Raw genomic sequence first — 54,129 nt, 5'->3', positions numbered from 1 at the left:
CCGCCACCGACGCCCCCTGGCTGATGCCGAGGATGCCGGGGTCGGCGATGGGGTTACGGGTGATCCCCTGGAGCACCGTGCCCGCGAGGGCCAGCGCCGCGCCGACCATGAGCCCGATGAGCGTGCGCGGCACCCGCATGGTCCGGATCACCTCGGCGCCATCCGAGGTCCCGCCGTGCAGCAGCGCGTCGACCACCTCGCCCGGCGGGATGGACCGCGCCCCGACCGTAAGGCTCAGCAGAACGGCCAGCAGGAGGGCGATGACGGCGGCGGCGATGGCGGCCGCGCGTCGGGAGAGGCGGGGCGCACGGGGTATCGGGGGCGCGACGGCCGGTGCCGGTGGTGGCGCGGGCGCTGACATCTGAACCAATCGGCAGGGACTTCGCGAAGATTGCGTGCGGGGTGACTGAGTCCTACTAAGGCTTGGCTAAGTGCGGGCTCAGTCTAGGTGGCGGGGATTACGCCGAGGACGGCGGTGGGCGGGCCCGACGGACCCGCCGCACGGGTCGGCACAATGGTCCCCATGGCTTCCACGGCTTCGAGCCCCTCCTCCGTCCCGCACACCGCCCCCCTCACGGTCGGCTTCGACCTCGACATGACCCTCATCGACTCCCGGGCCGGTATCGCCGCCACCTACCGGGCCCTCTCCGCGGAGACGGGGGTGCACATCGACGACGCGCTGGTGGTGAGCCGGATCGGCCCGCCGCTGGAGGAGGAGCTGGCGCACTGGTTCCCGGCCGACCAGGTGGCCGCCGCCGGTGACCGCTACCGGGAGCTCTACCCCGACCACGCGATAGCGCCGAGCACGGCCCTCGCCGGGGCGCGGGAGTCGATCGCCGAGGTGCGGGCGCTCGGCGGCCGGGCGATCGTCGTGACGGCGAAGTACGAGCCGAACGCCAAGCTGCACCTGGCCCACCTCGGGATCGAGCCGGACTCGGTGATCGGCTGGCTCTGGGCGGAGGCCAAGGGCGAGGCGCTGAAGGAGCACGGGGCGCAGGTCTACGTGGGCGACCACGTGGGGGACGTCCGCGGGGCGCGCGTCGCCGGGGCGCGGTCGGTCGCCGTGACGACGGGTCCGTGCGACGAGCGGGAGCTGCGGGCGGCGGGCGCGGACGTGGTGCTGGCGGACCTGACGGAGTTCCCGGCCTGGCTGCGGACGTTCGAGGCGGCCCGCACGGCGGCTTGAGGGCCCTGACGCGCGCGCCGGCCTGAGAACGCCCCCCGCTCCCGGCCTACCGCTCCTCGGTCACCCGGTCGATCACCCAGTCCAGCCCGTGCGGCCCCGGCCCGTACGAGGGCGCCTGCCGCCAGACCTCGCTGAACCCCTCGACGAGGGCGGTCCGGGCGTCCGCGCCGTCCGGCAGCCGGGAGCGCAGCAGCTCCAGCAGGAGCGGGGCGAGCAGGTCGTACAGCTCACCGAGCGCGTCCCGGCTGCCGTAGGCGATCTGTACGAGGAGGTCGTCGACGTGCGCCGTCGCCCGGCCCGGAACGCTACAGGCGGGGGGAGGCGGCCTAAGGGCGTGCCCTGCGTGCTTCACACGACGGAGCCTAGCCATTTCGCCGGACCGGTGTGAGCCGGACGACCGGCGTGATCCGGACGAAAGATCCACGAGGGCTAGTTACGGCTCGCGGCTCGCCGGGGCGAGCTGAGCCAGACCGAGCGCACGACGCCCGCCCCGGCGATCAGGAAGCCGAGGCCCATGAACATGCTGACCCCGTACGCGATCGGAGGGAACGGCTCCGTGCCGAGGAAGAGCGGGGCGACCGTCACCAGCGTGGCCAGTGCGCCGACGAAGAAGACGATCGCGCCGATCGATACGAGCCGGTCGCCGGCGCCTGAAGGAGTAGTGGTCACCCCACCAGGGTAGTTCCCTGCCCGGAGGAACACTCCGGCGACGTCTTGTCACCGGACGCAGGGCCATTAGCCTGGGACCAGGCGGGTCACGGTGACCCGCTCTCCTGCTATCCGGAGCCGTGCCCAAGGTCGAGCACGGCTCTTTCCGCACATCGACGCGTACGAGGACGGGGACAGACGTGCCCACCGGCAAGGTGAAGTGGTTCAACAGCGAGAAGGGCTTCGGCTTTCTCTCCCGCGACGACGGCGGCGACGTCTTCGTGCACTCGTCGGTACTCCCTGCCGGGGTCGACGCCCTCAAGCCCGGCCAGCGTGTGGAGTTCGGCGTGGTCGCGGGCCAGCGCGGTGACCAGGCCCTGTCCGTGGTGGTCCTCGACCCCACCCCGTCCGTCGCGGCCGCCCAGCGCCGCAAGCCGGACGAGCTGGCGTCGATCGTGCAGGACCTGACGACGGTCCTGGAGAACATCACGCCCCAGTTGGAGCGCGGCCGCTACCCGGACAAGGCCGCGGGCGCCAAGATCGCGGGCCTGCTGCGCGCGGTCGCGGACCAGCTCGACGTGTAGCCGCTTCCGGCGGCCGGCCGTACGGCTGCGCACGGACCGCCGTACGGCCTCGCATCGACAGGCGTACGGCTTGGCACCGACAGGCGTACGGCTTGGCACCGACAGGCGTACGGCCTCGCACCGACAGCCGTACGGCTGCGCGGCCGTACGGCTTCAGGCCTGGCTCTCCGTGAAGAGCCGCGCCGACCTCGCGAGGGCGGACCGCACCGCGCCCCCGCGCGTCAACGGGGCCCGGTGCGTGAGCCCGAACCGGTTGCGGCGCAGGTGGACCAGGGCGTCGCCGACCCGGAGCACCGAGCCGTTGAGCGTCGGCAGGTCCGCGGCCTCGGTGTGGATGCCGCGGGTCTCGAACGTCGCGGTGGGTATCGACGGGCCGCGCACCTCGGAGACCAGGCTGTCGGGGGTGTGCTTCCTCGGCAGCGGGGCGGTGAGCACGATCTCGCCGAACTCCGGCGACGTACCCCGGTAGCCCTCCCGCCGCTCGTGGGTGCGGCCCTCTCTCCAGACCGTCAGGGTGAACGGGGAGGCGGTGGTGTGCACCGGGCCGCCTCAGCCCCGGTCGCCGGGGAAGGCCAGCGCGTCCGGGGCGAGGGGCGGCACGAGTCCCTCGGCCGCGGCGCGGGTGAGCAGGCCGCGGACGGCCGCGTAGCCGTCCTCGCCGAGGTCGGCGGTGAACTCGTTCACGTACAGGCCGATGTGCTGGTCGGCGACGGCCGGGTCCATCTCCTGGGCGTGCTCCTGGACGTACGGCCGGGAGACCTCCGGGTGGTCCCAGGCCAGCCGGACCGAGCTGCGGATGGTGTCGGCCAGGCGGCGCAGGGTCTCCTCGCCGAGGGAGCGCTTGGCGATGATCGCGCCGAGGGGGATCGGGAGGCCGGTGGTGTCCTCCCAGTGGCGTCCCATGTCGGCCAGGTTGTGGAGCCCGAAGTTCCGGTACGTGAAGCGGGCCTCGTGGATGACGAGACCGGCGTCCACTTTGCCGTCCCGCACCGCCGGCATGATCTCGTCGAACGGCATGACGACGACCTCGCCGACCCCGCCGGGGACCATCTCCGCCGCCCAGAGCCGGAACAGCAGGTACGCCGTCGAGCGCTCGCTCGGCACCGCGACCGTCCGGCCCGTCAGGTCCAGGCCCAGCTCCTTGGTGAGGACGAGCGGGCCGCAGCCCCGGCCCAGCGCCCCGCCGCACGGCAGGAGCGCGTACTCGTCCAGGACCCAGGGCAGGACCGCGTACGACACCTTCAGGACGTCCAGCTCGCCGCGCTCGGCCATGCCGTTGGTGATGTCGATGTCCGCGAAGGTCACGGCCGGGGCGGGCGCGCCGGGGACGCGGCCGTGGGCCCAGGCGTCGAAGACGAACGTGTCGTTGGGGCAGGGGGAGAAGGCGATCTCGATCGGGGTCCCGGACGAGGCCGAGGCCGGGCCGGCGTGTGCGTCAGTGGTCATGCCTGGTTCCAACCTTCCAGTACGGGTGCGCTCTTCCCGAACGCCTCCGTGAGCGCGGCCAGTGCGTCGCCGATGCGCCAGGCGGCCCGGTCGCGGGGGCCGACGGTGTTCGAGACGGCCCGCAGCTCCAGGACGGGCACCCCGGCTCGCTCGGCCGCCTCCGCGACCCCGAACCCCTCCATCGCCTCGGCCAGCGCACCCGGGTGCGCGGCGAGCAGGGCGGCGGTGCGGTCGGCGGTGCCGGTGACGGTGGAGACGGTGAGGACGGGGCCGGAGGACGCGCCGGTGGCTGCCGCCACCTCCCGTACGAGCGCGGGCGGCGGAGTGAAGCGGTCGCGGCCGAAGCCGAGCGCGGTGACGGGCAGGAAGCCGTCCGCGGTCTCGGCGCCCAGGTCGGCCGCGACGATGTCGCTCGCCACGACGAGCGAGCCGAGGGGGGCGGCGGGGGCGAACCCGCCGCCGATCCCGGCGGAGATGACGAGTCCGTACGGCTCCAGGGCGGACGACTCCGGTGCGTACGACTCCGGTGCGGATGCCAGGGCGAAAGCCGCCGCCGCAGCGGCGGCCGCCGGGCCCGCGCCGCCCGCCAGGACGTCGAACGCCCCGCTGCGGTGCAGCTCGGCCCCCGGCACGGTGAGAACCTCCGGCGTACCCCCGAACGCACGCGTGACCGCGTCCCGTTCCACCGGGACAGCGGTCACGACGAGCACACGCACAGGGAGAGCCTCAGGGCCTCGGATCAGAAGGGACGGGGACGGCGGTCAGGACGTCTTCTTGAGCTCGAACTGCCAGATGCCGGTGAGCTTCTTGCCGCTCGTCTCGACGATGGAGACGTTCGTCTTGGTGGCGGGCTCGCCCGTCTGGCTGGCGAAGAAGGCGCTGCCGGGGATCGTCCGGTAGGTCTTCTTGAACGGCTCCTGCTCGGCCTGCTGGCCGTTGATGAAGAGCGTCCAGCCCTTCTCGGCGATCTCCGGGTCGACGCCGAAGCGGACCTTGTCGTCCATCGCGACCTCAAGGGTCTTCTCGGGCTTCTTGTTGAGGCAGCCCTGGATCAGCGACTCCTTGATCGCCTCACCGTCGTTGTAGCAGGCCGCCTCGGAGTTCACCGAGGTCGTGCCGACCGTCACGGTGGCGAGCGGCGTCGGCTTGTCGCAGGCGGACAGGACAAGGAGTCCCGCGGACACGGCACCAAGAGCGACGCCGATTCGACGGCCCTTACCGGAGAAGAACGCAACGGTCATGGGCCGAAGGCTATCGGTCGCCTCCGCTCACGCCACGCGGGGGTGCGGCGTGCCGCGCCGTGCGGCGCCCAGGAGACCCCGTACGGACGTGGCCGCGCCGAGGGCGAGGATGCCCGCCGCGACCGACATGCCGAGCACCGCGTTGAGCGGCAGCGCGATCCCGATACCGCCGCCGACCACCCACGCCATCTGGAGCAGGGTCTCGGACCGGGCGAAGGCGGAGGTGCGGACCTCCTCGGGGACGTCCCGCTGAATCATCGCGTCCAGCGACAGCTTGGAGAGGGCCTGGGTGAACCCGGCGACCGCGCCGAGCGCGGCGACCGCCGCGGTGGAGAAGAAGACCGCTGCGAGGACCGCCGTGCCCAGGGCGAGCCCCAGCACCGTCGCGATGATCACCTCGGGCCCGCGCGCCCGGAGCCACGCGCCCACCGCCGTACCGCAGGCGTTGCCGACCCCCGCCGACACGCCGACGATGGCGAGCGAGACCGCCGCGCTCTGGCCGGCCATCGGGTGCTCGCGCAGCAGGAACGCCAGGAAGAAGATCAGGAAGCCGGAGAGGGCCCGGTGGGCGGCGTTGGCCTGGAGGCCGTGGAGCACCGACCCGCCGACGGACCGCAGCCCGGGCGGCCGCTCCTTGGCCGGTTTCTCCCCGTTGTTCTTCCTGGTGCGCTGCTGTTTCCGGTCGGCGGGACGCCGTACGGGCTCCGGGCGGTGCGGGAGGTGCGGGTGGTCCTCCGGGTCGATCAGGCGGGCCCGGCGCTCGCCCTTCGCGGAGTCGACCTTGGGCGGCATCGTGAAGGCCAGGAAGGTGCCCACGATGAAGATCGCGCAGGCGCCGTAGAGCGGCCACGCGGAGCCGATGGTCTGGAGGCCGGCCCCGATCGGGGCCGCCACCCCCGTGGCCAGCAGCCCCGCCAGGGTGACCCGTGAGTTGGCTTTGACCAGGGAGAACTTCGGTGGCAGCAGCCGGGGCACGACCGCGCTGCGCACCACCCCGTACGCCTTCGAGGAGACCAGCACCCCCAGCGCCGCCGGGTACAACTCAAGCCCGCCGGTGGCCACCGCCCCCGACATGGTGATCGCCAGCAGGGCGCGGGCCAGCATCGCGCCCGCCATCGCGGCCCGGCGGCCGTGCGGCAGCCGGTCCAGCAGCGGGCCGATCACCGGGGCGAGCAGGGTGAAGGGGGCCATGGTGATGGCGAGGTAGAGCGCGACGCGCCCGCGCGCCTCGTCGGTCGGGACGGAGAAGAAGACCGTGGAGGCGAGGGCGACGGTGATCATGACGTCACCGGCGCCGTTCACCGCGTGCAGCTCGATGAGTTTGCCGAGGCCGGATTCCCCGGCTCCGTGGGCGTGCGTCGCCTTGCGGATACCGCGCGCCGCACCCGTGAACGGGGTGCGCAGGGCACGACCTGTCGCCCGTCCCGCCCTGCGGAGCGGGCCGGGACCGTCGTGCGACCTGGCGGCTGTCACCTCGTCATAGTGCCCCACCCCGGCCGGTATGAACGGTGATCGGCTGCGGACGCGCGCGTGACGCCCTGTCGGACCAGTGGCCGGCCCGTGGATGGCCACTGGCGCGGCAGCACTGCCGGACGGCTGCGCGCAAGCCCTTCGGGGTGGGTGTGGCCGGATATCGGAGAGACGGATACGGCACGTTTGGGACGGGCAGGTGGGCGCGGAGCGGCGGAGAGGGTAGCGTGCGTAACGCGCCACCGGCGGTTGTTCTTGGCCGCGCGCCTCTCCGCGATCCCGCAGAATGGGTGGCAGAAGGCGCGCCCGAGGCAGGCACAACGGGTGTGGACGTCGACGCGGTCCCCAGGTCCGCTCCGCCCGCAACTGTCTGGCCGAAAACGGCAATCGTGCAGCAGCTGGCGCACTCGTGAGACTGGCGTATGGAGAGAAGCGAAGACCTGTGAGTGCTGCGACGACGCGAAGCCGTACGGCCCGTACCCCCGTTCCCGACCGCCTGTGCGCCGAGGCGGTCGACCTCGCGCGCGCGGCGGCGGAGGAAGCCGCCGCGCCCGGCGTGGTCGGTGAGCATGCCGGTGTGGTCTCCGAGGGGGACCGCGTCGTCACGCACTACTTCGAGTCCAAGGAGCCCGGCTACCGGGGCTGGCGCTGGGCCGTGACCGTGGCGCGGGCCTCCCGCGCGAAGAACGTCACCCTGGACGAAACGGTGCTGCTGCCGGGGGCCGACGCGCTCCTGGCGCCGGAGTGGGTGCCGTGGAGCGAGCGGCTCCGCCCGGGAGACCTGGGCCCCGGCGACCTGCTGCCGACGGAGGCGGAGGACCCGCGCCTGGAGCCCGGCTGGACGGGCGAGGACGAGCCGCCGCCGAACTCGGTCGTCTCCGAGGAGCTGGCCGAGCTCGTCGACGCGGAGGACGCGGAGCTGACGGACCGGCCGGTGGCGATCAGCCGCGGCTCCATCGCCGCGGTCGCCGACGAGCTGGGTACGCGGCGGGCGCGGGTGCTGTCGCGGTACGGGCTGTACGAGGCGGCCGACCGCTGGGACGAGGCGTTCGGCCCGAAGACGCCGATGGCGCAGGCGGCGCCGGCGACGTGCGTGAGCTGTGCGTTCCTGATCCCGATGGCGGGGTCGCTGAAGCAGGCGTTCGGGGTGTGCGCGAACGAGATCAGCCCGGCGGACGGGCATGTGGTGTCGCTGGCGTACGGGTGTGGGGGGCACTCGGAGGCGGCGGTGATGCCGGCGCCAGTGCGGCCGGCGGATCATGCGCTGGACACGATGCGGGTGGACGAGTACGCGCTCCGCCCCGAGCGCGGCGGCGGCTCGGTCCCACCCGAGCCCGACGGCGCGTCGGAGGACCTGGGCCACTCGTAGGGGCGGTGGCCCCTTTCAGCCCGTGGGGCGGTGACCCCTTCCAGCCCGTGGGCGGTGTTTTTTCGCCCGTCGGGGGGTGAGCCCTTCCAGCTCGTGGGGCGGTGACCCCCTTTTAGCCCGTCCGGCGTTTGAGGACGGAACCGTCGATGGGGTGTCGGGTGCCGCTGCGGGGGTGCTGGGCCCCAGGGCCCTGTTCCTGTGCCGCCCACCGGGCAAGGGTTCCGTCCTCAAACGCCGGACGGGCTGGTTTGGCTGGGGTGCCGTCCTCGAACGCCGGGCGGGCCGGGGTTGGCAGGGTTCCGTCCTCAAGCGCCGGGCGGGCTGGGAGTGCGGCCCGGCGGGCTGGAAGCACGCATTGTGGGGCGGGTTCTCGCGCACGGTACCTTCGGGCGCACACTGGGCGGCAGGTACGGGCCCAGGCCACCACCCACGGCGGACGGAGTCGACAGCGTGAGCATGAATGCGACCGAGGGGGCCGATCCGTTCGGGACGGCACGGCTGCGGCGCGGCGTGCTCGACGCCTGGGGCGCCGGCCCCGCCCGGTTCCGGGAGGACGCCAACGCCGAGGAGGACCTCGCCCTCGGCGGCTACCGCGACCGCCTCGTCGTCGAGCTGGCCCAGAACGCCGCCGACGCCGCCGCCCGCGCGAACGTGCCCGGCCGGCTCCGCCTCACCCTGCACCCCGCCACCCCCGGTGACCCCGACGGACGCTGCGTCCTCGCCGCCGCCAACACCGGCGCCCCCCTGGACGCCACCGGCGTCGAGTCCCTCTCCACCCTCCGCGCCTCCGCCAAGCGCGAGGGCCACGAGTCCGCCGTGGGCCGGTTCGGCGTCGGGTTCGCCGCCGTCCTCGCGGTCAGCGACGAGCCCGCCGTGCTCGGCCGCCACGGAGGAGTCCGCTGGTCCCTGGCCGAGGCCCGCGAGATGGCCCGGAACGCGGCCGTCGGCTCTCCCGGCCTCGGCGACGAGCTGCGCCGCCGCGACGGCCACGTACCCCTCCTGCGTCTCCCGCTGCCCGCCGAGGGCTCCGCACCCGACGGGTACGACACCGTCGTCGTGCTGCCGCTGCGCGACGGCACCGCCGAGGACCTGGCCGCCCGCCTGCTGGCCGCCGTGGACGACGCGCTGCTGCTCACCCTGCCCGGCCTGGCCGAGGTCGTCATCGAGACCCCGGACGGGGCACGGACCCTGAGCCGCTCGGCCGAAGGCCCGTACACGCACATCGACGACTCCGCGCAGGGCCTCAACCGCTGGCGCACCGTCTTCCACCACGGACCGGTCGAGCCGGCCCTCCTCGCCGACCGCCCGGTCGAGGAGCGGCTGCGCCCCCACTGGTCGGTGACCTGGGCGGTCCCGGTCGACGAGTCCGGCGCCCCGCTCGCGCCCCGTACGTCCCCGGTCGTCCACGCCCCGACCCCCACCGACGAGCCCCTCGGCATCCCCGCCCTCCTCATCGCCTCCCTCCCTCTGGACACCGCCCGCAGGCACCCCGCGCCCGGGCCGCTCACGGACTTCCTGGTGGAGCGGGCGGCCGACGCGTACGCGGAGCTGCTGGGCGCCTGGCAGCCCGTGTCGACCGGCACCATCGACCTGGTCCCCGGACCGCTCGGCAAGGGCGGCCTCGACGGGGCCCTGCGCGGCGCGATCCTGGCCCGGCTGCCCCGGGTCGCGTTCCTGGAGCCCGCGGCGCCCCGCGACCCTGAGGCCGAGGACCCTTGGGAGGACTGGGACCGGGACCGTACGCAGGAGGCCACCACCGCCCTCCGACCCGTCGAGGCCGAGGTCGTCGAGGGTGTCGGTGCCGAGACCGTACGGGTCCTCGCCGAGGTGCTGCCCTGCCTCCTGCCCGCAGGCCTGGAGCGCCGCCCCGAGCTCCGCACGCTCGGCGTCGCCCGCGTCCCCCTGACCGAGGCGATCGACCGCCTCGCCGGCCTGGAGCGCGCCCCCGCCTGGTGGCACCGGCTCTACGACAGCCTCGCCGGCATCGACCCCGACCGCCTCACCGGCCTCCCCGTCCCGCTCGCCGGTGCCCCGGAGGACGAGCAGGCGGGCCGCCCGCCGCGCACCACCATCGGCCCCCGCCAGGTGCTGTTGCCCCTCCCGGACGCCCTCACCGGCCCCGTACTCGCCCGCCTGGCCCGCCTCGGCCTCAAGGTCGCCCACCCGGACGCCGCCCACCCCCTCCTGGAGAAGCTCGGCGCCCTGCCCGCCACCCCGCGTGCCGTGCTGACGACCCCTCAAGTGCGGGCGGCGGTCGCCGGATCGCTGGACGCGGGGGAGATCTGGGACGAGGACGCGCTCGACGCCGACGAGCTGGCCGAGACCGTGCTCACCCTCGTACGCGACGCCGAACTCTCCCCCGGCGACGAGCCCTGGCTCGGCGCCCTGGCCCTCCCGGACGAGGAGGGTGAGCCCGCCCCCGCCGGTGAACTCGTCCTCCCCGGCAGCCCGTTCGCCCAGGTCATGCGGGAGGGGGAGCTGGCTCTCGTGGACGAGGAGCTGGCCGGCCGCTGGGGTGAGGCGCCGCTCACCGCCTGCGGGGTGCTCGCCACCTTCGCCCTCGTCCGGGCCACCGACGTCGTCCTCGACCCGGACGAACTGGAGCCCCGCGACAGCGACTTCGCCGAACCCGACGACGCCGGGCTGCTGGACGCCGTCGACGTGTGGTGCGAGGACCTCCTCGACCAGTTGCCGGAGACCCCGGTGCCGCCGGTCGCCACCGAGATCGTCGCCGTACGGGATCTGGACCTGGTGGACGACGACGCCTGGCCGCAGGCGCTCGCGATGCTGGCGCAGCCGCCGCTGCGGGACGCGCTGACGCAGCCGGTGCGGGTGCTGCTGCCGGACGGGACGACGCAGTCCGTGCGCCCCTACACCGCGTGGTGGCTGCGCGACCACCCCGTCCTGGACGGCCGCCGCCCCGCCGGGCTGCGCTCGGCCGGCGGGGACCCGGTCCTGGCCGGGCTGTACGACGCGGTGGACGCCACCGGCTTCGACGACGCCCAGGTGCTGCGGGCCCTCGGGGTGCGCACCTCGGTCGCCGCCCTCCTCGACGAGCCGGGCGGCGCGGCCGAGCTGCTGGGCCGGCTCGCCGACGAGGACCGGCCCGTCACCCCCGTACAGCTGCACGCGCTCTACACGGCGCTCGCCGAACTCGACCCGGACCAGGTGACGTTGCCGGACGAGCTGCGGGCGGTGGTGGACGGGGAGGTGGCCGTGGTCGACGCGGCGGACGCCGTGATCGCGGACGCCCCGGACGTGCTGCCGCTGACGGAGGGGCTGCCGCTGCTCCCCGTGGCCCCGGCCCGGGCCGCCGAGCTGGCCGAGCTGCTCCAGGTGCGGCGGCTCGGCGAGAGCGTCGAGGCGGGCGTGACGAGTGAGGGCGAGGAGCACCGCGTACCGGAGTCCGTCCGCGTCCTGCTCGGCCCCGCCACCCCGGAGACGTACATCGAGCACCCCGAACTCCGCGCGGGCGGCGTCGAGCTGGACTGGCGCCGCGCCCGGGACGGGGTCGTCCACGCGTCCACCCTGGAGGGCGTCGCCGCCGGGCTGGCCTGGGCGGCGGGCCAGTGGCCCCGCCGCTTCGAGGTCGCGGCCCTGCTGGAGGATCCGTCGCGTACGGAGGAGCTGGCGCGGGACCGCTGGTTCGACTGAGGGCCGCCGACAAGGAACGTGCTCCATGGAATCTTCATGATTGTGTACAACCCTTCACGTGAGGTACGGGTCTGTTCTGTCGAGTGAACAACTGACAGACCGGTCGGGCTCGTTGAGCGCCGCAGGCCGGTCCCGTACTTCTCGGGGAACACATGCGCATACGCACCACCGCCGCGACGGCCACCGTCGTCGGCGCCCTGGCCCTGTCCGTCCTGGCCGCCCCCTCCGCGCAGGCGGACGGCCGCCACGGCGACATCGCCATCACGAAGGTGACGGTCAACGGCGGCAAGAACGTCGTCATCGGCACCTCCGCCGTGAAGAAGTTCTCCGTCACCGTCCAGGCCAAGGACAACTCGGGCATCGAGAGCGCCGACATCGTGCTCAAGGGCCCTTCGTTCGGCATCCTGGACACGAGCGACATCAAGTGCTCGGGCAGCACCTGCACGGCGAAGTTCACCGTCGACCCGAAGGTCGACCTCTACTACAGCAACGGTGTCGCCGGTAACTGGTACGTCGACGCGTGGGTGGACGCCAACGACGGCGACTTCGTCTGGACGGAGAAGGCCAAGTCCTTCAAGCTCCAGCGCGCCTCCCGCCTCTCGGTCAACGCGGCCCCCGAGCCCGTGAAGAAGGGCAAGACCATCACGGTCACCGGCAAGCTGGAGCGGGCCAACTGGGAGACGTTCAAGTACCACGGCTACGGCAGCCAGTCCGTGAAGCTGCAGTTCCTGAAGAAGGGCGCCAAGAGCTGGGCGACGGTCAAGACCGTCAAGGGCAGCTCCACCGGCACCCTGAAGACCACCGTCAAGGCCTCGGCCGACGGCTACTGGCGCTACAGCTTCGCCGGTACGGCGAGCACCCCGGCCGTCTCGTCCACCGGTGACTTCGTCGACGTGAAGTAGTACGCGAGCAGACACGAGGAAGCCCCCGGGAGGTCATCGACCTCCCGGGGGCTTCTCCGTGCTGCCCCTACGTGCCGAAGCGCCGGCCCACCAACCGCCAGCTGAACTCCAGCAGCGCGGCCGCCGCCACCGCGATGCCGACCGCCGTCCACGGCATCGTCGTCCCGACCAGCTTCAGGGCGAAGAAGTCCTGGAGCCACGGCACCACGAGCACGATGAGGAAGCCGAGCCCCATCGCCGCCACCAGGGCGATCCGCCACCAGGTGTACGGGCGGGCGATGATCGCCAGGACCCACATCGAGGTCAGGAACAGCGTCAGCGTCGCCGCGCTCGTCTCCGCCTCCAGGGCGCCCGGCCCGGCGTAGTGGTGGCGGGCCACCAGGTACGTGGTGAAGGTGGCCGTCGCCGCGATGACGCCCGAGGGGATCGCGTACCGCATGACCCGGCGTACGAAGTGGGGCTGGGCGCGCTCCTTGTTCGGCGCGAGGGCCAGGAAGAACGCGGGGACGCCGATGGTCAGCGTGGACAGCAGCGTCAGGTGCCTCGGCAGGAACGGGTACTCCACCTGCGTGCAGACCACCAGGATCGCCAGCAGCACCGAGTAGACCGTCTTGGTGAGGAAGAGGGTCGCGACGCGGGTGATGTTGCCGATCACCCGGCGGCCCTCGGCGACGACCGACGGCAGCGTCGCGAAGCTGTTGTTCAGCAGCACGATCTGCGCCACGGCCCGGGTCGCCTCGGAGCCGGAGCCCATCGAGACCCCGATGTCGGAGTCCTTGAGGGCCAGCACGTCGTTGACGCCGTCGCCCGTCATCGCGACCGTGTGGCCGCGCGACTGGAGGGCGGCGACCATGTCCCGCTTCTGCTGCGGGGTGACCCGGCCGAAGACCGCGTTCTGCTCCATGGCCGTGGCCATCTCGTCCGGGTCGGTGGGCATCTTGCGGGCGTCGAGGGTGTTCTCGGCGCCCGCGAGGCCCAGCTTTCCGGCGACCGCGCCGACGGAGACCGCGTTGTCGCCGGAGATGACCTTGGTGGCCACGTTCTGCTGGGCGAAGTACTTGAGGGTCTCCGCCGCGTCCGGCCGCAGCCGCTGCTCCAGGACGACGAGGGCGGTCGGCACGTCGCCCTCGGCCGCGTCCGGTGCGTCCAGGTCGCCGCTCGGCACCCGGGCCAGCAGCAGCACGCGCAGCCCCTGCTCGTTGAGGTGGTCGATCTCGGTGAGGGTCGGGTCACCGTCGGGGAGCAGGACGTCGGGGGCGCCGAGCAGCCAGGCGGAGGAGGTGCCGTCGGTCTCGGTGAACGCGGCGCCGCTGTACTTGCGGGCGGAGGAGAACGGCATCGCGTCGGTGACGGTCCAGGCGGCTTCCTGGCTTGCCGGGTAAGCGTCGATGATGGCCTGGAGGCTGGCGTTGGGGCGGGGGTCGGAGGAGCCGAGGGAGCGCAGCACCTGGTGGACGTACGCCTCGTCGCTCCCGTTCAGCGGCCGGACCTCCGTGATGTCCATACCGCCCTCGGTGAGGGTGCCGGTCTTGTCCAGGCAGACCACGTCGACCCGGGCGAGCCCCTCGATGGCGGGCAGCTCCTGCACCAGGCACTGCTTGCGGCCCAGGCGTACGACGCCGATGGCGAAGGCGACGGAGGTGAGGAGCACCAGGCCCTCGGGGATCATGGGGACGATGCCGCCGACGGTCCGGGCGACGGAGTCCTTGAAGTTGTTGTCCTTCACGACGAGCTGGCTGATGATCAGCCCGATCGCCGTCGGGACCATCATCCAGGTGACGTACTTCAGGATCGTGCTGATGCCGCTGCGCAGCTCCGAGTGGACGAGCGTGAAGCGCGACGCCTCCTCGGCGAGCTGGGCGGCGTACGCCTCGCGCCCCACCTTGGTCGCGGTGAACGCCCCGCCGCCCGCGACGACGAAGCTGCCGGACATCACCGGGTCGCCGGGCCGCTTGAGGACCGGGTCGGCCTCACCGGTCAGCAGCGACTCGTCGACCTCCAGGCTGTCGGCCTCGGCGACCGTGCCGTCCACGACCACCTTGTCGCCGGGGCCCAGCTCCACCACGTCCCCGAGGACGATCTCGTGGGTGGAGATCTCGGCGGCCTTCCCGTCGCGGCGCACGGTCGGCTTCGCCTCGCCGATCACCGCGAGGCTGTCCAGGGTCTTCTTGGCCCGCCACTCCTGGATGATGCCGATGCCGGTGTTGGCGACGATCACGAAGCCGAAGAGGCTGTCCTGGATCGGCGCGACGAACAGCATGATCACCCAGAGCACGCCGATGATCAGGTTGAACCGGGTGAAGACGTTGGCGCGGACGATCTCGGCGAGCGAGCGCGATGAGCGTACGGGTACGTCGTTGACCTCGCCCCGCGCCACCCGCTCGGCGACCTCGGCCGTGGTGAGGCCGGTGGCGCGGTGGCCGGATGGCGGTAGCTCGACCGGGTGCACGGGGTCGAGCTCCGCCCCCGCGTCGATCATGCCCGGCCGGGAGGGGCCGGGGGTCTGCTCCCCGGAGGAATCGAGTGCCCGCTGCGTCATGGGTTAGACGGTACGGGCGTGAGGTGCGGATCACCCGCCGGGGGGCCGAAGATCCGACCAGGGGAGGAGCAAGTCGGTCCCGTGGTCGTACGGGGGCGGCGAGGCGCCGTACGGAGGAGGTAGCTCTCAGGTCAGGTTCGAGGCGGCTCCCCGGTCAGGCCCGAGGCGGCTCTCCGGTCAGGCTCGGCGGTCTTCAGGATCGGCGGTCTTCAGGATCGGCGGTCGGCGCCGAAGGTGCTGTCCGCCGCCTCGGCCCCGGCGGCGTCCTTGGCCGCCGCCTGGGCCGCGTGCCGCTTGAGGGCGGCGTCGCGCCCGCGGACGTACCAGATGCCGATCAGCCCGAGTCCCGCTCCGGCCAGCGGCGTCCACACCCACCAGGTGTGCCCGCGGTCGGCGAACCAGCCGTAGAAGGGGAGCTGGGCGAGGAAGAGGACGAACCAGAGGATCGTGCCGCCGACGACGGTGGAGACGACGGGGCCCTCCAGGGGCTCGGGCGCCTCGTGCTTCGGTGTCCACTTCTCCATGAGTTCAGTGTATGGGGCTCGCGGATCGACGGGCCGGGGGTGGGCTGGGGGCGGGCCGGGGGCTGGACGGCCCAGGAGCCACGCGGGTCTACGCGCGGAGATAGCGATCTTCGCCTTATGTATTCATACTGAATCTGCTTTGGGCTGGCTCGATTTGTTCGTCTGAACATCCAATTTCGATCACCTTTCGCCCTCTTCCTCCACCTCCCTACGTACGACTGAGGTCACCCATGCCCCCCTCGGCCACCGCTCCGGTCGACCCCCCGCAGCCCTCGGCTCCACAGCCCACGGGCGGCGTGGACCGGTTCTTCAAGATCTCCGAGCGGGGGTCGACCGTCGGGCGCGAACTGCGCGGCGGGTTCGCCACGTTCTTCGCGATGGCGTACATCATCGTGCTCAACCCGATCATCCTGGGCAGCGCGAAGGACATGTACGGCAACCAGCTCGACAACGGTCAACTGGTCACCGCCACCGTGCTCTCCGCCGCCTTCTCCACGCTCCTGATGGGCGTCATCGGCAACGTGCCGATCGCGCTCGCGGCCGGTCTGGGCGTCAACACCGTCGTCGCCCTCCAGCTCGCCCCCCGGATGAGCTGGCCGGACGCGATGGGCATGGTCGTCCTCGCGGGCATCGTGGTCATGCTGCTGGTCGCGACCGGGCTGCGGGAACGCGTGATGAACGCCGTACCGCGCTCGCTCCGCAAGGGCATCGCGATCGGCATCGGCCTCTTCATCCTGCTGATCGGCCTGGTCGACTCCGGCTTCGTCTCGCGCATCCCGGACGCGGCCATGACCACCGTGCCGCTCCAGCTCGGCGGCGACGGCCACCTCACCGGCTGGCCGATCCTGGTCTTCGTCCTCGGCGCGCTGCTCACGCTGGCGCTGATCGTGCGCAAGGTGCCCGGCGCGATCCTGATCTCGATCATCGCCATGACGGTGGTCGCCCTGGTCATCGACGCGGTGGCCGGCCTGCCCGAGGGTGCCTGGGGCCTGACGACGCCGTCGTGGCCGGGCAACCCGGTCTCCGCGCCGGACTTCGGGCTGCTGGGTGAGGTCAGCCTCTTCGGCGGCTTCGGGAAGGTCGGTCTGCTGACCGGCATCCTCTTCGTCTTCACCGTGCTGCTGTCCTGCTTCTTCGACGCGATGGGCACCATCCTGGGCGTCGGCGACGAGGCGAAGCTGATGGACGAGAACGGCAACTTCCCCGGCATCAACAAGGTGCTGTTCGTGGACGGCATCGCGGTCGCGGCCGGCGGTGCGAGCTCCTCCTCCGCCACCACCTGCTTCGTGGAGTCCACCGCGGGCGTCGGAGAGGGCGCCCGCACCGGACTGGCGAGCGTCGTGACCGGTCTGCTCTTCTCGGTGGCGCTGTTCCTCACACCGCTGGCGACCATGGTCCCGTCGCAGGCGGCCACGCCCGCCCTGCTGGCGGTCGGCTTCCTGATCATCGCGGGGTCCGTACGGGACATCGACTGGAGCGACTACACGCTCGCGGTCCCGGCGTTCCTGGCGATGGTGATGATGCCGTTCACGTACTCGATCACCAACGGCATCGGCATCGGCTTCGTCGCCTTCTCCGTGCTGCGGCTGGCGGCGGGCCGGGGCCGTGAGGTCCCGATCGCGATGTACGTGGTGTCGGCGGTCTTCGTCTTCTACTACGCGATGCCGGCGCTCGGCCTCACGTGACCGGCGGCTCATGTGACCGTCTGCCTCATGTGACCGTCTGCCTCACGTGACCGGCGGCCTCACGTGACCGTCTGCCTCATGTGATCGTCTGCTCCTCCCCGTAGAACTTCTCCGTCTCGTCGACGGCCGCCTTGAAGCGTTCGTCGAAGTCGTCGCGAATGAGCGTCCGGACCACATAGTCCTGGACGCTCATTCCGCGTTTGGCGGCATGGTCTCGGAGCCGGTCGAGCAGCTCACCGTCTATCCGCAGGCTGAGCACTGTCGATCCCATACCGAGCAGGGTCGCCGCCCGGGGGCGCTTTTCGCGTCACTTTCCGCTTCGGTCTCACTCGTTCGGGTGATCGGTTTCTCGCGCGTGTATCATTGGGTGGTATTTAGTTTGGGTAATGAGTTACGCTAACAAACATGCCTGACCTGATCCACGACGGCGACAGTGCCGCCGCCGTGAGCTCCCTCCGCTCAGCCGTGATGCTGCTGGGCCGGCGCCTGAAGCACCAGCGCGTCGACGAATCGCTGAGCCCGACCGAGATGTCGGTGCTCGGCACCCTTGCCCGCTGCGGTTCGGCCACCCCCGGTGAGCTGGCCCGCAAGGAGCACGTGCAGCCTCCGTCGATGACCCGCATCGTCGCGCTGCTGGAAGCGAAGGGACTCGTCAGGCTCGAACCGCACCCCGATGACCGTCGGCAGAAGATGGTCAGCCAGACCGAGCAGGCCGAGGCCATGCTCGCGGAGAGCCGCACCAAGCGGAACGCCTGGCTGGCCCAGCTCGCCGAGGGCCTGGACGAGGACGAGTGGGAGACGCTGCGGGCCGCCGCGCCCGTGCTGGAGAAGCTCGCCCACCTGTGACCCCGCGGGCGCGACGGCGGTGACGCCGTCCCCGTACCGGATGAGAAAGCCGGTACGGGGAAGACGATCACCGTCGGAGCGCCCGTCGTCACGTCCTCGTCGGACCGCACGCCGCAGACGCCTGAGGAGATGAACCCTTTTGAGTACGGGATCCGGAGCAGACTCCGCCCCCGCACCGACTTCCACCCACGAGAGCACGACCGGCGGGACCTTCTCGTCGCTGAAGATCCGTAACTACCGCCTGTTCGCCACGGGCGCCGTGATCTCCAACACCGGTACCTGGATGTCCCGCATCACGCAGGACTGGCTCGTCCTGAGCCTGACGGGTTCCGCGACCGCCGTAGGTATCACCACGGCCCTCCAGTTCCTCCCCATGCTGCTCTTCGGCCTGTACGGCGGCGTCATCGCCGACCGCCTCCCGAAGCGGCAGATCCTGCTCGTCAGCCAGGCCATGCTCGGCCTGTGCGGTATCGCGCTGGCCGTCCTGACCCTCTCCGGCGTCGTCGAGGTCTGGCACGTCTATCTGGTCGCCTTCCTCCTCGGCATGGTGACCGTCGTCGACAACCCGGCCCGCCAGTCGTTCGTCTCCGAGATGGTCGGCCCCGCGCAGCTCCGCAACGCGGTCAGCCTGAACTCGGCGAACTTCCAGTCCGCCCGGCTCATCGGCCCCGCCGTCGCGGGTGTCCTGATCACCACCGTCGGCAGCGGCTGGGCGTTCCTGCTCAACGGCCTCTCCTTCCTGGCCCCGCTCATCGGCCTGCTGATGATGCGGACCAGCGAGCTGCACGCCTCGGTACGGGTCCGCCGCGCCAAGGGCCAGTTGCGCGAAGGGCTCACGTACGTCCGTGGCCGCCCCGAGCTGATCTGGCCGATCGTCCTGGTCGGCTTCGTCGGCACGTTCGGCTTCAACTTCCCGATCTGGCTGACCGCCTACGCCGACGAGATCTTCGACGGCGGCGCGGGCATGTACTCCTTCTTCAACATCCTGATGGCCGCCGGTTCGCTGGCCGGCGCGCTGCTCTCGGCCCGCCGCCGCTCCACGCGGCTGCGGATGCTGGTGGCGGCGGGCACGGCGTTCGGGCTGCTGGAGATCGCCGCCTCGCTCTCCCCGAACGTCTGGCTCTTCTCGATCCTGTTGGTCCCGATCGGGATGCTCGGCCTGACGACGAACATCACCGCGAACACGAGCGTCCAGATGGCCGCCGACCCCGAGATGCGGGGCCGGGTGATGAGCCTGTACATGATGGTCTTCGCCGGGGGTACGCCGGTGGGCGCCCCGATCGTCGGCTGGATCAGTGACACGTACGGCGCGCGTATCGGCTTCGCGTCCGGCGGCGCGATCTCGGTCATCGCCGCCCTGGCCGTCGGCTTCGCCCTCGCCCGCGTCGGCGGCCTGCGCCTGAAGGTCGACCTCCGCCCGGGCCGGCCGCACGTCCGCTTCGTACCGCGCGAGCAGTTGGCGACGGCTGCGTAGAAGGCAGAGGCACGCGAGAGGCGCCCTCCCCCGGTCCGCTCCGGGGGAGGGCGCCTCTCGCGTGTCCGGGTCAGTCGCGGGGGAAGGCGTCGGTCTTCAGGACCAGGTCCATGGAGGTATCGGTGAGATCGACGTCGAGGCCGAAGTCGACGACGAGCTTCTTGTGGTAGCCGCCGTCCTTCGGCTCCGAGTGGAGGAGGCAGCGGCCCACGTACGGGTCGACGATGAGGAGGAGAGGGACCCCGGCGGCCTGTCGGGGTCTGCGACGGTCATCGTGCCGCTCCATCCCGCTGCCGCACGGGCGTGCGGGCAGCCGCGTAGGACAACGATAGGCCGGGTCGTTCGGACACGCCCGGACCTGGTTACGCCGCCCCGGGCCCGGGAGGTGGTACGGGCCTGGGCGCGGGGGCGGTAGGAGGTGCGGTTAGGCTCGAAGGGTGGATCCCCAGACCAGAAACCGCATCATGGCGGCCGTGCTCGTGCTCATGTTCCTCGTCGTCGCCGTGGCGGCCGCCTTCGGCGGCTGAGGCGGGCGGCGTGCCCGGTGCGGTGGGCGTGTCCGGTGTGGTGCGCGGCGGTGCCCCCTCGCCACGCTGGGCCAGCATCACCGCCCCGACGACCCCCGCCGCGCCCAGGAGCTGGAGCGGCCCCAGGGTCTGCCCCATGAAGAAGTAGCCCAGGACCGTGGCGCACAGGGGCGAGGCGAACGACAGGAACGAGGCGGCGAGGGCCGGCAGCCGCGCTATGCCGTTGAACCACACGACGTAGGCGAGCAGCGCCCCGATGATGCCCAGGTAGGCGAAGCCGCCGACGTTGGTCCAGGTCAGGCGTTCCGGGAGCGGTTCGCCGAGCAGGGTGACCGGGAGCAGGACCAGGCCGCCGACGGTGAGCTGCCAGCCGGTGAAGGCCAGCAGCGATACCCCTTCGGGGCGTCCCCAGCGCTTGGTCAGCACGATGCCCGACGCCATGCTTGCGGCCCCCAGGAGCCCCGCCAGCACGCCGACGCCGTCCAGGCCGGCCTGCGGCTGGAGGACCAGCAGCGCGACCCCCGCGGCGGCGAGAGCGCAGGCGCCGATGTGCGGGAGGCGGATGCGGGCGCCGAGCAGGACGGCCCCGAGGAGCAGCACGATCATCGGCTGCACGGTCATCACGAGGGCCGCCACCCCGCCCGGCAGGTGGTAGGCGGCGAGGAAGAGGAAGTAGAAGAAGGCGCCGATGTTGAGGACGCCGAGCACGGTCGCCCGCACCCACCAGATGCCCCGGGGCAGGACACGGGTCAGCAGGAGCAGGATCAGCCCGGCGGGCAGGGCGCGCAGGGTGGAGGCGAGCAGGGGCCGGTCGGGCGGCAGGAACTCGGTGGTGACCAGGTAGGTGGAGCCCCAGACGGCGGGGGCGAGGGCGGTGAGGAGGGAGATCCTGACCAGGCGGTGGTCGGTCACGGCGGGGGCTCCTGGGGCGCTGGATGGAGAATCATTCGACGTCGAACTATCTCCCGTGGAACGGAAAAGTAGGGCAGGGAGTAGGCTTACGTCAAACAGTTCGACGTGGAAGTATCCGGTGCGGGTGAGGCCGGGCGATGAACAAGGTGGGGCGCACATGCGCGACTCGGTCGACGACTTCCTGGACCAGTGGGCCGCCCTGCGGTCCGATCTGGATCTGGAGGCCATGGGTGCGGTGGGCAGGCTCCTGCGGCTGACCCGGCTCGTGGACAAGGAGGTCAGCCGCTACTTCGCCGAACACGACATGGAGCGCTGGGAGTTCGACGTCCTCGCCACGCTCCGCCGCAGCGACCGCCCGCTCACCCCCAAGGAGCTCGCCGCGAACGTCATGGTCAGCTCCGCCGCGCTGACCAACCGGATCGACCGGCTGGCCGCCCGCGGCCTGGTGGCCCGGGAAGCCGTGCCCGGCGACCGGCGCAGCCTGCACGTCACGCTCACCGAGGCCGGCCGGACGCTCGTCGACGGCACCGTGGAGGGCCATGTGCGCAACGAGCGCAGGATGCTCGCCGAGCTGGACGCGGCGGACTGCGAGGAGCTGAACCGGCTGCTGCGCACGCTGGTGATCACACTGGAGGGCGGCTGCTGACGGCACGGCCGGCGGCCCGGGCCTCGGCCACTCGGTCGACGCGTGCTTGCCTGGAGTGGACTCGAAGGAGTTGGCTGGGGCGTCATGAAGTACACACAGCTCGGACGCACCGGACTCAAGGTCAGCCGACTCGTGCTCGGGACGATGAACTTCGGACCGCAGACCAACGAGTCGGACAGCCACGCGATCATGGACGCCGCGCTCGCCGCGGGCCTGAACTTCTTCGACACCGCCAATGTCTACGGCTGGGGTGAGAACAAGGGGCGCACCGAGGAGATCCTCGGCACCTGGTTCGCCCAGGGCGGCGGCCGACGCGACAAGGTGGTCCTCGCCACCAAGATGTACGGGAACATGGCGCCCGACGGCGACGCCTGGCCCAACCACGACAAGCTCTCCGCCGTCAACATCCGCCGGGCGGTCGACGCCTCGCTCAAGCGGCTCCAGACGGACCACATCGACGTCTACCAGTTCCACCACGTCGACCGGGACACCCCGTTCGAGGAGATCTGGCAGGCGATCGACGTCCTCGTCCAGCAGGGCAAGATCCTCTACGCGGGCTCCTCGAACTTCCCCGGCTACAAGATCGCCCAGGCCAACGAGCAGGCGGCCCGGCGCGGTTCGCTCGGCCTGGTCAGCGAGCAGTGCATCTACAACCTCGCCGAGCGCCGCGCCGAGATGGAGGTCATCCCGGCCGCGCAGGAGTACGGCCTCGGCGTCATCCCCTGGTCCCCGCTGCACGGCGGCCTGCTGGGCGGTGTCATCAAGAAGGAGGCCAAGGACGGCCGCCGCGCCTCGGGCCGCTCGGCCGACGCCCTGGCCAACAGCACGGTCCGCGCCCAGGTCCAGGCGTACGAGGACCTGCTGGAGAAGCACGGCCTGGAGCCCGGCGAGGCGGCCCTGGCCTGGCTGCTGACCCGCCCCGGCGTCACGGGCCCGATCGTGGGCCCGCGCACCGCCGAGCAGTTGGACAGCGCCCTGCGTGCGCTGGAGCTGGAGCTCCCGGAGGCCGTACTCACCGGCCTGGACGAGATCTTCCCCGGCCCGGGCCCCTCGCCGGAGGCCTTCGCCTGGTGACGCGCCCGGTGATTCGCCCGGTGACGCGCCCGGTGATTCGCCCGTGACGCGCCTGGTGATGCGCCTCGCGACGTGAGCCGATCGGCCGCTGCCCCGTGTGGGGTGGCGGCCGATCGCGCTGTCCACAGGCTGTGGGCGGCTACTGCGCGAACCGGTCCAGCGCCGCCAGCACCGCCCGCCGGGTCGCGGGCCCGCCCAGGTGCCCCGCGTCGTCGATGACGGTCAACTCGGCCTCCGGCCAGGCCCGGTCGAGCTCCCAGGCGGTGATCAGCGGACCGCCGAGGTCGAAGCGGCCGTGAATGAGGACGGCGGGGATGCCGGCCAGGCGGTGGGCCTCGTCGATGAGCTGGTTCTCCCGCAGCCAGGCGCCGTGGGAGAAGTAGTGGGAGCAGATCCGGACGAGCGCCTGCTGGGCACGGCCCGGACGGCTGCTGTACGGGGCCGGGCCCGGGTTCGCCTCCAGGGAGAGGACCGCGTCCTCCCAGGCGCACCAGGCGGCGGTGGCCCGCTCCCGCACGTCCGGGTCCGGGCTCTCCATCCGGCGGGCGTAGGCGGCGACCACCTGGCCGGGGTCCGTGGCTTCGGGAACCGCCTCACGGAAGGCGTGCCAGGCCTCGGGGAAGATCTGGCCCGCGCCCCGGTAGAGCCAGTCGATCTCGCTGCGCCGGGTCGTGGTGACCGCGGCGATGACGGCCTCCGTGACCCGCTCCGGATGCGCCTGCGCGTACGCGAGGATCAGCGTGGAGCCCCAGGAACCCCCGTACAGCAGCCAGTCGGTGATGCCCAGGTGCTCCCGCAGGCGTTCCATGTCGGCGACCAGGTGGTGGGTCGTGTTGTGCCGCAGGTCCGTGGCCGGGTCGCTCGCGTGCGGGGTCGAGCGTCCGCACCCGCGCTGGTCGAAGAGGACGACGCGATACCGCTCCGGGTCGAAGCACTGCCGGGCGCGCGGCGTACACCCGGACCCGGGGCCGCCGTGGACCACGAGGGCCGGCTTGCCGTCCGGGTTGCCGCACACCTCCCAGTACACGAGGTTGCCGTCACCGACGTCCAGCAGGCCACTCTCGTACGGCTCGATCGGCGGGTACAGGTCGTCGGGTTCCCGGCGCATTGCCCATGCCTCCTTCCGGTGAACGGGCCACCCTACGGCAGCGGCGTACCCTTGCCGCCGTGAACGCGACTCCCCGGGTCCTCGCCGTACTGGACGACATCCTCGCCTCAGCCGCCACCGACGAACGCGGGGCGTTGTGGCATCTCGCCGAGCAGGGGCGGGAGTTGGACGCGAATCTGGTGCGGCTGCCGGGTGGGGCGGAGGTCGGGGAGCATCGGGAGGACGTGCTCGATGTGCTCCTGGTCGTGCTGGAGGGCGGGGGGCGTGTCCGTAGGGGGGACGGGGACGGGGGCGGGGATCTTGAGCTGAGGCCCTTCACCGTCGTCTGGCTGCCCCGGACCTCCCGCCGCGCCCTGGTCGCGGGGGCGGGCGGGCTCACGTATCTCACCGTCCACCGCCGACGGCCCGGGCTCGCCATCAAGGTGCCGGGTGGGGAGGCCGCGTCCGAGGGCGGCGAAGGGCCCTGCATGCTGGACCGGGTCTGTCCGGAGTGCGGGCGGCTGTCCGAGGACCCCGCGCCGGTCTTCTGCAGCCGGTGCGGGGAGCGGTTTCCGTAGCCGTTTCCGTAGCCGTTTCCGTAGCGGCTTCCGGAGCGTTTTCCGGAGCGGTGAGGACCCGTACGCCCACCGGCCTCAGTACCCCTCGCACTCCGTCAGGTCCGGCCGGCCCGGTGGGGTCCTGTTGTCCATCAGGGCCGACAGGTTCTTCTCGTACAGCTCCTCCCAGACCTTCCCGGCCAGGATCTTCCGCAGCGCCGAGCACACCTCGCGCTTCAGGCCCGTGGAGCCGGGGCGCATCGCCACGCCGTAGCCCTCCGCGCCCTGGATGTTCTCCAGGCGCCGCACCTTGCCCGGGTTCGCCTTCTCGTAGCCCGCGAGGATGATGTCGTCCGAGGCCACCGCGTAGACGTCCGACGTCACGTCCAGGAGCTGGTCCAGGCAGTCCTGGTACGTGTTGGGCTGGGACTCCGTCATCGTGAAGCCCCGTTTCGGCAGCTCCGTCTCGTACGTCGAATCCCTCGCCGTACACACCTCGACGCCCAGGCGGCGCAGGTCGCTGGAGTCCTCGATCGTGTACTTGCTCGACTTCTGGCGGACCAGGAAGCTCCGGCTCGCCTCGTAGTACGGGCCCGCGAAGTCGACGCTGTCGCCGCCGGGGGACGCGCTCTTGCGTTCGGGCGTGATGCTGTACGAGGCGATGACGAGGTCCACGCCCTTCGTCCGGAGGGCGGTGCTCCGGTAGTCGGTCGGGACCGTGGTGAAGGCGACCTCGTCGCGGTCGTACCCCAGGTGCCCGGCGATCGCGTAGGCCAGGTCGATGTCGTAACCGGCGTACGTCTTCGTCTTCCTGTCGTACTTGCTCAGGCCCGGCTGGTCGTCCTTGACGCCTATCTTGAGGAGCGGGTTCGCGGCCTTCCACCTCTCCGCGCCGGTGCTGCCGCCGCCCTGGCCGCCCGAACCGCCCGAACCGGCCGTGGTGCTTCCGCTCGTGCCCGTCCTGTCGTCGCCGACGCCCTGCGCGACCAGCCAGCCCGCCGTGCCCAGCAGGGCCACGCACACCACCGCCGTCGCCGCCTTCAGCCAGGGGCGGTGGCGGCGGCGCGCCTGGTGTCCGTCCGCCGGGTGAGGCGCCGGCGTCGGCGGGCCGAGAGGCTCGGGTGCGGGGTCGGGTGCGGGTTCCGAGACCGCCGTCGGTGCGTGCGTCGCCGCGCCCGCCGCCGTGGTGTTCCGGGCGAGCGGGGCGCCCAACACCTCCCGCAGCATCGCCTCCGCCGTCGCCGCGTCCAGGCGCTCGGCCGGGTCCGGGAAGAGGAGGCCCTGGATCACCGGGGCGAGCGGTCCGGCGTACCGGAGGGCCGGATCGGGGGTCTGCCGGATGTTCTCCTGGACCTCCCACACCTCGCCGCCGGCGAAGGGGACCTCGCCCTCGACCATCTCGTACAGGGTGACGCCCAGTGCCCACAGGTCGGAGGCGGGGGTGGGGCCGGGGGAGCCGGGGGTGAAGAGTTCGGGGGCCAGGTAGGCGGGCGTGCCGATGACGCTGCCGGACCGGGTCACCTGCGCGGCGCCCTCGAACGTGGCGATCCCGAAGTCGACCAGGATCGCCAGCCCGTCGTCCCGCACCAGCACATTGCCCGGCTTCACATCGCGGTGGACGACCGACGCCGCGTGCACCGCCCGCAGGCCCTGGAGGATCTGGAGGCCGATGTCCGCGGCCCTGGGGACGGCGAGCACCCGCTCGGCCCGCAACAGGTCGGCCAGGGAACGGGCTTCGAGCAGCTTCATCACGATCCAGACCTGGTTGTCGGTCTCGACCTGGTCGTGGACGGTCACCACGTTCGGGTGCTCGATCTTGGCGATCGCCTCGGCCTCCCGGCGGGCCCGCTGCATCGCGGCGGCCTGGGTGGAGGCGGTCATCGCGTTCCGGTCGAGCAGACCTTTTACGGCGACGAAGCGGCGGAGCCGCCGGTCGTGGGCCCGCCACACCTCGCCCATGCCGCCGCTGCCGATCGGTTCCAGCAGCTCGTAGCGGCCCTCGATCACCACCTGCGGGCGACCCTGTGCGGGGCCGCGCGGCGGGGTGCGGGGCCATTCCTGCGCGGTTCCGGCGTCCGCGCGCTGGAGGCCGTCGCCCGCCCAGCGGTCCTCGGGGACACCGAGGCCGTCACCCGCCCCGCGATCCTCGGGAACGCCACGGCCGCCGGCCGTCCCGCGGTCCTCGGGAATGCCACGGCCGTCGGCCGCCCCGTCGCCCCCGGCACCCGCCCCGGCACTCGCCCCGGACCTGTCTTCGCCTTGCATGCGACCCCCTGTGCACTACATGGACCAGGCAAACAGTAGACGTTCCGTCAGGACTCGGCAGGGTTGCGGGGTATGGCGTTCCGGGGCGTGCTCAGGGCGCCGCGCCGCCGTTGCTCTTCAGCAACTGCCCGTTGACCCACTGGCCTTGCGGCGAGCACAGGAAGTCCACCAGATGTGCGGTGTCCCGAGGCGTGCCGAGGCGGCCGAGCGGGGTGCCCCGGGTGAGGGCGTCGCGCAGCTCGTCGTTCATCCAACCGGTGTCCACCGGGCCGGGGTTGACGACGTTGGCGGTCACCCCGAGGTGGGCCAGTTCGTGGGCTGCGGCCAGGGTGATGCGGTCCAGGGCGCCCTTGCTCGCGCCGTAGGGCAGGTTGCCCACGGTGTGGTCACTGGTGAGCGCGACGATGCGGCCCGTGCCCGCGCCGGGCTCGCCGCGGAAGCGCAGCCCGTACTCGCGGATCAGCAGCCAACTGGCCCGGGCGTTCACGGCGAAGTGCCGGTCGAACGCCGCCACGGTGGTGTCCAGCAGCCCCGAGTCCACCGACTCCGCGTGCGAGAGGATCAGCGCGGTGACCGGGCCGAGGCGCTGCTCCGCCTCGTCGAAGATGCGGATGGCGGCGTCGGGGCCGGTCAGGTCCGCCTCGATCGCCGCCGTACGGGCTCCGGCCTCCGCCAGCTCCCGCGCGATGGACACGGCGGCCCCGTCCTCGGCGCCCCACTCCATGCGCCGGTCGTACGGCGTCCAGTAGGTGAAGGCGATGTCCCAGCCGGAGGCCGCGAGCTGCCGGGCGATGCCCGCGCCGATCCCGATGGAGCGGCCGACGCCGGTGATGAGGGCGATGGGGCGGGCGGGTGCGGTGGCCTGTGCCGTGGCCGGTTCCGGGGCCGCCTGCTCCTGCGTGGCCGATGGCTGCTCGTTGATCGTCACGGGCCGATCCTTCGTGACCCGTACGCGTACGTCAACGACTTTCCCGGCCGCTGCTCCGGCCCCTTCACGCCACCGCTGACCTGCGGTGACCCATCTTCCTGGTGGCCCGACCCGATCTTTGTGTTTCCCCGGGGCGCGGGGGCGCTCCTAGCGTGGACGACGGAAACCGCAATGAACACCCATCAACGCCGCATACCGATACCGACCCATGCGGCCGGAGAGAGGACCGTCACCATGAGCGAGCAGCACCTGCTGAACGGGAAGACCGCGGTCGTCGCCGGAGGGGCCAAGAACCTCGGCGGCCTCATCAGCCGGACCCTGGCCGAGGCCGGGGCGAACGTGGTCGTGCACCACCACGGCGAGGACTCGGCCGCCGATGCCGAGAAGACGGCGGAGGCGGTACGCGGCACGGGCGCCCAGGCCGTCGTCGTACGGGAGGACCTGACCCGCGTCGAGGGCGTGCGCAGCCTCTTCGACCAGGCGCTCGACGCCTTCGGCGGGGTGGACGTGGCCGTGAACACCACCGGCATGGTCCTCCGTAAGCCGATCGCGGAGACGACCGAGGAGGAGTACGACCGCATGTTCGCGATCAACTCCAAGGCGGCGTACTTCTTCCTCCAGGAGGCCGGTACCCGGCTCAACGACGGCGGGCGCATCGTCAGCCTCGTGACCTCCCTGCTCGCCGCCTTCACCGACGGGTACGCCACCTACGCGGGCGCCAAGGCCCCGCTGGAGCACTTCACCCGGGCGGCGGCCAAGGAGTTCGCCCCGCGCGGGATCGCGGTGAACAATGTGGCCCCGGGGCCGATGGACACGCCGTTCTTCTACCCGCAGGAGACGCCGGAGCGCGTGGAGTTCCACAAGTCGCAGGCGATGGGCGGTCGGCTGACGGAGATCGAGGACATCGCGCCGCTGGTGAAGTTCCTGGTCACGGAGGGTGGTTGGATCACCGGGCAGACGATCTTCGCCAACGGCGGCTACACGGTCCGCTGACCGTCTTCAGGCGTACGGTCGGACGTACGGCCGGACGTACGCTCGCACGTACAGGAGGGGAGGCCGCGTGACCCTGGACCTGCACAAGCTGGAGCACCTCGTCGCCGTCGCCGAGGAGGGCGGGTTCACCCGGGCGGCCGAGCGGCTGCACCTCAGCCAGCAGGCGCTGAGCACCTCGATCCGCACCCTGGAGCGGTACGTCGGCGTCCAGCTCCTGGACCGGGGCCACCAGCACGTCACCCCCACCCCCGCCGGTCAGGCCCTCATCGATGACGCCCGCGCGCTCCGGGCCCAGGCCCACGCCGCCCTGGAGCGCGCCCGGCGCATCGGCCGGGGCCAGGCCGGGCACCTGCGCATCGGCCACACCCCGGCGGTCACGGCGGAGGAGGTGGTGGAGCTGCTGACCCGGGCCCGTACGGAGGAGCAGGGCATCCAGGCCCACGTACGCCAGCTCTTCCCCGACGAACTGCGCGACCAACTCCTCACGGGCGCCTGCGACCTGGGGCTCAGCCGGTCCATGCCCGCCGACACGGGGCTCACCCGCGCCCGGATCGCCGAACACCGCCTCCGGGTCGCCGTCCCCGCCGGCCACCCGCTCGCCGCGCGCCCCACGGTGGCCCTGGCCGACCTGAGGGGCCAGCCGCTCACGGTGTGGGGCGAGTCCGGCTCGTCCGCGTACACGGACCTCCTGATCGGCCTGTGCCGCCAGGCGGGCGTGGAACCCGACACGCGGCGCAACCCGGTGCAGGGCACGCCGCCCATCACCGCCGTCACCGCGACGGGCCGCCTCGCCTTCGTCACCGCGCCCCCGGGACCGGCGGCGGGCGGTGCGGCGTACGTCGTCGACCTGGACCCGCCGGTCCACGTACCGGTCCACGCGCTGTGGCCCGCGCACACGACGTGCCGGGACCGGGATGTGTTCCTCGGGTGGGTGGGGGATCTCCCCGGGGGCGCGGCGGGGTGACGTGACGGCGAGGCCGGTCCGTATCACCCAGGCGACGGCCGGGGTCCCCGGCTCCGCGACGAAGGGCGACCGCTTCGGTTGGAGCCTGTCCGCCGGGGACACCGACGGTGACGGTTACGCGGACATCGCGGTCGGTGTCCCGGGCAAGGACGTCTCGGGCAGGAACGACGCGGGCGCGGCCGTCGTGCTGCGCGGCTCGGCCGAGGGGCTGACCGGTACCGGCGCGAAGAGCTTCACGCAGAACACGGCCGGCGTACCGGGCAACGCCGAGGCCTACGACCAGTTCGGCGCCTCGGTCCGGCTGACCGACAGCAACAAGGACCGCCGGGCCGAGCTGATCGTGGGCGCCTTCGCCGAGAACGACGGTGAGGGCGGGGTCTGGCTCTTCAAGACCGGCAAGAGCGGCATCACGGCTACGGGCGCGACGAACTTCGGCGCGGGTTCGGTGGGCGGGCCGAAGGGTCTGTCGTACTTCGGCGAGGTCCTCGCGGGCTGAGTGCATGATGTTCGCCTCTCGGCCCGCCGCCGCTTCGACATGCGGCGGCGGGCCGACCGGCAGAGACTCGGTACGGATCTCCGGGGACGGGCCGCCCGTTCCCGGTCACTTCCGTACCGAGGAGGAACACCATGAGCACGTCGATCAGCGACCCGGTGGTGGAGAGGTTCGTCGCCGCCGTCAACGCGGGTGACGAGAGCGCCTTCACCGCCGTCCTCACCGAGGACGCCACGATGTCCGACGACGGCAGCGAACGGGACCTGGCCGCCTGGACGGAGAAAGAGATCTTCTCGCCGCAGGCGAACGGCCGGATGGACGTCGTGCAGGCCTCGGACGACGGCCGCACCCTCGTCGTCGACTACACGAACGACACGTGGGGCACGATGCGGACGCGCTGGTCCTTCACGGTCACCGGCGACCGCATCAGCCGCTTCGAGACGGGCCAGGCACCTGCCTGACGGCACAGCGCCTTTCCCGCGCGGTACGGATCACGGTGCCGTCCCGCCGGGCCACCAGCCCCGGCACCCCGTTGACCGACTGCTCCAGGAGCTCCAGCCCCGGCGCCTCGTCGGATGCTGTACGTCCTGGCGGCGGTGCCGGCCTGGAAGCCGGGCGGCGGTTCACCTCGGCAGATCTGGTACGCGACCGGCTTCCTGGCCCTCGCCTCGGCGCAGGTGGCGGTCGGCATCACGCACATCTCGTCGGTCCATGTCCCGCTGGGCGTCATCATGTTCGGGCTCAGCGTGCCGGCGCCGGCACGGCAGGCGCAGTCGGGACATCGGGGTCAGGGCCGGTCGACCCGGTAGAGGTAGTGGGCCCGGTCGTCGACGGGGTTGTCCGGCTCCAGCTCACCCTCGGCGACCCGCCGCATCCCGGCCCTCTCCAGGGCCCGCCAGGAGGCCCGGTTGGCCGCCGATACGGGCACGAGAACGCACGGGGCACCGGGATGTTCGTCCCAGATCGCCTGGACGGCCGACCGGATCATCCGCGGCCCGAGCCCCCGGCCGACGAGGTGCGGCTCACCGATCAGATAGTCGATGGTCATGGCCCCGGAAGGGACGTCGATCAACGTGGCGACCTCCACCAGATATTCGGGGTAGTCGGCCAGCCGGCACCGTTGCAGCAGCCCCATCGGGGTGCCGTCGAGTTGCGCGAGCAGTTCCTCCGAGGGCTCCTCGCCCCGGACGGCGGGCCCGAAGTCGTGCCGTACGGCCTCGGCCGAGGTCTCATGGTTCCACCACCGGGCGACGTGCGGCTGCTCCAGCCAGGAGATCAGCAGCGGGAAGTCGTCCTCGGTGAGCCGACGCCAGGTGATCATCGTGAACCCTCCACAGGTGAGCCGGCCCGCCGACGATCTTTTCCGCATGGCCGCCATGTCGTCGGCCATGTCCTGATGGGTAAGGGGGCCCTCCACGTCCGGAGTGTGACCGTGCGCCCGGCGCTCCGGGAGGAGGACGCGGTGGACAGCAGTGAGATCCGCCCCCAGCCCAGCTGTATCGAACAGGGCGGGAACAGGACAACAGGGCTGCTCCCCGTACTCCCGATCTTCGCCCCGGGGCGGACGGCCCGCATCTCCGCCCGCCCGCACTCGTCCGGCGGCCACCTGAGGCTGTGGTCGCCGGAGCGCGAGGAGGAGGAGGAGGGCTCCCGGTGCACGCGCGGGGAAGGATCCGAAGGTGGCCCACACCGCCGATGCACCGCTTGCAGACGATGGCCGTGGCAGCTCCTTGATCTCGTTCGCACGGGGCGCCGAGGCAGCGCCGCCGCAGGACGCCCCGCTGTCGGCGGCCCTGGTGGCCTTGTGGAGAGCCGGTCGGGTCCTCATGGTCCTCGATCGGCACACTGCCGTCTCGGCCACGGGCGACCACGTCGACGTGAAGTAGGGCTACCGGCCCAGAAAGGCCCCGGCAGGACACCGTCCCGCCGGGGCCTCTCGCCGCACCGCGCCGTGGGGGCCGGTCAGGGCGGTGGAGCGCCGTGGCCGGGGCTCACACCGTCGCCGTCCCGTCGGGGAGGGGTTCGCCGCCGAGGGCTTGGCCCAGGGTGTCGGCGATGTCGAAGTGCTCCAGTACCCGGGTGACGGTCAGAAGCGTGGTCACGGCCGGCTGGAGGGGGCCGACGAGGACCAGGCGGCGGCCGGCGGCGTGGTGCGCCAGACGGGCGCGGAGCAGGGCGTCGAGGAAGGAGCTGTCGCCGAAGGTGACGCCGGACAGGTCCAGGACGGTGACGGGCAGGGCCTGTTGGTCGGCCTCGTTCCAGGCGGCGGGGAGCAGGTCCTGCTCGTCGGCGTCGAAGTCACCGTAAGCGGTGACGACCAGTGCGCCCTGTTCTCGGCGCACGTGGACACGGGCCTGGGATCGCCAGGGCATGGGATACCCCCTCGCTTCGTAGTGGTCCAGACCAATACCCCGGAATGTTGACCTCATGTCAACAGCGCCCGCGGAGCGGCATCCCGTCACACCTGCGGGTCGGTACCTGTCCGCCTCAGACCGCTGTGCGCGCGGCCCCGTGGCCCACCGGGGTGGGAAGGTGTCGGTCCCATCCCTGATCCGGGAAGGTGGCTGTGGCTACTTCCAGCAGGTGTCGGACCTGCGGTGTCTGGTTGGTCAGGGTGACCCGCGCGGGGGCGGTCGGTGTGCTGAGGAGGTGGAGTCCGGCGATGTCCGCGAACGTGACGGCTTGCAGGTCCCAGATGACTTCGGCCACGGTGTCGGGGAGGCCGGTGAGACAGGCCCGGAGCTGATCCAGGTTCTCGAAGTCGATGGCGCCGCGCGGAGTGAGTGTGGCGCCGCGGCCGTGCAGTTCGGTCGTGATGTGCATGGGGTGCGCCCCCCTTCTGGGGGTTGCTGAGCCCGAGGACGAGGAAAAGCCCCGGGTGCGGGGCTCCAGGCGGCCTGGGCGGGGCCGGATGCCCGTGGAGGGGGCAACGTCCGGCTCCCGAGGAGTCGGCACAGGATCGCACCGGCTCGGTCTCTTGTCTCTTCACCGTCCCACACATCGGCCTGAACAAGCCAGGCCGGCCCCCACGGCCGGGTGAAACGTCATCTGATGGTCGTGCAGGAGCGGGGCAGGCCTCCGGGTGGGTCCCGTCCGTATGATCGTCCTCGGGCGGGCACTGCCCTTTACACGGCCATGGCGGTCAGAGCCGGGGATTCCGCCCGCAGCCCCTTGGACGGGCCCTGCCGGCCGGAGCGCCGCATGCTCCGGAGCGGGGATGACCTGGGCGTGTCGGCAGGAGGCCAGCAGGCGATGTGCGATGACAGATGAGCGTGCCAAAACTGGTGCCGGTGCCGGTGCCGGAAGTGACCCGCATCAGGCCCAGGCGGCACCGCTGCCGGGGCCGGGCGTCGGCTTGCCCGCCACGGCGGCTGCCGCGCGCACCCTCGTACGGGAACAGTTGACTCTTGGCGCTCCGGATCTGCAGGACGGGGAAGCCGGTGCTCGGGTGGTGGCGGACGCGTTGTTGGTGACCTCGGAACTCGTCACCAACGCGATCCGGCACGGGGACGGACTCACTGCCTTCGACCTGTGGATCACCGACGACGGACTGATCCTGAACGTCGCGGACGCCAGTACGTGCCCACCGGTGACCACCGATCCCGACAGCCGGGGGAAAGGCCGGATCGGTGGGTTCGGCTGGCCGCTGGTCTGCCGCCTCGCACAGCACGTCGCGGTCACCGCTCTCCCGGACGGCAAGCAGATCACCGTCCTCATCGGCCTCACGCCCTCGGCTTGACAGGCACGTCGGTGGCATCGGTCGGGCTTCAGCCCTGATGGACGTGGTTGCCCCTGATCACGCCACCCAGGCATGGCCCGGCGGATCATGCGGCCGCGACGGCACCGGATCGGCCTTCGCTCTGCCGGTGGCAGAACACGAGCCGGACCGGGCTGGACGACCCCTACAGTCCAGCCTCATGACGACGACCACGAGGACGACCACGACGATTTCAACGCGTACGGTGGCGTACCCGGCCGACGGCTTGACGATGATCGGGCACCTCGCGCTCCCGGCCGGTGCCGACCGCAGGCCCGCAGTGCTGCTCGGGCCGGAGGGCATGGGGCTCAGCGACGTCGAGCGCCGCCGGGCCGACGCTCTCGCCGAACTGGGCTACGTAACGCTGGCCTTCGACCTGCACGGCGGGCGCTATCTCGGCGACCCCGAGGAGATGCTGGCCCGTTGCCTGCCGCTGCTCGCCGACCCCGACCGGCTGCGGGGGATCGGCCGTGCGGCGCTCGACGTGCTGCGCGCCGAACCGCGCACCGACCCCGACCGGATCGCCGCCGTCGGCTACGGCACCGGAGGCGCTGTCGGGCTGGAACTCGGGCGCGCCGGCGTCGACCTGCGCGCGATCGCGACGGTCAACGCGACGACCACGGGCCGGCCGGGCGAGGCGGCGCGCATCCGCTGTCCGGTGTGGGCCGGGGTCGGTTCGGAAGACCCGATCATGCCGCCCGCGCAACGGGAGGCGTTCACCGCCGAGATGCAGGCCGCGGGCGTCGACTGGCGCCTCACGGTCTACGGCGGCGCCTTGCACGCCTTCCACCATCCGCCGGTCGACCACCCCACGGTTCCCGGCGTCGGCTACCACCCACGGCACGCGCGGCGAGCCTGGCGCGACGTCGTCGGCCTGCTCGCCGAGTGCCTACCGGTGGCGGGGGACTGACGGCGCGCGCGTATCTCGGTCACGCCCCTTCGCTTCCCCGGCCTCTGGGCAGGGCCGCCAGTGCGGTATCCGCAACGTTCCGCACCGCCTCCGGGGTCAGGCCGGCCTTGCCCACCGCCTCGATACCGCGGACCACCGCCAGCAGCAGTGCCGCCAGCCGCTCCGGATCCGCGGCGCTGTCGAGGTCGCCGTGGCGCTGGGCCGCGCTGATCTCCATCCGCAGCAGGGCCAGCAGTGCCGTCATGGTCTCGGCCGACCGTCCGGCGACCGCCGGATCGTGCTGGGCCAGCTCCGCCACGCCTTTGGCCATCAGGCACCCGCGGCGCTCGGTGTCGGCGGCGGTGTTCTCGGCCATCAGGTGGACGTACGCCGACAGCCGGGCGAGGGCCTCGGCGTCCGGGCCACCTGCCAGCCGCTCCTCGGCCACCTCGACGACCGCGGTGCACCAGTCGCCGAACACCCGGTGGAACAGCTTGCCCTTGTCGCCGAAGGCGCCGTACAGGCTGCCCTTGCCCAGGCCGGTCGCCGCCGCGATGTCGTCCATCCGCGTTCCCGCGTAGCCGGTCGCCCAGAACTGTTCCCGGGCCCGCTCCAGGACCTGGCGTTCGTCGAATGCGCGTGGTCTCGCCATGGTGTCAGCGTACCCATTCTTGACTCGATCGTCCATTACTGCCTACGTTGTGGACGATCCATTCCACAACTGAAGGGGTTCGCCATGTCAGGCGTGCTGCACGAGAAGGTGGCCGTGATCACCGGCGGGACCAGCGGGATCGGGCTGGCCATCGCCCACCGCTTCGTCCGGGAGGGCGCGCGGGTCTTCGTGACCGGCCGGGACGCCGACCGCCTCGAAGCGGCGGTGAAGGAGATAGGCCCCGCCGCCACCGGCGTACGATCCGACGCCTCGGTCCTGGCCGACCTGGACGCGCTCTACGCACAAGTCGGCGAGGAGGCCGGGCGCATCGACGTGCTGGTGGCCAACGCCGGAATCGCCGCGGACGCCATGCTCGGCGCCCACACCGAGGCGAACGTCGACCTGACCCTCGCCGTCAACATCAAGGGTCCCCTGTTCACCGTCCAGAAGGCGCTTCCGCTGCTGGCGGAGAACGCGTCCGTGCTGGTCATCGGTTCAAGCAACAGCGCGCGCCCCAACGAGAACCTGGAGGTCTACAGCGCCTCGAAGGCAGCGTTGAGCAACCTCGTGCACAACTGGGCCCGGCAGTCCCGGGAGCGCCGTTTCCGGGTCAACGTCCTCAGCCCGGGACCCACGCGGACCCCGTCCCTGCTGCGCGCCGTAGGGACGGACGCCGACCGGTTCGCCGAGGCCGTCGTGCCGCTGGGGCGGCTGGCCGACCCCGAGGAGATCGCCGAGGCCGCCCTCTTCCTGGCTTCGGACGCCTCGTCGTTCGTCACCGGCGCGGAACTCTTCGCCGACGGCGGCTACACCCGGGCCTGAACGACGGCCTGAATGGCCGCCTGCCGGCCCGGCCTGCCGCCCCGGTCAGCGGGCGCGCCCTTTGGTGAGAAGGGCGCGCGTCTCGTCACTGACGGCCGGCAGGTCCCCCGGGTCGGCCCAGGTGGAGTCGTCGTGCTCGGTGAGGGTGATGGGCCCGGTAGCCCCGACGGTGACCGCGAAGGTGAACTGCCGGGTCCTGCGCCCACTTCGGGAGGCGTAGTCGAAACTCCCGGCATGTCCGGTGACCTGGGTGACGGTGAGCCCGGTCTCCTCCAGAACCTCCCGGCACAGGGCGGTTTCCAGCCGCTCGCCGGGATCGACCCCACCACTGGGCAGCTCCCACAGCCCCCCCGAGGAAGTCGTCGGCCCGCCGCCTGAGCAGCAGCACCCGGCCGCCCTCGTCGGTGATGAGCGCGCCGACGACGAACTTCCCGATCCCGTCCCGCCGGGCATCGGTGAGCAGATTCTCGGCGAGGGAGTCGGGGGGATGGGAGGTCACTTCGAGGGCTCCTCGTGGTGGGCAGTCGCCTTGGCAGCCGCACGAACGGGGAGGGCGGGCGGAGGAAGACCCTGCTCATGATCCCAGACAGAACAACAGCGCGCGCTCTCCACGGCCACTGCGTGCGCAAGCGCAAGCGGATGGGCCTGGCCGCCGCGTCGATCAGCCATTCCCTTGTCCGGAACCTGTTCACGATCGCGTAGAGGGTCGCATCCTGCGTTAGCCTTTCGAGGCGCGAAAGCGGACCGCAGACAGACGGGGGAATGTTGTGTCCCATTCGGAGCGCTGGCAGGAGATGTTCGGACCGACCGGCGAGGGACCCGCGATGAGGCTCGCCTCGGCGGACTCCGATCCCGGGACGGGCGCGGGCGGAACGGGAAAACTCAAGCACAGCAAGGGCCCTTGGATGAGCGCCTCCGGCACCGCCGGCGACTTGCGCACCAGGACGGAGACCAGCCGGTCCGCGCTGGGCCGCGGCCACGCGGGTGTTGGGGCGGGGGTCGCCGGACTCAGCTCCGTCTCAGCTCTCAAGAGCGTGCTGAAGTCCTGGGAGGACCGCCTGCAGGGGGTGCGGGATGAGTGTGACCAGCTCGAAGGCGCCCTGCTGACAGTGGCCAAAGAAGTGGGGGAGGCGGAGACCACGGTCGAGAAGTCCTTCAAAGGTATTCGCGTCAGCGGCAAGACAGCTGAGGAGCGATGACGGCGACCCTCACGTGGCGGCTGCTGCGTGACCTGAAGACCTCGGATCTCACGGAGGCGGGTGATACGTGGCACGAGGTGTCGGGCCGCTCGGCCGCCGACCGTGTACGGGTCGACCGCGCGATGTCCGCGAAGCTACGCGAGACCCAGGAGAGCGACTCCGCGGAGGCGGCTCTCGGCAGGCTCCGGCGCCTCAGCCGTAACTTCCAGTACCTGCAGACCGAGTGCGGGCTCGTCCGTACAGCGCTCAACGGACTCGCCGGCGATCTCGCCGAGCCTCAGAACCAGTTGAAGCGGGCACTCGCGGACGCCGCCGCCCTGAACTTCACCGTCCATGAGGACGGTTCCGTCAGCTATCCGGCCGCCGAGGTCGAAGATGCGACCGGGACGAAGCAGGAGGCGCCGGGCGGTAAGTCCCAGGGCAGCTCCCGCCTCCCGCTGGAACCGCCCGGCCTCGGCTCGCAGGGACAGCAGTCGCTGTACCCCGGCTACTCGGGCTTCAAGCCGGTGAACCCGAACGCGGCGAAGGCGCAGGATGTGGCCGACCGTATCGCCCGGGCAGTGCGGTCTGCCGGGGAGATCGACGCCCGGTACGCGAAGACCCTCAACGGTCTGAGGGCCGAGAAGGGCCTCGATGTCACGGCGGCCACGCTGAGGGACGTCGCCCGGGACACCGCCGACGTCCGCTCCACCGCAGGCATGCACCTCGCCGAAGACGTTCCGGAGGACAAGAGTCCCGCTGAGCGCAAGAAGTGGTGGGACGGACTGGCCGACGAGCAGCGACAGGAGTACCTGAAGGTCGCACCGGACCTGATCGGCGGGCTGGACGGAATTCCGGCGGTCGCCCGCGACGAGGCGAACCGGAACTACCTGCCGGTCCTCATCGACGAGCTGGCGCGCCGGGACGGCGACGATGCCAGGACCAAGCTCGACGCCCTCCGCGTGATCCAAGGGAAACTGAGCGAGTCGAGTCACCCGCCCATGTTCCTTCTGGGCATCGGGGACGAGGGCAACGGGCGTGCGATCGTCTCGTACGGGAACCCTGATGCGTCGAGGCACGTCGCGGCGTACGTCCCCGGTCTCGGCACCAAGCTCAACAACGACTTCGTCACGGACACGATGAAGCGGGCCGAGCACACGGCCATCGGTGCCGGGGAAGTGGACCCGTCCGTCGCCTCGATCATCTGGCTGGGCTACGACGCCCCGCAGAACGTGGACGTGATGGCGAAGGGTGACGCGCAACGAGGCGCCCCGGCGTACAACGAGTTCATGGCGGGGATCTCGGCGACGAACGCGAACGAGGACCCGCATGTGACGGCGATCGGGCATTCCTACGGTTCGCTCACCGTGGGCACTGCAGCCAAGCAGTCCGGGGGGATCCCGGGCGTCGATGACGTGATCCTGCTCGGCAGCCCCGGCGTGGACGCGCAGAAGGCGACGGAACTCGGCGTGGGCAAGGAGCACGTGTTCGTCGGCGCCGCCGACAACGACCCGGTCACCCACCTGCCCACGAAGGGCGAGTCGGCGCTCGGCTGGGCGCTGGGGGGCCCGGTGGGGGTCGAGGTGGGCCGTGACCTTTTCGACCAGGGCAACGACGACGTGTACTTCGGTAAGGATCCGGCGAGTGAGGCGTTCGGAGCACAGCGCTTCCAGGTCGACGACGGGCCCAGGATGGTCCGCGACATTGGGCTGTTCGGCGCCCACTCCCAGTACTTCACTCCCGAGCTGGATGATGTGTCGGCGGACAACATTGCCACTATCGTCGGCGGACGTCCTGAGGACATCGTGAGGGAGAAGCACCGATGAAGCGCATCACACGGACCATTCGCCTGGCCTGTGCGGTGGCCATGGTCGGCGCGCTGCTCGCCGGGTGCGAGCTGTCGGGCGGCACCAGGGACGGACGAGGAGCAAACGCAGGCATGGACATGCAGGGAGCGGCAGAGCGCGCTGATGCGATGCTTTACGCGACGGTCGGGGCGATCAAGCCGGATATCGAGTGGGTCCACTACACGACGACGACCGGCAGTTGCGATGTGACGCGCTACTGGACTGTGATGACGGTCGTCTCCGAGCAGCGCCGCGGCAACTTCCTCGGTGTGGTCGAGCGTTTCTGGAAGGCGAGCGGCTATCGAATCAAGACAGTGAATCCGAGCAAGGACCTGCCGGCGGTCTACGCCACGTCCCCGGACGGCTTTGGTATCAGAGTTCGCTTCGGCTACAGGGGGCAGGCGTTTCTCCAGGTCACGAGCCCCTGCGTGGAAGAGTCGAAGGTGGGAGCCCCAACGAAGGTGGCGAACGGCCGCACGTACGAAGGTAAGCCCCCCACCCCCAACGTCCGCTCCGACTTCTGGTCAGCCGAGATCCCGGCACCGGGCGCCACTCCCTCGCCCTGACCTTCAGGGACGGGTGACGTCGGCCGATGCCCACCGTTGGGCGGCTCCTCCGGCGCCGTGCTCAGGACGCGGCGAACTCCACGAAGGACGTCCAAGTGGTGGAGGAGACGGCGAGCGCGGGGACGGTGAGGTCCTTGGAGTCGCGGACGTGGACGGTGTGGGGGCAGGTGGCGACCTCTACGCAGTCGCCGCCCTGGCTGCCGCTGTAGGTGGACTTGGACCAGGTGAGAGCTACCTCGATGCAGTCGCCGCCCTGGTTCCCGCTGTAGGTGGACTTGAACCAGTGGAGGTCGGTGCTCATAGTTCCTCTGCCATCTTCTCGATCTTCTCCTGGGTCCTGTCCGGAGTGTATGCCTGTGCCCGCAGCAGTCCATACTTTCCGAACAGGTTCCCCAGGTCGGGCTGTTGGGTGACGAAAAAGCTGCCTCCCTGGCCTTCGATGTAGGCCATTCGGTGACGCTCCGCGTTCTCCAGAAGAACGAATGGTCCGTCCAGAGCCGGGTGGTTCTCCACGTCCTCCGGCATCAACTGGATCTGGAGGTGCCGCAACTGTGCCAGTGACGCGAGGTGGTGCAGTTGCGCCTTGCGAACCCGTCGGCCGCCAATCGGCCGGGTGAGCGAGGCCATCTCCAGCACGAAGCTGATGTCCGGCAGGGGCCGGCGGGAGAGCAGGCTCTGGCGAGCCAACCGGCTGGCGAGCTTCTCTTCGATCTCGTCGTCATCGAAAGCCGGGTACTGCCCAGCGAGAACTGCTCGTGCATACGCTTCGGTCTGGAGCAGTCCGGGAATTACGTGAGGCTCGTAGGCATGCCGAACCGTGGCTCTGGCTTCTTCGTCCGCAAACGGTGTGAACCAGCCCGGCAGCGGATTGCGCTGCTCCGTCTGCTTCGGCGGCTTCGGTGCCGCGACGATCAGTGCACCTTGTGCATTCAGCACCTCGTCGGCCCGCTGTACGAAGACGCCTTTCGGTGGCCGCGCACCCCGTTCCACCATCGCCACTTGGGACTTGGAGTAGCCGATGCGCTTGCCCAACTGTTCCTGGGACAGCCCGGCCCGCTCGCGGAAGTGCCTGAGCAGCAGGCCGAACATCTGGGCGGCGGTCTCGGCCTGATCACTGGAGTGCACGGGGTCACCTCGTCTGTACACCACTGTTCACAACCTGCTTGTGACTCTGGTCACGGTACGTGTCCGCCGCGAAGCTGAGCGCATGGAACTTGGAAATTCACTGGATCCGGTGCCGTCCTGGATCCCCGCCTCCGGCCACGCCCTTCGTCACGTGGGCATCCACTTCGACGCCGTACGGGCCAACGGCATGCTGGGCGAGGAAATCGCGTACGAGGTCATGCAGTTCACCGATTTCCACGCCGGGCCCATCGTCCGCTCGGGTGTCGGTGAGCGCAGCATGTACTTCCTGCTCGCGCCCGGTACGGCTGCCGGGCATCGGTGGCCGCCCGGGGTGGAGGCGATGAGCCGGAGCGCGCGAGGGGACGCCTTCGTGGGGGTGCCCGCGTTGGACGGGGCGACCTGGCCGCTGGACTGGCGGTCGCGGCCCACGGCGGAGGAGCCGTTCGTGGATGTCGCGCTGCTGCACGAGATGGCCTGGTTGCGGGCGGAATACGCGGTGAAGGAGTAACCGGCGATCGCAGGCCCTGTCATGCCATGAGTGGTCGGGCAGGCTGGGCCATTGCCGTACGAGATGGGTGGTTTGGTGATCGGCACCTACCTGAGTCCTCAGGTTGCGGTACCGTAATCGCGACATCACGTTCTGTGTGTGCATGTGGGTGACGCGTGCGCATATGGAGCGGCCCCCGGCGGTGTTACCAGCACCGACCCGGGGACCTTCACCACTAGTGGAAAAGAGGTCCACCCGCGATGCTTTCGCATGTTATCCCGCCCCCTCGGGGCTATACGCAGGTCGCCAACGGCCTTGTACGTCAATCGCGCCTGGGTAGTGACGCGAAGATCCTGGTCATGTACGTGCAGGGGTTGCCCGAAGGTGATCGCGACAAGGCCCTCAGCGAGCACGCCCGCGACCTTCACATGACCGGGCGGCGGTACCAGAAGGCCAAGACCGAGTTGGTGGCGAGCGGTTACCTCCATGGGAAGCGGGAGACCGTGGCCGGTGGGCGGTGGCGGACCGTGCAGGTCTTCTCCAACTTCCCGCTGACGGACGACCAGGCCGCGCGGCTGCGGGCCGGGGTCCCGGCTGACGGATATGAGCTGGTGAGCACGGGGCCCGTTCCGACTGTGCACTTTCCGACGGTCGGTGCTCCGAGTGGTCCGGTGGTCGGTGGTCTTTTACCCGCAGACGAAGAACTGGGGAAGAACGCGTCCCACCCACCCACCGAAGCGGGCGGATACGAGCCGGAGGGCCTGGAGGAGGTTTCGGGGGAATCTTCCGGGGAGCCCACCGGGGAGCCCGCCGAGGAACCCTCTGATGGGCCTGAAGTTGCCGTCGCCGAGCGCGTGTTGCTCTCCCTCCGCCACGAGCAGCGCCAACTGCATCTCGGCGTACGTGAGGCCCGTACCCTCGCCGGACTCGCCGCCGAGTGGCTGCGGCGCGGGGTCACCGCTGCGGATCTGCGGCGGGCCCTGTGCGCTGGGCTGCCGGCGGAGGGGGTGCGGACGGCCGTGGGGTTCCTGGCGCACCGGCTCCGGGAGAAGCTGCCCGCCGCCCCCGAGAGCGTGCCTGCGCCGGAGCCGACGCCGCCGCCACCGGCCCTGATCGCCTGCGCCGGACCCGGCGAGGAGCACATGTTCCGGCCGCACGTTCCGTGGGCCACGACCTGTGGGCCCTGCCACCGGGAGGAGCAGCGCGCCTTCTGGGCCGATGCGCCGGCCCGGGCCGAGGCGGCTCCCGAGCCTCCGCCGTGGCGGGAGCGGTTTGCGGCCGTCGCGGAGGGCGGAGCCGTATCGGGTGCGGGTGCGGGTGCGGGTGCGGGTGCGGGTGCGGGTGCGGAGGGGGAGGGGGCGCCTCCGTTCCGGGGGTGAGGCCTGAGGCCGAGGCTGTGCCCTGGCGGGACCGACGGCCCGTGCCGCATGCCGCAGGGGATGCGCTGCGGGCCGTCGGTCGCCGGAGGGTCAGGAGACGGTCACCGTCGCCCAGCCGCGGTAGAAGGTGTGATCCGACAGCTTCAGGTACTTGCCGCCTGCGTCCCTGGCGGCCTCGGCCGGGTTCTGCGTGATGGTCGTGCGCGCGGCGTCCTTGAAGTACAGAGGCCGCGGACCGCCGCTGAGCGAGTCGGTGGTGGTGGCCTCGGAGAAGAAGAGGTGGTCGATCTTGCTGTTGCGCTGGTCGTTGCCCAGCGGCGACAGGTCGAGGGTGGTGGACTGGCCGCTGCGGCAGGTCGTGGCGGGGGCGACGCAGTCCGGGTCCGGCAGGGTCCAGAGGGCGGGATCGGGTCCGGTGCCGTCGGGGTCCCTGGTGTCGGTGGAGTCAGCTTCGTAGAAGCGGCCGATGCCCCCGCCCGGTGCGGCGTCGGGGCGGTAGAAGCTGTCCAGGCCCGGACCCTTGTGCGGCTGCGGGACCATGTTGAAGTCCCCGCCCACCACGACGGCCTTGCCGGCCTCGATGTCCGCGTCGAGTTCGGAGGCGAGGCGCGCCGCCTGTGCGGAACGGGCCCGGTCGCTGACGCCGTTGGCGTCGTCCCAGGCGCGCAGGTGCACGCTGCAGCCCTTCACCTTCCCGGCGATGCCGGTGAGGGCCACGTCGTGGCAGAGGGCGTTGAACGTCCGCGGGAGGGGGAGCGGGTTGCCTTCGGAATCGATCTGGTAGCTCTCGCCGCCGAGAGGGATCTCGTCCTTGGCGCCCAGTGCGCCACGGGCGCCGAGGACCTGGCCGATCCAGCAGCGCTTGTCGTCGTTGTTCGGGTCGCTGTCCATGTTCACCGAACAGTCGGGCGCACCACAGGTCGGGTAGTTGGTGAGCAGGGGCGTGAAACTGAACTCGTAGGTGCCCGCGTACGTGCTCTTGAACCACTCGAACTGCGAGTAGCACACCTCCTGCAGCATGACCAGGTGCGCCGGTGCGAAGTCGTTGATCTCCTTCTCGATGTGGTGGAGCAGGTTGGTGGTGCCCCTGTTGCACAGGCCACCGCACATGTTGAAGGTGACCGCCCGGAGCTGGACCTGGGTTCCGGCCCCGGCGTCGGCGAGTTTCGGCTCCGTCGCCGTACGTTCCGTGTCCGTTGCCGTACGTGTGGTGTCCGTCGCCGCTGCACGGTCCGCCCGCAGCCGGTCCGCGCCGCTCTGGGCCAGACCCGCCATCAGGACGACGGAGAGGGCGACCACGAAGGCCGCCAGGATCCCGCGTATTCTCATCGCTTTCCTTGCGTCGAACTCGGTAAAGACGATGATCGTAAACGCTGCGTGAATATCGTGAACATGCCGTGTTCGGGTCCGAAGAAGCGCCTTACGCCTCCGTGCAGTTGCTGTCGAGCTTGCGCCGTTCCCGGCGGTTGGGGTGGCGGATCCCTGCGACATGGCCATGCTCACGATCAGCAGCGCGGCGGCGATGACGACGAGGCCGGCGCCGCCGGCGGTCCACCCGGCAGCGGCCCACGGGATTCAGTGGCCGGTGAGTTCACCGGTGAGCTTGCCGTGAAGGTCGGCGCTGGGGTCGTTCAGGCCGATGATCTCCACCGTTTTGCCGCGCTGCTCGTACTTGGTCTCGACGGCATCGAGGGCCGCGACCGAGGAGGCGTCCCAGATGTGGGCGGCGGACAGGTCGATGACGATCCGGTCGGGGTCGTCGGCGTAGTCGAACTGTCCGACGAGGTCGTTGGAGGAGGCGAAGAACAACTCGCCGGTCACGGAGTACACCACGGTGGTGCCGTCAGGATCGGTGACGGCGGAGACGCGGGCGAGATGGGCGACGCGCTTGGCGAAGATGATCATCGCGGTGACGGAGCCGACGACGACGCCGATGGCGAGGTTGTCGGTGGCGACCACCACGACCACCGTGATGACCATGACGGCGATCTCGCCGGCGGGCATGCGCTTCAGCGTCTTGGGGGCGATGGAGTGCCAGTCGAAGGTCGCGAACGACACCATGACCATGACGGCGACCAGCGCGGCCATGGGGATGTCGGATACGACCGGTCCGAACACGATGCACAGCACCATCAGGAACGCGCCCGCCAGGAACGTGGAGAGGCGGGTGCGGGCGCCGGAGACCTTCACGTTGATCATCGTCTGGCCGATCATGGCGCAGCCGCCCATGCCGCCGAAGAAGCCGGTGACGATGTTGGCGACACCTTGGCCGATGGACTCGCGGGTTTTCGAGGAGTGGGTGTCGGTGATGTCGTCGACCAGCTTCGCGGTCATCAGCGACTCCATGAGCCCGACCAGGGCCATCGCGAACGCGTAGGGGGCGATCGTGCTGAGGGTCTCCAGGGTGAAGGGAACGTCCGGCAGCCCCGGCACCGGCAGCGACGAAGGAAGCTCGCCCTTGTCGCCGACGGTCGGCACGGCGATCCCGGCAGCGACCGTGATGGTGGTCAGGACGACGATGGAGACCAGCGGGGCCGGGACGGCCTTGGTGATCCTCGGGAAGAACACCATGAGTGCCAGACCGCAGACGAGCAGCAGGTATACCGCCCAGGGGACCTCGTACATCTCGGGGACCTGGGTCATGAAGATCAGGATGGCGAGGGCGTTGACGAAGCCGACCATCACCGAACGCGGGACGAACCGCATCAGTTTCGCCACGCCCAGGGAGCCCAGGACGATCTGGATGACGCCGGCGAGGATGACGGTGGCGATCAGGTAGCCGAAGCCGTACTCGCGGTTCAGAGGGGCGATGACGAGGGCGACGGCACCGGTGGCGGCGGAGATCATCGCGCGGCGGCCGCCGACGACCGAGATGACCACGGCCATGGTGAACGACGCGAACAGCCCGACCGCCGGATCGACACCGGCGATGATCGAGAACGAGATCGCCTCGGGGATCAGGGCCAGCGCGACCACCAGGCCGGCCAGGACCTCGGTACGCCAGACCTTCGGGTCGTTCAGCCATGCGGGCTTGAGGCCGCGCAGGCGTGGGGTGGGAGTCGGTACGGAAGTGGGCAAGGGGGCAGGCACCTGTCGTGCTCGGGCACAGCCCGTCGACAGGCCGGGGTGTGCGGGAAGGACACACAGGGGCTGGCGCGCGCACCTGCGGACGGCCCGAAGGGGGCCGGGAGGGAAGAGGACGGAGCCCGGCTCGGACGGGCCGGCCGACGGCTCACATCGGGGTGCGTGGGATCACGGCGGGCAGGCGGCGGCTGTCGGCGTCATAGGCTCGCGCACGCTCTCTCCTGCGAGAATCGGGATGTTCGCCGGGGGCGTCTTCGGCCCCGGAAACGGTGGTGACGGAGCGGGCCGACCGCTCCCGCACCGGCAACTCTACCCTAACGTTAGGGTAGAGATGGGTGGGGCGTGCGCGATGCGGCCGCCACGACGAGAAGGGCGGGCCACAGGCGTGGACGACGACCACATGCAGATCGGCGAAGTCGCCGCACGGACCCAACTGTCCCTGCGCACCATCCGCCACTACGAGGATGTCGGGCTCGTCATCCCCTCCGCCCGCTCCCAGGGCGGCTTCCGTCTCTACGCCGAAACGGACGTGCAGCGGCTCATGGTCATCCGACGGATGAAGCCCCTCGGTTTCACCCTGGACGAGATGCGCGACCTGCTCGACGTCACCGACCGCCTCGACGCCTTCCGATCGGCCGACCGGGCCGAACGCGCGGAGCTTCTGGAGCGCATGGCGGGCTACGAGCGGACCGCAGCCCGGAAGATCGAGGAACTGCGCACCCAGTTGAGCCGTGCGGAGGACTTCGCCGCCACCCTCCGCTCCCGACTCCAGAGCGTTTCCGGCGAAGACTCCGGCCCCCGCACCGCCGCGCTGCCCGGCTGACCTGAACCCGGTTCTCCGGCGCGGAGCCGCGCCGGAGCGAGTGCGTTGTCAGTGGCGGCTGGCAGCATCGATGCCGTGAACGCTTCGGCGGCCGACCGCACCAGGAGAACGACTCGTGTGCGTGTCACCGTCGGCCTGCTCCACGATGCCGCGTTCACTACGGGTGTCGTCGTCGACAACGCAGGAGGAACCCATGGCTCAGTTGCTGAGAGTCCAGAATTTCACCGTCTCCGGTGACGGCATCGCGGCCGGTGAGGACCAGACCCTGGAGAGGCCCTTCGGCCATGTCCAGCCCGAGCGGCTGTTCTCCTGGGCCGGTGCCACGGCGAGCTGGCCGATGCGTACGGACCCCGGGGGGAGCCGGGGGCTGGACGACTACTTCACCCGGGACTTCGAGCGCAACATCGGCGCCGAGATCATGGGCCGGAACAAGTTCGGCCCCCAGCGCGGGCCCTGGCCCGATGACGCGTGGCGCGGCTGGTGGGGCGACGAGCCTCCGTTCCGTACGCCGGTGTTCGTCATGACCCACCACGAGCGCCCGTCGTTCACGCTCTCCGACACCACGTTCCACTTCGTCGGCGGCGACCCGGCGGACGTCCTCGCGCAGGCGCGGGAGGCGGCTCAGGGCAAGGATGTCCGGCTCGGCGGTGGGGTCACCACCATCCGGGAGTTCCTCGACGCCGACCTCGTCGACACCCTGCACGTGGTGGTCTCCCCGGTGACGCTCGGGACGGGGCTACGGCTCTGGGACTCGCCCGACGAGCTGCTCGACCGGTTCCATCTGGAGGCCGTGCCCAGCGCGAGCGGGGTGACGCACCACTTGTTCTGGCGGAAGTGAGGGGACGGGGCGGTGGTGCCGGGGCCGTGGGGCGGGTGCCGCATTGACCTCGGGTGCCGGGGGCCAGCAAGATCCTTGTGTGCCTCCTGACATACCGCCCTCGCCCTGGGACCCGCCCGCCACCACGCCCCCGGCCACGCCTTCGGCCGGTGCGCCTGCCTGGCCGCAGGAGCCTGGAACCGGGTGGCAGCAGGGGCCCGGACCCGGGTGGCCGCCGCAGGGTGCCGGCCCGGGGTGGCAGATGCCGCCGCACGGGCCCGTCCCGCCGCGCGGGCCTGTACGGGCCGAGGCCGGGGCGCGGTACGACCAGCAGGGGCGCAACGGGCAGGGTGGCAGGTTCGCGTGGCTCGGGGAGCTGTCGCTCGTCCTGCTCCTGGTCGTCGTGGGGATCCTGGTCGTCTCCGGGATCGGGGCCGTCCTCGCGGCGGTGCTGGACGCGGGGCCCACGTCGGCGGAGAGCGAGGTGTTCTTCGAGGACCCGGTCGCCGACATGGCCCTCCAGCTCGTCGGCATCGCGATCGGGATCCCGATCGTCCTGTGGGCCGCGCGCTATCTGGGCAGGCGCCCGGCCGGGACCGTCTCCTCGGTCCTCGGCCGGCTGCGGTGGAAGTGGCTCGGGGTCTGCGCCGCCGTCGCCGTTCCGCTGATCATCGTCCAGTACGGCGTGCTGTTCGCCTGGACCTGGGGGGAGGAGTCCGCCGAACTGACGGGGGACGGCTTTCCCGGCTGGACCGCCTTCCTCGTGAGCCTGGCCGTGCTGGCGGCGCTGGTGCCGTTCCAGGCGGCGGCCGAGGAGTACGTCTTCCGGGGCTGGCTGGTCCAGGTGATCGGGCGGGCCGTACGGTCGCCCTGGCCCGCCGTCGTCCTCGCCTCGCTCCTGTTCGCCCTGGCCCACGGGTTCGGCGAACTCAGCGGGTTCATCCTGCTCCTCTACTCGGCGCTGTGGTGGGGCTGGCTGGTCATCCGCACCGGAGGGCTGGAGGCGGTGATCACCCTCCACGTCGCCAACAACCTGCTCGCCTTCGGCCTCGCGGCCGGCTTCGGCGAGCTCTCCTCCACCGAGACGGCGGCCGACGCCCCGTGGCAGGCGACGGTCGTCGAGTTCGTCTTCGCCCCGCTGTACTGCCTGGGGGTGGCGTGGCTCGCGAAGCGGCGCGGGATCGAGCGGGTGAGTCCCTGAAGCCGACGAAGCGCGGCGATCGGGTCCGGTGGCGGCGGACAGGCCGCCGGGCCGCCGGAGGGATTTCCGGCGGCCCGGCGGGCCCGTCGAAGGCTGGGGAACGGTGTCCTCGGCGCGGGTCCCTGTCAGGACTCGCAGGGAAGGCCGCCGACACGGGCGGTGTACGCCGCGGAGACCCAGCGGTTGGTGCCCACATTGCGGAAGCCGTTGGTGGTGGACACCGACGCGAGGATCGTGGCGCCGTTGGCGTAGGACCCGACGACCGAGTAGCCGGTGCCGGGACCGCTGCGGATCAGCAGACCGCCGTTGGCGTTGACCTTGTAGTAGCACCGGCTGGCGAGCGCGGTGGCCGGCGCGAGCTCCACGGTCCCGCCCGTCGTCCGGTCGGGTGCGGCGGCTTGGGCCGTGAGACCTCCGCCGAGGAGCGCGGCCGCGGACAGGGCCACCACGGCCGCCGTGCGGGCGGCGGAGCGACGCGGTGACCAGGTGCGGCGTGCTGCTGTAACCGTCATGGAATCGGTTCCCCTTGCGTCGTCGGTTCTGGGTGCGGAACACGTACGGAGGAGCAGGCCCGGGTCGGCCGAGCGGTGTCACCGCTCGACGGACACCGGATCCGCACACGACGTTAGTGCCACCGGGGCGATCAGCCGCCGGGAACACGAGAACTCCCCAACCGGAACGGACTCCCCGGCCGGAACGGACTTCCTGAAGCGATCGGTCAGAACTCCACCGTCAACTGGGCCCGGATGTGGGCCCGCAGGACGCCCGCCATGTCCGTCACGCAGTCGCTGATCAGCCACTGGATCTGGAGGCCGTCCATCAGCGCGATCAACTGCTGTGCGGCAGGCGCCGGTTCGACCCCGTCGCGCAGCGCACCCGCCTCCCGAGCCTGGACGTAGGCGCGTTCGGTGTTGGCGACGGACGTACGGTAGCGGGCCTCGAAGTACGCGTGCGCGGGGTGGTCGGGGGCGGTGGCCTCCGCCGCGACCACCGAGAACAGCTCGACGATCCCCCGCCGCTTGGCGTTCAGCTCGGCGAGGTCCACGAGCCGCCGCAGATGGTCCACGCCCCGGGTGACGCCCAGGGCCAGCCACTCGTCGTCCACGTCGTCGCGGCGCTGGAGCACCGCGAGGAGCAGCGCCTCCTTCGTCGGGAAGTGGTGCAGGAGGCCCGGGTGGGAGATGCCGCAGCGGGTGGCGATGACGCGCAGCGAGGCACCCCGGTAGCCGGCCTCGCCGAACAGGGTCATCGCCTGGTCGAGGATCTCGATCCGCTTGGCCCGGCCCTTGGCATAGCCGCGCCGGGGTCCCGGGGTCACGCGCTTTCACCCGTTGTCATCGGACGCCCTCTCGTTCCCCGCTGTCATCGGACGTCTGTCTCGTTCCCCCGCTGTCATCGGACGTCTCTCTCGTCCCCCCCGAGCTCCGCCCCAGATTCTCACAAGGTTGAATACTTACCAAGCGGTCGGTATTGAGCGTACGGTACTGCGGAGTGCCGTCGTGAAAGGAACTTCCGTGGGCCTGCTGCCGCCGTACCTCGACCCCGCGCTCCCCGTCGCGGACCGGGTCGCCGATCTCCTGGGCCGCATGACGCTGCCCGAGAAGGTCGGCCAGATGCTCCAGCTCAACGCCAAGGAGGGCGTGCGGCACCTCGTGGAGGAGCTGCACGCCGGGTCGATCCTGCACGCCTCGCCCGAGCGGGTGCTGGAGGCGGCCGCCCTCACGGAGAAGACCCGGCTGCGCATCCCGCTGCTCGTGGCGGAGGACTGCATCCACGGCCACTCCTTCTGGGAGGGCGCGACGATCTACCCGACGCAGCTCGGCATGGCGGCCACCTGGGACGCGGACCTGGTGGAGCGGATCGCGCGGGCGACGGCGGTGGAGGTCGCGGCGACCGGGGTGCACTGGACGTTCTCGCCGGTCCTCTGCATCACCCGCGACCTGCGGTGGGGCCGGGTGAGCGAGACCTTCGGCGAAGACCCGTATCTGATCGGGGAGTTGGGCTCCGCGATGGTGCGCGGCTACCAGGGTGAGGGGCTCACCGACCCGACCGCCATCCTGGCCTGCGCCAAGCACTTCGCCGGGTACTCCGAGACCCAGGGCGGCCGCGACGCCAGCGAGGCGGACATCTCCCGGCGCAAGCTGCGCTCGTGGTTCCTGCCGCCGTTCGAGCGGGTCGCCAAGGAGGGCTGCCGGACGTTCATGCTCGGCTACCAGTCCATGGACGGCGTGCCGATCACGGTCAACGACTGGCTGCTCGGCGAGGTGCTGCGCGGCGAGTGGGGCTACACCGGCACGCTGGTCACCGACTGGGACAACGTCGGCCGCATGGTGTGGGAGCAGAAGATCTACGCCGATTACGCGCAGGCGTCGGCGGCGGCGGTCCGCGCGGGCAACGACATGGTGATGACGACGTCGAAGTTCTTCGAGGGCGCCCAGGAGGCGGTGGCGGAGGGCGCGCTCACCGAGGCCGAGATCGACGCCGCCGTACGCCGCATCCTGACGCTCAAGTTCGAGCTGGGGCTCTTCGAGAACCCCCGTCACCCCGACGCCGCCCTCCAGACCGCGTTCATCGGCAGCGCCGCGCACGCGGAGCTCAACCTGGAGGCCGCCCGGCGCTCGCTGGTGCTGCTGACCAACGACGGCACGCTGCCGCTGGCGGGCGGCCTGGAGGCGGAGGAGCCGGGCTCCCTCACCGCGCACGGCGGCGGACGGGCCCGGGCCACGGCCTCCGGCCCCCGTACGGTCGCCGTCGTCGGCCCCAACGCGCATGACGCGCAGACCCAGTTGGGCGACTGGGCGGGCTCCTCCGGGCAGGCGGACTGGCTCCCCGACGGGCAGCCGCGCGCCATGATCCGTACCGTCCTCGACGGCTTCCGGGACCGGGTCCCCGCCGACTGGACCGTGTCGTACGCGCCCGGCGCCCGCATCCTGGACGTCGGGCCCGACCCGGAAGGGGAGTTCTTCCCCGACGGGCAGCCGCGCCCCGACGTCGTCGTCCCGGCCGAGCCCGATCCGGCACTCATCGCCGAGGCCGTCGCCGCCGCCGAGGCCGCCGATCACGTCGTCGCCGTCGTCGGTGACCGGATCGAGCTGATCGGCGAGGGCAAGTCGACCGCCACCCTCGAACTCGTCGGCGACCAGGTCGCGTTGCTCGACGCGCTGGCGGCGACGGGCAAGCCGCTGGTCGTCGTGGTCATCAGCTCCAAGCCGCTGGTGCTGCCGCCGTCCGCGCTCGGTGCGGCGGCGATCGTGTACGCGGCCAACCCGGGGATGCTCGGCGGTACGGCGGTGGCGGAGCTGCTCCTCGGCCTGATCGAGCCGACCGGCCGCCTCCCGCTCTCCTTCGCCCGGCACGCGGGGCAGCAGCCGACGTACTACAACCAGGTGCGCGGCCAGCACGGCACACGGTACGCGGACCTCACGCAGAGCCCGGCGTTCGCGTTCGGGGAGGGCCTGAGCTATACGACGGTCACGTACTCCGGCCTGGAGCTGCTGACGGCGGTCGTCGAGCCGACGGAGACGGTACGCGCCCGGGTGACGCTCACCAACTCCGGTGACCGGCCCGCGCTGGAGACCCTCCAGGTGTACGTGAGCGACACGGTGACGTCCGTGACCTGGGCGGAGAAGGAGCTGAAGGCCTACGAGCAGGTGGCCTTGGCGGTCGGGGAGTCCCGTCAGGTGTCGATCGAACTCGCCGTTGCGGAATGCACGTTGGTGGATGCGCGGGGGCGGCGGGTGGTGGAGCCGGGCCGCTTCGAACTGCTGGTGGGGCCGTCGTCGCGGGACGAGGCGCTGCTGCGGGCGGAGTTCACGGTGAAGGGGTGATGCGGGAGGGGTGCTCGGTGGGGGCGGAGGGGTCGCGCGGTTCGGAGGGCTCGTGCGGCTCGGCGGGGCCGTGCGGCTCGGCGGGCTCGGGGGCCTCGGGTGGTGGCGCGGGTGTCCGGGCGGCGCGCTGGCCGAGGACGACCCCGCACAGCGTGAGTACGAGGCCGAGGACCTGCCGGCCCGAGAGGCTCTCGCCGGCGAGCAGGAGCCCCAGGAGCACCCCCGTCACGGGGTTGAGCAGCCCCAGCAGGCCGACCGTCCCCGCCGGCAGGTGCTTCAGCCCCAGGAACCAGGCGGCGAACGCGATAGCCGTGGCCACCACCGCGAGGTAGCCGAACCCGAGGAGCGCGGGCCCGTCCAGCGCGGGCGGCGCGCCCTCCACGAGGGCCGCGCACGGCACGAGCAGCAGCCCGCCGCCGAGCAACTGCCAACTGGTGGCGGCGAGTACGTCCACCCCGCCGCTCCACCGCTTGGCCAGGACGTACCCGTACGAGGACATCGCCATGGCCCCGACGGAGGCGAGCACGCCGATCGCGTCCACCGAACCGGCGGCCGTGAACACCATCAGGCAGACGCCCCCGACGCCGGTCATGGCCCCGGCGAGGTGCTTCCAACCGGGCCGCTCGCCGACCAGCGGCCAGGCCAGCATCATCATGGACAGGGGAGCGAGGGCCATGATGATCGACGCCAGGCTGGTGGGGAGGCGCTGCGCCGCCACGTAGACGAGCGCGAAGAAGCCGCTCATGTTCAGGGCGCCGAGCACCAGGGACCTCCACCACCAGCTCCCGTGCGGCAGCTTCCGGCAGACGGCCAGGAGCAGCAGCCCGGCGGGCACGGCCCGGAAGGCGGCGCCGTACAGCGGATGGCTCTCGGGCAGATACTCGCGCGTGACGAAGTAGGTCGTGCCCCAGGCCACGGGGGCCACCGCCGTGACCAGTGACCATTTCAGGTTACCTTCCATGGAAGCTATTATGCCTTCCATGGAAGGTAATTTTGGGGACGTCGCTCCGGAGGCTTCGGACGCTTCGGATGCTCCGGACGCGCCGTGGGCTCCGGACGACGGGCCGGAGCGCGCGGGTCTCGACCATGTGGCCCGTATCCAGGCCGAATGGGCGCGGGAGCGCCCGGACGTGGACGTGTCCCCGCAGGCGGTCATCGGCCGGCTCCACCGCCTGGGCCACCTCCTGACCGCCCGCCTCGACGTCGTCTACCGGACCCACGGCCTGTCGGAGGGCGAGTTCGACGTCCTGGCCGCGCTGCGCCGGGCCGGGGAGCCCTTCGAGCGGGCACCGGGCGAGCTGGCCGCGCACACGATGGTCACCACGGGGGCGATGACCAAGCGGATCGACCGCCTCCAGCGCGCCGGCCTGGTGACCCGGCGCCGCTCGGCGGCGGACGGCCGGGGCCGGGTGGTGGCGCTGACCCCGGCGGGCCGGTCCCTGATCGACCGGGCGTTCACCGAGCACATGCGCAACGAGCGGAACCTGCTGGACGCGCTGGACGCACGGGAGGCGGGGGAGTTGGAGCGGCTGCTGACGGCGTGGCTGGCGCGGGTGGAGTCGGTGGAGGGGGAGGGGGAGGGCTGACGGGAGGACGCCCTTCGGTGGTGCGGGGGGGGGGGGGGCTGTATCTTAAACACAAATTAAGCTGCCCACCAAAGG

Annotated in this window: 58 protein-coding genes and 2 pseudogenes (1 of these 60 only partly in view); 31 read left to right on the top strand and 29 right to left on the bottom strand. The window is 71.4% G+C overall.

The annotated features are described in order from the left end of the window. Positions 1-361: the 5' end (the start) of a FecCD family ABC transporter permease gene (locus ACFWRT_RS33745; protein ID WP_380954200.1), read on the bottom strand. It extends 692 nt beyond the left edge of the window; 361 of the gene's 1,053 nt are visible here — the first part of the coding sequence; it begins with the start codon at positions 359-361; its stop codon lies beyond the left edge, outside the window. A 162-nt stretch (positions 362-523) separates the two neighbouring features. Here ACFWRT_RS33745 and ACFWRT_RS33740 point away from each other — a divergent pair, with 162 nt between their 5' ends. Beyond that, positions 524-1,186, top strand: coding sequence for an HAD family hydrolase (locus tag ACFWRT_RS33740; protein WP_380954202.1), 663 nt, complete (start codon positions 524-526; stop codon positions 1,184-1,186). Positions 1,187-1,232: 46 nt separating this feature from the next. Here the strand turns inward: ACFWRT_RS33740 and ACFWRT_RS33735 are convergent, their stop codons facing one another. Together ACFWRT_RS33735 and ACFWRT_RS33730 are read right to left on the bottom strand one after the other, a co-directional pair. After that, complete coding sequence (locus tag ACFWRT_RS33735) at positions 1,233-1,538, bottom strand: hypothetical protein (protein WP_380954204.1); 306 nt, start codon at positions 1,536-1,538, stop codon at positions 1,233-1,235. Positions 1,539-1,615: 77 nt separating this feature from the next. Continuing rightward, positions 1,616-1,855, bottom strand: a complete 240-nt coding sequence (locus tag ACFWRT_RS33730) for a hypothetical protein (RefSeq protein ID WP_380954206.1) — start codon at positions 1,853-1,855, stop codon at positions 1,616-1,618. 179 nt (positions 1,856-2,034) lie between these two features. On the opposite strand from ACFWRT_RS33730, the gene ACFWRT_RS33725 reads away from it, so the two are divergent. Continuing rightward, complete coding sequence (locus tag ACFWRT_RS33725; RefSeq protein ID WP_006126557.1) at positions 2,035-2,418, top strand: cold-shock protein; 384 nt, start codon at positions 2,035-2,037, stop codon at positions 2,416-2,418. A gap of 153 nt (positions 2,419-2,571) precedes the next feature. Here the strand turns inward: ACFWRT_RS33725 and ACFWRT_RS33720 are convergent, their stop codons facing one another. From ACFWRT_RS33720 to ACFWRT_RS33700, 5 genes are read right to left on the bottom strand one after another with little or no spacing between them, the layout of a single operon-like run. After that, complete coding sequence (locus ACFWRT_RS33720; RefSeq protein ID WP_380954208.1) at positions 2,572-2,958, bottom strand: hypothetical protein; 387 nt, start codon at positions 2,956-2,958, stop codon at positions 2,572-2,574. Positions 2,959-2,967: 9 nt separating this feature from the next. After that, positions 2,968-3,864, bottom strand: a complete 897-nt coding sequence (locus ACFWRT_RS33715) for a 1,4-dihydroxy-6-naphthoate synthase (protein WP_380954210.1) — start codon at positions 3,862-3,864, stop codon at positions 2,968-2,970. After that, positions 3,861-4,580, bottom strand: coding sequence for a futalosine hydrolase (locus ACFWRT_RS33710; RefSeq protein ID WP_380954212.1), 720 nt, complete (start codon positions 4,578-4,580; stop codon positions 3,861-3,863). Before ACFWRT_RS33710 ends, ACFWRT_RS33715 begins: the two co-directional genes overlap by 4 nt. Positions 4,581-4,625: 45 nt before the next feature. Next, positions 4,626-5,105, bottom strand: coding sequence for a DUF2771 domain-containing protein (locus tag ACFWRT_RS33705; protein WP_380954214.1), 480 nt, complete (start codon positions 5,103-5,105; stop codon positions 4,626-4,628). Positions 5,106-5,132: 27 nt separating this feature from the next. Further along, positions 5,133-6,578 carry an MFS transporter gene (locus ACFWRT_RS33700; RefSeq protein ID WP_380954216.1) on the bottom strand — a complete coding sequence of 482 codons (1,446 nt, stop codon included), beginning with the start codon at positions 6,576-6,578 and terminating at the stop codon, positions 5,133-5,135. A 439-nt stretch (positions 6,579-7,017) separates the two neighbouring features. Here ACFWRT_RS33700 and ACFWRT_RS33695 point away from each other — a divergent pair, with 439 nt between their 5' ends. The 3 genes from ACFWRT_RS33695 to ACFWRT_RS33685 all read left to right on the top strand — a co-directional run bounded on the left by ACFWRT_RS33695 (position 7,018) and on the right by ACFWRT_RS33685 (position 12,500). Beyond that, on the top strand, positions 7,018-7,944 hold the full coding sequence (locus tag ACFWRT_RS33695) for a DUF3027 domain-containing protein (RefSeq protein WP_380954217.1): 927 nt from the start codon (positions 7,018-7,020) through the stop codon (positions 7,942-7,944). Positions 7,945-8,400: 456 nt separating this feature from the next. Then, a complete protein-coding gene (locus tag ACFWRT_RS33690; protein ID WP_380954282.1) occupies positions 8,401-11,598 on the top strand; it encodes a sacsin N-terminal ATP-binding-like domain-containing protein in 3,198 nt (1,065 codons plus the stop codon). 152 nt (positions 11,599-11,750) lie between these two features. Further along, positions 11,751-12,500, top strand: coding sequence for a calcium-binding protein (locus tag ACFWRT_RS33685; protein WP_380954219.1), 750 nt, complete (start codon positions 11,751-11,753; stop codon positions 12,498-12,500). Positions 12,501-12,567: 67 nt separating this feature from the next. Here ACFWRT_RS33685 and ACFWRT_RS33680 read toward each other — a convergent pair whose 3' ends face one another. Both ACFWRT_RS33680 and ACFWRT_RS33675 read right to left on the bottom strand, forming a co-directional pair. Then, complete coding sequence (locus ACFWRT_RS33680) at positions 12,568-15,039, bottom strand: HAD-IC family P-type ATPase (protein ID WP_380954221.1); 2,472 nt, start codon at positions 15,037-15,039, stop codon at positions 12,568-12,570. A 209-nt stretch (positions 15,040-15,248) separates the two neighbouring features. Continuing rightward, a complete protein-coding gene (locus ACFWRT_RS33675; RefSeq protein WP_380954223.1) occupies positions 15,249-15,563 on the bottom strand; it encodes a DUF2530 domain-containing protein in 315 nt (104 codons plus the stop codon). Between the two features lie 230 nt (positions 15,564-15,793). Between ACFWRT_RS33675 and ACFWRT_RS33670 the strand changes: the two genes are divergently transcribed. Next, a complete protein-coding gene (locus tag ACFWRT_RS33670; RefSeq protein ID WP_380954224.1) occupies positions 15,794-17,248 on the top strand; it encodes an NCS2 family permease in 1,455 nt (484 codons plus the stop codon). A 76-nt stretch (positions 17,249-17,324) separates the two neighbouring features. Here ACFWRT_RS33670 and ACFWRT_RS33665 read toward each other — a convergent pair whose 3' ends face one another. Continuing rightward, positions 17,325-17,519 carry a ribbon-helix-helix protein, CopG family gene (locus tag ACFWRT_RS33665; RefSeq protein ID WP_380954225.1) on the bottom strand — a complete coding sequence of 65 codons (195 nt, stop codon included), beginning with the start codon at positions 17,517-17,519 and terminating at the stop codon, positions 17,325-17,327. A gap of 134 nt (positions 17,520-17,653) precedes the next feature. Here ACFWRT_RS33665 and ACFWRT_RS33660 point away from each other — a divergent pair, with 134 nt between their 5' ends. Continuing rightward, positions 17,654-18,094, top strand: a complete 441-nt coding sequence (locus tag ACFWRT_RS33660) for a MarR family winged helix-turn-helix transcriptional regulator (RefSeq protein ID WP_030566996.1) — start codon at positions 17,654-17,656, stop codon at positions 18,092-18,094. A 139-nt stretch (positions 18,095-18,233) separates the two neighbouring features. Next, positions 18,234-19,568 (top strand): MFS transporter, encoded by a 1,335-nt coding sequence (locus tag ACFWRT_RS33655; RefSeq protein WP_365091575.1) that lies wholly within the window; start codon positions 18,234-18,236, stop codon positions 19,566-19,568. A gap of 70 nt (positions 19,569-19,638) precedes the next feature. Here the strand turns inward: ACFWRT_RS33655 and ACFWRT_RS33650 are convergent, their stop codons facing one another. Together ACFWRT_RS33650 and ACFWRT_RS33645 are read right to left on the bottom strand one after the other, a co-directional pair. Next, the gene (locus tag ACFWRT_RS33650; protein WP_380954226.1) at positions 19,639-19,854 is read right to left on the bottom strand and encodes a hypothetical protein; all 216 of its coding nucleotides are present in this window, start codon (positions 19,852-19,854) and stop codon (positions 19,639-19,641) included. A gap of 76 nt (positions 19,855-19,930) precedes the next feature. Next, on the bottom strand, positions 19,931-21,007 hold the full coding sequence (locus ACFWRT_RS33645; RefSeq protein WP_380954227.1) for an EamA family transporter: 1,077 nt from the start codon (positions 21,005-21,007) through the stop codon (positions 19,931-19,933). A gap of 157 nt (positions 21,008-21,164) precedes the next feature. Between ACFWRT_RS33645 and ACFWRT_RS33640 the strand changes: the two genes are divergently transcribed. Both ACFWRT_RS33640 and ACFWRT_RS33635 read left to right on the top strand, forming a co-directional pair. Beyond that, positions 21,165-21,653 carry a MarR family winged helix-turn-helix transcriptional regulator gene (locus ACFWRT_RS33640; protein WP_380954228.1) on the top strand — a complete coding sequence of 163 codons (489 nt, stop codon included), beginning with the start codon at positions 21,165-21,167 and terminating at the stop codon, positions 21,651-21,653. 84 nt (positions 21,654-21,737) lie between these two features. Then, the gene (locus ACFWRT_RS33635; RefSeq protein ID WP_380954230.1) at positions 21,738-22,727 is read left to right on the top strand and encodes an aldo/keto reductase; all 990 of its coding nucleotides are present in this window, start codon (positions 21,738-21,740) and stop codon (positions 22,725-22,727) included. Between the two features lie 139 nt (positions 22,728-22,866). Here ACFWRT_RS33635 and pip read toward each other — a convergent pair whose 3' ends face one another. Continuing rightward, positions 22,867-23,835: a prolyl aminopeptidase gene (gene pip / locus ACFWRT_RS33630; protein ID WP_380954231.1), complete on the bottom strand. Its 969-nt coding sequence runs from the start codon at positions 23,833-23,835 to the stop codon at positions 22,867-22,869. Between the two features lie 59 nt (positions 23,836-23,894). Here pip and ACFWRT_RS33625 point away from each other — a divergent pair, with 59 nt between their 5' ends. Further along, entirely contained in the window at positions 23,895-24,392 is a 498-nt protein-coding gene (locus ACFWRT_RS33625) for a hypothetical protein (RefSeq protein WP_380954232.1), read from the top strand. 75 nt (positions 24,393-24,467) lie between these two features. Here the strand turns inward: ACFWRT_RS33625 and ACFWRT_RS33620 are convergent, their stop codons facing one another. Together ACFWRT_RS33620 and ACFWRT_RS33615 are read right to left on the bottom strand one after the other, a co-directional pair. Further along, positions 24,468-26,636, bottom strand: a complete 2,169-nt coding sequence (locus ACFWRT_RS33620; RefSeq protein WP_380954234.1) for a serine/threonine-protein kinase — start codon at positions 26,634-26,636, stop codon at positions 24,468-24,470. Between the two features lie 91 nt (positions 26,637-26,727). Beyond that, positions 26,728-27,558 carry an SDR family oxidoreductase gene (locus ACFWRT_RS33615; protein ID WP_380954284.1) on the bottom strand — a complete coding sequence of 277 codons (831 nt, stop codon included), beginning with the start codon at positions 27,556-27,558 and terminating at the stop codon, positions 26,728-26,730. A gap of 240 nt (positions 27,559-27,798) precedes the next feature. Here ACFWRT_RS33615 and ACFWRT_RS33610 point away from each other — a divergent pair, with 240 nt between their 5' ends. The 4 genes from ACFWRT_RS33610 (at position 27,799) to ACFWRT_RS33595 (ending at position 30,475) form a co-directional block, all read left to right on the top strand. Further along, complete coding sequence (locus tag ACFWRT_RS33610; RefSeq protein WP_380954236.1) at positions 27,799-28,557, top strand: SDR family oxidoreductase; 759 nt, start codon at positions 27,799-27,801, stop codon at positions 28,555-28,557. A 67-nt stretch (positions 28,558-28,624) separates the two neighbouring features. Beyond that, a complete protein-coding gene (locus ACFWRT_RS33605) occupies positions 28,625-29,521 on the top strand; it encodes a LysR family transcriptional regulator (protein WP_380954237.1) in 897 nt (298 codons plus the stop codon). Between the two features lies 1 nt (position 29,522). Beyond that, positions 29,523-30,017, top strand: a complete 495-nt coding sequence (locus ACFWRT_RS33600) for an FG-GAP repeat protein (RefSeq protein WP_380954239.1) — start codon at positions 29,523-29,525, stop codon at positions 30,015-30,017. Between the two features lie 131 nt (positions 30,018-30,148). After that, the gene (locus tag ACFWRT_RS33595) at positions 30,149-30,475 is read left to right on the top strand and encodes a nuclear transport factor 2 family protein (RefSeq protein WP_380954240.1); all 327 of its coding nucleotides are present in this window, start codon (positions 30,149-30,151) and stop codon (positions 30,473-30,475) included. A gap of 19 nt (positions 30,476-30,494) precedes the next feature. On the opposite strand, the pseudogene ACFWRT_RS33590 reads toward ACFWRT_RS33595, so the two are convergent. Further along, positions 30,495-30,590: pseudogene (locus ACFWRT_RS33590) on the bottom strand (RNA polymerase subunit sigma-24); the annotation flags it as partial. On the opposite strand from ACFWRT_RS33590, the pseudogene ACFWRT_RS33585 reads away from it, so the two are divergent. Further along, a pseudogene (locus tag ACFWRT_RS33585) lies at positions 30,590-30,823 on the top strand (hypothetical protein); the annotation flags it as partial. The pseudogenes ACFWRT_RS33590 and ACFWRT_RS33585 overlap by 1 nt on opposite strands. Here the strand turns inward: ACFWRT_RS33585 and ACFWRT_RS33580 are convergent. Further along, complete coding sequence (locus tag ACFWRT_RS33580; protein WP_380954241.1) at positions 30,802-31,335, bottom strand: GNAT family N-acetyltransferase; 534 nt, start codon at positions 31,333-31,335, stop codon at positions 30,802-30,804. The pseudogene ACFWRT_RS33585 and the gene ACFWRT_RS33580 overlap by 22 nt on opposite strands. 358 nt (positions 31,336-31,693) lie before the next feature. Between ACFWRT_RS33580 and ACFWRT_RS33575 the strand changes: the two genes are divergently transcribed. Further along, positions 31,694-31,900, top strand: coding sequence for a hypothetical protein (locus tag ACFWRT_RS33575; RefSeq protein WP_380954243.1), 207 nt, complete (start codon positions 31,694-31,696; stop codon positions 31,898-31,900). A 105-nt stretch (positions 31,901-32,005) separates the two neighbouring features. Here the strand turns inward: ACFWRT_RS33575 and ACFWRT_RS33570 are convergent, their stop codons facing one another. After that, the gene (locus ACFWRT_RS33570; protein WP_380954245.1) at positions 32,006-32,386 is read right to left on the bottom strand and encodes an STAS domain-containing protein; all 381 of its coding nucleotides are present in this window, start codon (positions 32,384-32,386) and stop codon (positions 32,006-32,008) included. Positions 32,387-32,501: 115 nt separating this feature from the next. Next, a complete protein-coding gene (locus ACFWRT_RS33565) occupies positions 32,502-32,837 on the bottom strand; it encodes an STAS domain-containing protein (protein WP_380954247.1) in 336 nt (111 codons plus the stop codon). A 436-nt stretch (positions 32,838-33,273) separates the two neighbouring features. On the opposite strand from ACFWRT_RS33565, the gene ACFWRT_RS33560 reads away from it, so the two are divergent. Both ACFWRT_RS33560 and ACFWRT_RS33555 read left to right on the top strand, forming a co-directional pair. Continuing rightward, on the top strand, positions 33,274-33,753 hold the full coding sequence (locus tag ACFWRT_RS33560) for an ATP-binding protein (protein WP_380954248.1): 480 nt from the start codon (positions 33,274-33,276) through the stop codon (positions 33,751-33,753). A gap of 178 nt (positions 33,754-33,931) precedes the next feature. Further along, positions 33,932-34,681 (top strand): dienelactone hydrolase family protein, encoded by a 750-nt coding sequence (locus tag ACFWRT_RS33555; protein ID WP_380954250.1) that lies wholly within the window; start codon positions 33,932-33,934, stop codon positions 34,679-34,681. 19 nt (positions 34,682-34,700) lie between these two features. Here the strand turns inward: ACFWRT_RS33555 and ACFWRT_RS33550 are convergent, their stop codons facing one another. Next, positions 34,701-35,312: a TetR/AcrR family transcriptional regulator gene (locus ACFWRT_RS33550; protein WP_380954252.1), complete on the bottom strand. Its 612-nt coding sequence runs from the start codon at positions 35,310-35,312 to the stop codon at positions 34,701-34,703. Between the two features lie 84 nt (positions 35,313-35,396). On the opposite strand from ACFWRT_RS33550, the gene ACFWRT_RS33545 reads away from it, so the two are divergent. After that, positions 35,397-36,134, top strand: coding sequence for an SDR family NAD(P)-dependent oxidoreductase (locus tag ACFWRT_RS33545; protein ID WP_380954253.1), 738 nt, complete (start codon positions 35,397-35,399; stop codon positions 36,132-36,134). A gap of 45 nt (positions 36,135-36,179) precedes the next feature. Here ACFWRT_RS33545 and ACFWRT_RS33540 read toward each other — a convergent pair whose 3' ends face one another. After that, the gene (locus tag ACFWRT_RS33540) at positions 36,180-36,587 is read right to left on the bottom strand and encodes an NUDIX hydrolase (RefSeq protein ID WP_380954255.1); all 408 of its coding nucleotides are present in this window, start codon (positions 36,585-36,587) and stop codon (positions 36,180-36,182) included. Between the two features lie 123 nt (positions 36,588-36,710). Here ACFWRT_RS33540 and ACFWRT_RS33535 point away from each other — a divergent pair, with 123 nt between their 5' ends. The 4 genes from ACFWRT_RS33535 (at position 36,711) to ACFWRT_RS33520 (ending at position 39,725) form a co-directional block, all read left to right on the top strand. Then, the gene (locus tag ACFWRT_RS33535) at positions 36,711-36,836 is read left to right on the top strand and encodes a hypothetical protein (protein ID WP_380954257.1); all 126 of its coding nucleotides are present in this window, start codon (positions 36,711-36,713) and stop codon (positions 36,834-36,836) included. Between the two features lie 92 nt (positions 36,837-36,928). Further along, the gene (locus ACFWRT_RS33530) at positions 36,929-37,333 is read left to right on the top strand and encodes a hypothetical protein (protein WP_380954259.1); all 405 of its coding nucleotides are present in this window, start codon (positions 36,929-36,931) and stop codon (positions 37,331-37,333) included. Continuing rightward, entirely contained in the window at positions 37,330-39,138 is a 1,809-nt protein-coding gene (locus tag ACFWRT_RS33525) for an alpha/beta hydrolase (protein ID WP_380954260.1), read from the top strand. Before ACFWRT_RS33530 ends, ACFWRT_RS33525 begins: the two co-directional genes overlap by 4 nt. Next, complete coding sequence (locus ACFWRT_RS33520) at positions 39,135-39,725, top strand: hypothetical protein (RefSeq protein WP_380954262.1); 591 nt, start codon at positions 39,135-39,137, stop codon at positions 39,723-39,725. Before ACFWRT_RS33525 ends, ACFWRT_RS33520 begins: the two co-directional genes overlap by 4 nt. A 61-nt stretch (positions 39,726-39,786) precedes the next feature. On the opposite strand, the gene ACFWRT_RS33515 is transcribed toward ACFWRT_RS33520, so the two are convergent. After that, positions 39,787-40,026 carry a DUF397 domain-containing protein gene (locus ACFWRT_RS33515; protein WP_380954264.1) on the bottom strand — a complete coding sequence of 80 codons (240 nt, stop codon included), beginning with the start codon at positions 40,024-40,026 and terminating at the stop codon, positions 39,787-39,789. Further along, entirely contained in the window at positions 40,023-40,850 is an 828-nt protein-coding gene (locus tag ACFWRT_RS33510; RefSeq protein WP_380954265.1) for a helix-turn-helix domain-containing protein, read from the bottom strand. The genes ACFWRT_RS33515 and ACFWRT_RS33510 overlap by 4 nt, the downstream gene beginning before the upstream one ends. Before the next feature lie 82 nt (positions 40,851-40,932). On the opposite strand from ACFWRT_RS33510, the gene ACFWRT_RS33505 reads away from it, so the two are divergent. Together ACFWRT_RS33505 and ACFWRT_RS33500 are read left to right on the top strand one after the other, a co-directional pair. Then, positions 40,933-41,358: a hypothetical protein gene (locus ACFWRT_RS33505; RefSeq protein WP_380954267.1), complete on the top strand. Its 426-nt coding sequence runs from the start codon at positions 40,933-40,935 to the stop codon at positions 41,356-41,358. A 239-nt stretch (positions 41,359-41,597) separates the two neighbouring features. Next, on the top strand, positions 41,598-42,716 hold the full coding sequence (locus ACFWRT_RS33500) for a hypothetical protein (RefSeq protein ID WP_380954268.1): 1,119 nt from the start codon (positions 41,598-41,600) through the stop codon (positions 42,714-42,716). A gap of 90 nt (positions 42,717-42,806) precedes the next feature. Here ACFWRT_RS33500 and ACFWRT_RS33495 read toward each other — a convergent pair whose 3' ends face one another. Together ACFWRT_RS33495 and ACFWRT_RS33490 are read right to left on the bottom strand one after the other, a co-directional pair. Beyond that, positions 42,807-44,045 carry an endonuclease/exonuclease/phosphatase family protein gene (locus ACFWRT_RS33495; protein ID WP_380954269.1) on the bottom strand — a complete coding sequence of 413 codons (1,239 nt, stop codon included), beginning with the start codon at positions 44,043-44,045 and terminating at the stop codon, positions 42,807-42,809. 246 nt (positions 44,046-44,291) lie between these two features. Further along, the gene (locus ACFWRT_RS33490) at positions 44,292-45,794 is read right to left on the bottom strand and encodes a SulP family inorganic anion transporter (protein WP_380954270.1); all 1,503 of its coding nucleotides are present in this window, start codon (positions 45,792-45,794) and stop codon (positions 44,292-44,294) included. 391 nt (positions 45,795-46,185) lie between these two features. Here ACFWRT_RS33490 and ACFWRT_RS33485 point away from each other — a divergent pair, with 391 nt between their 5' ends. The 3 genes from ACFWRT_RS33485 to ACFWRT_RS33475 all read left to right on the top strand — a co-directional run bounded on the left by ACFWRT_RS33485 (position 46,186) and on the right by ACFWRT_RS33475 (position 48,641). After that, positions 46,186-46,623, top strand: coding sequence for a MerR family transcriptional regulator (locus ACFWRT_RS33485; protein ID WP_380954272.1), 438 nt, complete (start codon positions 46,186-46,188; stop codon positions 46,621-46,623). Between the two features lie 193 nt (positions 46,624-46,816). Continuing rightward, positions 46,817-47,461, top strand: a complete 645-nt coding sequence (locus ACFWRT_RS33480; RefSeq protein ID WP_380954274.1) for a dihydrofolate reductase family protein — start codon at positions 46,817-46,819, stop codon at positions 47,459-47,461. A 241-nt stretch (positions 47,462-47,702) separates the two neighbouring features. Next, on the top strand, positions 47,703-48,641 hold the full coding sequence (locus ACFWRT_RS33475) for a CPBP family intramembrane glutamic endopeptidase (RefSeq protein ID WP_380954275.1): 939 nt from the start codon (positions 47,703-47,705) through the stop codon (positions 48,639-48,641). Between the two features lie 125 nt (positions 48,642-48,766). Here the strand turns inward: ACFWRT_RS33475 and ACFWRT_RS33470 are convergent, their stop codons facing one another. After that, complete coding sequence (locus ACFWRT_RS33470) at positions 48,767-49,153, bottom strand: SH3 domain-containing protein (protein ID WP_380954276.1); 387 nt, start codon at positions 49,151-49,153, stop codon at positions 48,767-48,769. Positions 49,154-49,359: 206 nt separating this feature from the next. Further along, the gene (locus ACFWRT_RS33465; RefSeq protein ID WP_380954278.1) at positions 49,360-49,959 is read right to left on the bottom strand and encodes a TetR/AcrR family transcriptional regulator; all 600 of its coding nucleotides are present in this window, start codon (positions 49,957-49,959) and stop codon (positions 49,360-49,362) included. 196 nt (positions 49,960-50,155) lie between these two features. Between ACFWRT_RS33465 and ACFWRT_RS33460 the strand changes: the two genes are divergently transcribed. Further along, a complete protein-coding gene (locus ACFWRT_RS33460) occupies positions 50,156-52,468 on the top strand; it encodes an exo-beta-d-1,3/1,6-glucosidase (RefSeq protein ID WP_380954285.1) in 2,313 nt (770 codons plus the stop codon). Here the strand turns inward: ACFWRT_RS33460 and ACFWRT_RS33455 are convergent. After that, a complete protein-coding gene (locus ACFWRT_RS33455) occupies positions 52,452-53,429 on the bottom strand; it encodes a DMT family transporter (protein WP_380954279.1) in 978 nt (325 codons plus the stop codon). The genes ACFWRT_RS33460 and ACFWRT_RS33455 overlap by 17 nt on opposite strands. Before the next feature lie 127 nt (positions 53,430-53,556). On the opposite strand from ACFWRT_RS33455, the gene ACFWRT_RS33450 reads away from it, so the two are divergent. Beyond that, positions 53,557-54,054, top strand: a complete 498-nt coding sequence (locus ACFWRT_RS33450; protein WP_380954287.1) for a MarR family winged helix-turn-helix transcriptional regulator — start codon at positions 53,557-53,559, stop codon at positions 54,052-54,054. Positions 54,055-54,129 lie beyond the last annotated feature (75 nt).

The sequence above is a fragment of the Streptomyces cyaneofuscatus genome (assembly GCF_042718795.1).
Classification (GTDB): domain Bacteria; phylum Actinomycetota; class Actinomycetes; order Streptomycetales; family Streptomycetaceae; genus Streptomyces; species Streptomyces cyaneofuscatus_A.
This window is presented reverse-complemented; position numbering and strand designations above follow the sequence as displayed.

What these genes read in the sequence shown, in the direction of transcription:
- ACFWRT_RS33470 (WP_380954276.1), bottom strand. Translation starts at nt 49,153, where the DNA reads ATGACGGTTACAGCAGCACGCCGCACCTGGTCACCGCGTCGCTCCGCC.
- ACFWRT_RS33550 (WP_380954252.1), bottom strand. Translation starts at nt 35,312, where the DNA reads ATGGCGAGACCACGCGCATTCGACGAACGCCAGGTCCTGGAGCGGGCC.
- ACFWRT_RS33565 (WP_380954247.1), bottom strand. Translation starts at nt 32,837, where the DNA reads ATGCACATCACGACCGAACTGCACGGCCGCGGCGCCACACTCACTCCG.
- ACFWRT_RS33660 (WP_030566996.1), top strand. Translation starts at nt 17,654, where the DNA reads ATGCCTGACCTGATCCACGACGGCGACAGTGCCGCCGCCGTGAGCTCC.
- ACFWRT_RS33495 (WP_380954269.1), bottom strand. Translation starts at nt 44,045, where the DNA reads ATGAGAATACGCGGGATCCTGGCGGCCTTCGTGGTCGCCCTCTCCGTC.
- ACFWRT_RS33475 (WP_380954275.1), top strand. Translation starts at nt 47,703, where the DNA reads ATGCCGCCGCACGGGCCCGTCCCGCCGCGCGGGCCTGTACGGGCCGAG.
- ACFWRT_RS33640 (WP_380954228.1), top strand. Translation starts at nt 21,165, where the DNA reads ATGCGCGACTCGGTCGACGACTTCCTGGACCAGTGGGCCGCCCTGCGG.
- ACFWRT_RS33540 (WP_380954255.1), bottom strand. Translation starts at nt 36,587, where the DNA reads ATGCCCGGCGGGACGGGATCGGGAAGTTCGTCGTCGGCGCGCTCATCA.
- ACFWRT_RS33480 (WP_380954274.1), top strand. Translation starts at nt 46,817, where the DNA reads ATGGCTCAGTTGCTGAGAGTCCAGAATTTCACCGTCTCCGGTGACGGC.
- ACFWRT_RS33690 (WP_380954282.1), top strand. Translation starts at nt 8,401, where the DNA reads ATGAATGCGACCGAGGGGGCCGATCCGTTCGGGACGGCACGGCTGCGG.
- ACFWRT_RS33740 (WP_380954202.1), top strand. Translation starts at nt 524, where the DNA reads ATGGCTTCCACGGCTTCGAGCCCCTCCTCCGTCCCGCACACCGCCCCC.
- ACFWRT_RS33455 (WP_380954279.1), bottom strand. Translation starts at nt 53,429, where the DNA reads ATGGAAGGTAACCTGAAATGGTCACTGGTCACGGCGGTGGCCCCCGTG.
- ACFWRT_RS33580 (WP_380954241.1), bottom strand. Translation starts at nt 31,335, where the DNA reads ATGATCACCTGGCGTCGGCTCACCGAGGACGACTTCCCGCTGCTGATC.
- ACFWRT_RS33680 (WP_380954221.1), bottom strand. Translation starts at nt 15,039, where the DNA reads ATGACGCAGCGGGCACTCGATTCCTCCGGGGAGCAGACCCCCGGCCCC.
- ACFWRT_RS33560 (WP_380954248.1), top strand. Translation starts at nt 33,274, where the DNA reads ATGACAGATGAGCGTGCCAAAACTGGTGCCGGTGCCGGTGCCGGAAGT.
- ACFWRT_RS33595 (WP_380954240.1), top strand. Translation starts at nt 30,149, where the DNA reads ATGAGCACGTCGATCAGCGACCCGGTGGTGGAGAGGTTCGTCGCCGCC.
- ACFWRT_RS33505 (WP_380954267.1), top strand. Translation starts at nt 40,933, where the DNA reads ATGGAACTTGGAAATTCACTGGATCCGGTGCCGTCCTGGATCCCCGCC.
- ACFWRT_RS33545 (WP_380954253.1), top strand. Translation starts at nt 35,397, where the DNA reads ATGTCAGGCGTGCTGCACGAGAAGGTGGCCGTGATCACCGGCGGGACC.
- ACFWRT_RS33570 (WP_380954245.1), bottom strand. Translation starts at nt 32,386, where the DNA reads ATGCCCTGGCGATCCCAGGCCCGTGTCCACGTGCGCCGAGAACAGGGC.
- ACFWRT_RS33685 (WP_380954219.1), top strand. Translation starts at nt 11,751, where the DNA reads ATGCGCATACGCACCACCGCCGCGACGGCCACCGTCGTCGGCGCCCTG.
- ACFWRT_RS33500 (WP_380954268.1), top strand. Translation starts at nt 41,598, where the DNA reads ATGCTTTCGCATGTTATCCCGCCCCCTCGGGGCTATACGCAGGTCGCC.
- ACFWRT_RS33535 (WP_380954257.1), top strand. Translation starts at nt 36,711, where the DNA reads ATGATCCCAGACAGAACAACAGCGCGCGCTCTCCACGGCCACTGCGTG.
- ACFWRT_RS33610 (WP_380954236.1), top strand. Translation starts at nt 27,799, where the DNA reads ATGAGCGAGCAGCACCTGCTGAACGGGAAGACCGCGGTCGTCGCCGGA.
- ACFWRT_RS33520 (WP_380954262.1), top strand. Translation starts at nt 39,135, where the DNA reads ATGAAGCGCATCACACGGACCATTCGCCTGGCCTGTGCGGTGGCCATG.
- ACFWRT_RS33555 (WP_380954250.1), top strand. Translation starts at nt 33,932, where the DNA reads ATGACGACGACCACGAGGACGACCACGACGATTTCAACGCGTACGGTG.
- ACFWRT_RS33670 (WP_380954224.1), top strand. Translation starts at nt 15,794, where the DNA reads ATGCCCCCCTCGGCCACCGCTCCGGTCGACCCCCCGCAGCCCTCGGCT.
- ACFWRT_RS33515 (WP_380954264.1), bottom strand. Translation starts at nt 40,026, where the DNA reads ATGAGCACCGACCTCCACTGGTTCAAGTCCACCTACAGCGGGAACCAG.
- ACFWRT_RS33675 (WP_380954223.1), bottom strand. Translation starts at nt 15,563, where the DNA reads ATGGAGAAGTGGACACCGAAGCACGAGGCGCCCGAGCCCCTGGAGGGC.
- ACFWRT_RS33525 (WP_380954260.1), top strand. Translation starts at nt 37,330, where the DNA reads ATGACGGCGACCCTCACGTGGCGGCTGCTGCGTGACCTGAAGACCTCG.
- ACFWRT_RS33715 (WP_380954210.1), bottom strand. Translation starts at nt 3,864, where the DNA reads ATGACCACTGACGCACACGCCGGCCCGGCCTCGGCCTCGTCCGGGACC.
- pip (WP_380954231.1), bottom strand. Translation starts at nt 23,835, where the DNA reads ATGCGCCGGGAACCCGACGACCTGTACCCGCCGATCGAGCCGTACGAG.
- ACFWRT_RS33530 (WP_380954259.1), top strand. Translation starts at nt 36,929, where the DNA reads ATGTTCGGACCGACCGGCGAGGGACCCGCGATGAGGCTCGCCTCGGCG.
- ACFWRT_RS33650 (WP_380954226.1), bottom strand. Translation starts at nt 19,854, where the DNA reads ATGGAGCGGCACGATGACCGTCGCAGACCCCGACAGGCCGCCGGGGTC.
- ACFWRT_RS33705 (WP_380954214.1), bottom strand. Translation starts at nt 5,105, where the DNA reads ATGACCGTTGCGTTCTTCTCCGGTAAGGGCCGTCGAATCGGCGTCGCT.
- ACFWRT_RS33665 (WP_380954225.1), bottom strand. Translation starts at nt 17,519, where the DNA reads ATGGGATCGACAGTGCTCAGCCTGCGGATAGACGGTGAGCTGCTCGAC.
- ACFWRT_RS33635 (WP_380954230.1), top strand. Translation starts at nt 21,738, where the DNA reads ATGAAGTACACACAGCTCGGACGCACCGGACTCAAGGTCAGCCGACTC.
- ACFWRT_RS33620 (WP_380954234.1), bottom strand. Translation starts at nt 26,636, where the DNA reads ATGCAAGGCGAAGACAGGTCCGGGGCGAGTGCCGGGGCGGGTGCCGGG.